We start from the raw sequence: 57,671 nt of genomic DNA, 5'->3' as shown, positions 1-57,671 counted from the left end.
CCGTCAACAATGGCACTACCATAACCACAGGAATAAAATGGCTTTGGGGAGATGGCAATACAGGCACTGCTGCACCAACTACATATTCCTACAGCCATACAGGAACTTATACTGTGCAACTAATAGTCACAGACACTATAGGATGTACAGATACCATATCAACTACTGTGTCGCCTGAAAATATACCGATAGAAGTTATGGTCAGCAATGACACTGTAATTTGTTATGCCAGTACCATACAACTGCGGGCAACAGGTGCAGATTCTTATGAATGGTTCCCGAAGAACGGGCTGGACAATGATAAATCAGCAATAGTCAATGTCAAACCGGTAGAACCCATAACCTATCACGTTACAGGTATTGACAGCAGAGGGTGTAAAGGATCAGATGATGTACATATTGACATACTTCCGCTACCTGAAATTACCATAACTTCGGATAAGGATCGGGTAACCTGCGATGAGCCGGACGTTTACCTGCTGGCCGGTGGTGGCATACGGTATATATGGGGACCTTCGGAGTTTTTCGAAGACTCTTCAGGATTGCAAAAGAAAGTATCACCTGACGTGACTACTAAATTCCATGTGTATGGATACGACGAAAATGGATGTTGGGATGTAGCAACAAAAGATATCATAGTTGATAAAGACGCACTTATTTTCATGCCGGATGCGTTCACGCCCAATCGCGATGGTCTGAACGACAAGATACGCCCGCACATTATCTGCAATTTCCAATTCACTAAGTTCAGCGTTTTCAACCGCTGGGGGCAAAATGTATATTCAACAACCGACATAAACAATGGATGGGACGGAACATTTAATAACATACCACAGGAACTGGGTGCTTATAATTACATGATAACAGGTAAAAAAGCTGACGGAAGCTCCGTACTGTTCAAAGGAAATTTCATACTGGTTAAATAAACCGATACTATTTTACCCTGGTCAGTGCATAGCCATAACCATCCATGTAGTTATCCGCCAACCTGAGTGTATCATCATATATACCATCCACTTTCCATTGCACCACACCTGTTATCACATAAGTGGAATCCCCTGTATATATATCACGTGTCATTTCCCATTTGTATGGCTTTATGCTTGTCTCTCCGCCTTTTTCAGTGATCAGTTTCCCGTCTTTGGTCAGCGTATAATACATATCCGTAAAACTATGTCGGTCGTTACCGGTAATACCACCTACTGAGTACCACAACTGCCATTTCTGCCCGGTTATGTGCCTTTTTATCGTGTCCAGGGGTTTATCATACAGGGAAATGATTGATACCGGTACGAATGGTTGTTCGGGCATAGCTTTTGCAGATGAGCCTATTTTAGATTTTGTTTTACAGGCTGTCGCAAATAAGCATATCACAATAATGGTATAAGCTGCGAAATTCATTTTCATAAACAGGTCTTTATTTCTGATAGTCAAAAGTAGTAAAATAGCCCGGTTACTACTTATCGTAACGGGGATGATACTTTTCCAGTGTCTGCCTCAGGTACGACCTGTCAAGGTGCGTATATATCTCTGTAGTAGTAATACTCTTATGCCCCAGCATCTCCTGCACAGCACGCAGGTCCGCCCCTGCTTCCACCAGGTGGGTAGCAAATGAATGTCTTAGCGTATGGGGATGGATATTTTTCTGAATGCCGCTCTTCGCAACCAGGTCTTTCAGTATCATGAACACCATGACACGCGAAAGTTGTCCTCCCCTCCTGTTCAGAAATAAAATATCCTCACAGCCTTTCTTTATGGTTTTCAGGTGCACGCGTACATGCTCTCTGTATAGCTTTATCTGTTTCACTGCCTCGCCACCTATCGGTACCAATCTTTCTTTATTACCCTTACCCACTACACGCACAAAACCAACATCAGTGTACATATTAGATATCAATAGTCCCGTCAGTTCACTCACACGCAAACCACAACTGTACATTACTTCAAGCATGGCACGATTACGCTGACCTTCAGGTGTGCTGTGATCTATAGCAGCAAATAAGGTATCTATTTCGTCAATAGAAAGATGTACAGGTAAAGCACGCCTTAACTTCGGCGCTTCCAGCAATACTGTAGGGTCTTCTGTCACAGCCTCCTCCAGTAACAAATACCTGAAGAATGCTTTAATGCCACTTATAACTCTTGCCTGTGTATTGGCAGTAAGTTCCAGTTCGTTGATATGTCTTAGAAAAGATTGAAGATGGGTAAGCTGTATGCCCTGTATAGGCACATTGCCCTGTTCATTGTATATATACTCGCCCAGCATTTCTACATCGTGCAGGTAGGCAGCAACAGTGTTGTCAGACATGGAACGTTCTAATTGCAGATAAGCTTTAAAGCCTTTCAGGTAGGCAGGCCATACATGATAATCTTTACTCATTCCTCATTTTATCCAGCCAGTCGCCGATATTTTTTGCCTCTTCTTTGGTAATGGCCTCGTTCATTGCCTTGAAAAAAGGCTCTATTTTAGGCTCAATAGTATCCAGCAGATCAAGACCCTTTTGCGTAATGGTCAGGTCTACCCTCCTGCGATTCTCTTTACACTCCCTGCGGGTAACCAGCTTTTTGGCTACCAGCTTATCTATCAGCCTCGAAACATTGGACATTTTCTGTATCATCCTGTTCTGTACCTCGTACAGGTTCATCGATTCTCCGCTTTGCCCGCGCAGTATACGTAGTACATTATATTGGGGCTCAGTAATATCAAACGGTTTCAGTATCTGCCCCATTTTCTGTTGCAACCACACACCGGTAAACATGATGTTCAGAAAAGCCCTGTGGTAAGGATCTTTGATCGGCTTGGTTATTAAATGTTCTTCTATCGTAGGCATAATAACACTGTTTTAGATATAACGGCAGCTACAAAAGTATATAATAGCGGTAATTTATTAATATTGTTCAAACAATTCATTATGCTCCACCTGGCTATTATTAACGGTCCCAACCTTAATTTATTGGGCACGCGCGAAAAAGACATATATGGCAATATATCGTTTGAGCAGTACCTGGATGAATTGAAAGAAAAATACCCCTCAGTTGCATTCACCTACTACCAGAGCAATGTGGAGGGTGAATTAGTGAATTTCCTGCACGAATGCAGGGGCAAAGTAAAAGGCATTATCTTCAACGGGGCCGGGTATACCCACACCAGCGTGGCACTGGCAGATGCGATAGCCGCTATCGATATACCGGTGGTAGAAGTACATATTTCGAACATATATGCCAGGGAAGAATACCGCAAACAATCGCTTACAGCATCAAAATGTGTTGGTTGCATCACCGGGCTGGGACTAAAGGGTTATGCTCTTGCCGCGGAGTATTTCCTATAGCTACCCTCTGAAGCCCCTGAGAAAGGAAACAATATCCATACGTTTTTTACCTTCCTGCTGCACTTCGTCGGCATACACCCAGCCATCCTGCGCAGCAAAACGCATATAGGTCCTACCGTCCGTTTCGTAATTACCGGGAGCGACAGCCGGTATAGCCTGTTCAATATGCGATCGGTATATTTTGAAAAATTTGTCTTGCAATACAGTATATGCTGCCGGATATGGAGACATTCCCCTTATAAGGTTATGAATATCTTTTACAGGCTTATTCCAGTCTATAAGTGTATCCTCTTTGAATATTTTAGGAGCTGCCTTAAGCTCAGCTTCAGGAATATCGTTTTGTGGTATTTCTTCGAGTTCCCCACTTGCAAGGCCTTTAACAGTGGTCACAAGTAGTTCCGCACCGGCATGCATCAACTTTTCGTATAACGACCCCACATTATCCTCTGGTAGTATAGCTACTTTTTTCTGCAAAAGAATATCGCCTGTATCTATCTCGTGCTGTAATTTAAAAGTGGTTACACCTGTTTCCTTTTCCCCGTTTATGACTGCCCGGTTTATAGGGGCTGCACCCCTGTATTGTGGCAGCAATGAGCCATGCACATTGATAGTCCCCATAGGTGGCATATCCCACACGGCTACAGGCAGCATCCTGAATGCGACCACTACCTGCAAGTCAGCTTTATACGAAGCCAGTTCGGCCAGGAAATCAGGGTTTTTCAGCTTTTCAGGTTGTAATACGGGCAGGTGCTGTGTTAATGCGTATTGCTTCACGGCCGATTGTTGCAATTGCTTACCCCTGCCTGCAGGTTTATCCGGCGCGGTAACTACGGCCACTACATTACACCCCGCATCTATGAGCGCCTTCAGCGAGGCTACTGCAAAATCAGGCGTACCCAGAAATATGATCCTTAAATCTTGAAAAGCAGGCATAAGGCTGCAAAGCTAAGATGATGTTAACATTAATCCCACCTTTTAAACCTTTAAAACTTATTTTCGTCTATAACTTGCACCCTATGGTTGAATATGCCTAAGACTATTACAGATACTGACGACAATGCTTTACTGGCCTTATTTAAAGATGAGGACACACGTGAAGCTGCGTTTACGGCGCTGGTACGCAAGTATCAACAGAAACTGTATTGGCATATACGCCGCATGGTGGTGGAACACGAGGACAGTAATGATATTTTGCAGCATGTTTTCATAAAAGTGTGGCGCAATCTTGAAGATTTCAGGGGCGAGGCCAACCTGTATACATGGCTGTACCGGATAGCTACCAACGAAACACTCACCTGGCTGGAGAAAGAAAAAAAACGCCGCTCGCTGCCGTTGGATACCGGGGAGAATATGCTGGCAGAGAAACTGGTAGCACAAACAGGTTTTGATGCAAAAAAACTGGAGTGGAAATTGCAACAGGCCATACAGTCGTTGCCTGAAAAACAGCGCATTGTTTTCAACCTGAGGTATTATGACGAAATGCCTTACACCGAGATGGCGGAAATACTCAACACTTCAGAAGGCGCGCTAAAGGCATCATATCATCATGCTGTCAAAAAAGTTGAGACATTTATTAAAGAAAATTAAACGGTAATAACTTTTATCAGTCAAACAAATAATGGAACGCGAACAAGACATATTAAATGAATTAAAAGACCTTAACAGCACGTTGGCAAGCTACCCTAAAGGGATGCCATACCAGGTGCCTGCCGGTTATTTTGATGGTCTTGCTGCAGACATTTACCACCTGGCATCTGCAGGGGTTGAATTGACAAAAGAGATACCATTCAACGTTCCGGTCGGGTACTTTGACACCTTGCCGCAACAAACACTTAACGCTGCTAAAAAAGCAGATGCAGCGGCAAGCACAGCCACAACACCACGCAAAAGCATATGGCTGAATGTGCGCTGGGCGGCGGCAGCCATGCTCATACTATCTATCAGTATAGGTTCATACAGGATGTTGAATCCGCAAACAATAAGTATACAACAACAGCTCAACGAAATACCTGATGAGGCGATCATGGCCTATGTCCAGGACCATATAGACGAGTTTGATACAGAATACATCATTAACAACCTGGATGGCAATACTACATTGCAAACACAGGCAGGAAATTTAAAAGATGAAACCATTGAAGATTACCTGGAAAATTCCGGGTGGCAATAAAAGGAGTGAACAATGAGAAAGACAGGATTATTTTTATTGACAATGCTGCTGGCGGTTACGACTGTTATCGCTCAGCCCGACCGTGATCATAAACACGATCGGATCAAGGCGTTAAAGATCGCTTATATAACTGAAAAGCTGGACCTTACTTCAGAGCAGGCACAGAAATTCTGGCCGGTATACAATCGTTACGAAAAAGAAAAATGGGACACGCGCAGAAAGTTTTTCGATAAATACAGGAATGAAAATCCGACTGCAAGCAGAGACGCAGCCCGCGAATACCTGGAAGCCAACCTGGACTACCAGGAGAATGAACTGGAACTGAAGAAAAAATACAAAGACGAACTGCTCAAAACCATCACAGCCGAACAACTGGTTGAGCTATACAACGCTGAAACCGGGTTCAGGCAGATGCTCATAAAAGAACTGGGCAAACGTCACGGACCGCCACCATCGGGCAGTAAGGGCAGAAAGTAACTATAGCACCGCCACGGGCGAACCTACATCGTGGTAAAAGAGAAATTTCCAGCCTTCAGCCCTACCCTGCTCTGCATATTGCTCACGCAGTGCTAGCGCTTTTTTACCATTATAGTCATATTTGGCTACGTACTTTATTTTCATCTGCTTTAGTTGCGGTGCTTCATCGCCACCAAAAAATATTTTGTCTTTACCATCGGCGATAAGAAAAACGATATGTTGAGGACTATGTCCACCGGAATGAAAATATTTTATGTAACCATCTATCTCACCTTCTTCTCCTTCCAGCCAGTGCACTTGCGGCGATGTGAGCAAGGGCTCAATTTGCGTAGTATCAAATGAAGGCGAACCTTTATCCATGGCAAACTGCACTTCAGGCTTATAGATATAATACTCTGCCCTTGGAAAGGTGTTTTTTATCAGTCCTTTCTCGTCACGATACACCACACCACCTGCATGGTCTTTGTGCAGGTGAGAAAGCAATACTTTGGTCACATCTTCAGGCTCGTAGCCAAGATGCCTAAGGTTCTCGTGTATCTGCAATACACCATCCCGCTCATAACCCAGGCCGGTATCCAGCATAATAACATCCTTCGCCGTTACTACAAGAAAAGGTTGTATCTCCACGAGCAACGAACCCGTAGGCCTGTCCGTCAACACATCATTATTTAGCCTGAAAGGGACGAACTGCTTATCATGTCCCACTGTAAAAACACCCTCTGATAACGGGAATACTTCTGCCATAAGTGCGCAAAGTTAAGGCATCAGCGTATCATTACCTGCCTGTCAGCATCTAACCTTAACAATATGAATATAAGGATACTGAATGATAACAACGATGTACCCCCATAACTCAACAATGGCAGTGTGATACCTATAACAGGCGCCAGCCCTATGGTCATAGATATATTAATGGCAAAGTGTATAAACAAAATAGATGCCACGCAATAGGCATATACACGGCTAAATGCAGACCTTTGCCGCTCTGCCACGAACAGTATACGCAACATCAGCCCCAGGTATAGCAATACCAGGGCAGCACTGCCTAAAAACCCGAACTGCTCGCCCACCGCACAGAAAATAAAATCCGTGTTCTGCTCTGGTACAAATTCGTTTTTGGTAGAGGTCCCATTCAGGAATCCTTTTCCGCTAAAACCACCGGAGCCGATGGCTATCTTAGATTGCCACACGTTATAACCCGAAATATTGCCACCGCGTTTTTTACCCCTGTCGGCAGGTTCCAGGTAATCATCGGGTACATCTTGCCCAAGGGTAGTGTAGATACGTTCTATCTGGTGTTTCTGCAATACATGTTTAAATGCGAATGGTACGGCAAATTGTGAGAATAATATCACAACCAACCACACGCCTACCAGTACTACACGCACCATCATTTCGCGCCTCAGTGCTTTTCTTATCAATACACCAATAGCAATGGCCAGTCCGGTAACGATATACAACAATGTTATTTTGGGTACCAGCAATGTGGTAAGCGTAAGTACAATAGCTGAAAAAGCGATAATAAGTACTATATGCGGCAACCCCTCACGATACATAGCCAGGAAGAAACATACATATACCAGCGCAAGCCCTGTCTCCTGCTGCAGCACGATAAGTACCGCAGGTGTTAATGCCAGAGCCGCGGCAATAAGCCGGTGTTTTAAGGTATTGAAGTTCGTTTCGGGCGATGAAAGGAATTTCGCTATCGCCAGCGAAGTGAATATTTTATGCACCTCCCCCGGTTGAAACCGCACAGGACCAAACCCAAGCCACGATGCCGAGCCCTTGGTGCCCACACCTATAAATACGGTCAGCAAAAGCAGGAACAGCCCTATAGCATACGAAAGATAAGCTACTGATGAAAAGAATTTACTATCCGTGAACAATATAAGTACACCCGCAAAAAGTGAGATACCTAACCAAACAAACTGGCGCATATGACTCTTGCTCATCATAAAGATGCTCGGGTCTGTACTACGGTGCTCAACTGAAAAAATGGTCACCATGCCTATCAGGCACAATGCCAGGTACATCAGTAACGTAATACTGTCTACCCTGCCGAATACCGTTTTGTTGGTTGTACTCATGGATTATCTATTGTCCGTAAATTTTTCTGTACCATTTATCCATCACCATCGAGTCTTTCACCCGTTGAATACTATCAGTTATACGCCCCTGCTCCAGTCTGCGTTCATATCGCTGCCTGTCTTTCATACGTTGCATCGAGTCTATCGTGTATATATACTGGTTGATGAGATTTGCGCCATACATCTTGGTCTCCAGGTGTTTCCTGTTGGTAGCTATGGTATCATTCAGGTACTTCTCCATCATCAGGCTGGCCACCGGCCCCGCCCATGATGCACCAAACCCCGCATTCTCTACCACAACAGCAATGGCTATCTTAGGATCTTCTCTCGGCGCAAAGGCCACGAATACCGAGTGGTCTTTCATCTTTACCACCGTGCCGCCAACATTGGCTTTGTTCTCTACCGTACCGGTTTTGGCGCATACGTTCACACCGGGCAATTGTGCTACTTTACCTGTACCATGCTCTACCACATCCTGCATACCCAGCGCCACTATCCTAAACACTGTATCCGGTATATTGGTCACTGTATGCTTTACATGATATTTGGCCAGCATGGTATCATGCTCATTTCCACCAATTGATTTCACCAGGTGTGGTGTGTAATAATATCCTTTATTGGCAATAATAGAGAGCGCATTGGTCATTTGTATCGGCGTCAGTGCTATCTCACCCTGCCCCATACCTACAAACAACATATTACAGGAGTTCCAGTTGCCACGGTACATCCGGTTATAAAATGCTGAATCAGGCAACGTGCCACCGCCCTCATAGGGCAGGTCTACACCGGTAGGACGACCGAAACCAAAATCGTAGCAGTAGTCGTGCCAGCGCTGTACGCCCTTTTTCACACTACCATATTTCTTGGCATCTACCATTAGCCTGAGTATATGCACAAAATAGGCGTTACATGAGTGAGCCAGTGCCAGCCTCAGGTTGGCGGCGTGCCCGCCACCGGTGTGTGTACAGCCTATCCGCCTGCCACAACTGTAATAACCGCCCATACACGGATAACCAAACGATGGCGTGATAACACCCGCATCCAGTGCAATAAGTGCTGTCATAGGCTTCATCGTTGACCCAGGGTTATATTCTCCCTTGATGGCCCTGTTATACAACGGATGGGTGGCATCTCTTTCCAGTTTGGCAAAATTCCTTGAACGCTCTGCTCCGCGCAGCAGGTTCGGGTCGTACGACGGTGCGCTCACCATCGCGAGTATACCCCCTGTTTTAGGATCAATAGCCACCACACTGCCCAGCTTGTGCGCCATCAGTTCTTCTCCATATGCCTGCAATTCCGCATCCAGGTACAGTTCTATCGACCTTCCCGCTACCGCCGGTGTATCCAACTGCCCTTTCAGGTAAGGCTCCGTAGGCCGGTTGAAGTTATCGCGCTCCAGGTAATGTATACCCCGCTGTCCGCGCAATACATCTTCGTAGGTATACTCAAGCCCGTTGATACCCAGATAATCACCTTGCCTGTAGGAGGCGTATTTCTCATCCTTCAGTTTAGATTTTGATATCTCTCCTATATATCCCAATACCAGCGCCGCATGCGGATTGGGATAGGTACGTATATAACGTTCGCTCAACTCAAAACCCGGAAATGCATACATATTTTCCTGCAGCTTCGCCGTTTGCTCCGGCGTCAGCTGCTCTATCATCGCAGCTTTGCGTCGCGGTCCGTTCTTTACAGACGCACGATGAAACAACTTTTTATATGTGGTGGTATCTATACCCAGCGCATTGCACAGCAGCATTGTATCCAGGTCTTTAGGCACCTCGTAAGCAGTCACCATCAGGTCGTACACCACCTGGTTATACAACATCACTTTACCTTTTCTGTCATATATAACACCACGTGGAGGATACTCTACTTTACGTGTAATGGCTATATCATTGGCCAGTATCTTATACTGATCATCAAAAACCTGCAGGAATAACAACTTCACCAATATCACGAATGCAATACCGATAAATATCGACCAAATAACGTACCTGCGCGGCGTTGAAGCGAATGACATGCTGGTTGAAGCTGATTAATTGTTACCCCACTACAAACGTAAAAGAAAAAATTATTCTTAAAAAATTTTGGCAAGTTATTCCTGAGATTTACCTTTGCACACCCTTACGGGATGGAAAGTCCGATGGTGTAATGGTAGCACTACAGATTTTGGTTCTGTCTGTCTTGGTTCGAATCCAGGTCGGACTACTTTCAAAAAAGCCTCAGCAATTCATTTGCTGAGGCTTTTTGCTTTTTAACATTCCTCCCTCCTCAAAAAATCTTTTCACATACCTGTAACAAAGCTTGTGTACATTCGATACACTTGAAAACGCACTGCAATGAGAACATTCAATCTATTCATATTATCATTTTTACTCTCCACTACACTATCAGCTCAAATACCACAGGCAGCAGCCGTAGACAGTATTTTTGCTAAATGGGACAAACCCGGCGTACCCGGCTGTGCACTGGGTATTTATAAAGATGGCAAACTGTTATATACCAAAGGCTATGGCATGGCCAACCTTGAGTATGATATACCTAATACAGACAGTTCTGTATTCAGGATAGGCTCCACCGCCAAGCAGTTCACAGCAGCCTGCGTCATCAGGCTGGTGCAGCAAGGCAAGCTAAGCCTTGATAACACGTTGGATAAATTCTATCCTGAATTCCCTGCTTATGCAAAAAAGATAACCATCAGGCACCTGCTCAACCATACCAGTGGCATCAGAGACTACCTCGTTCTGTCTTATCTTAAGGGCGTAGGTGATGATGACTATTATACGGACGATGACGTCATGCAATGGATAACCCGCCAGGCTGAACTGAACTTTGAACCGGGAGCAGAACACCTGTACAGCAATACTGGCTACTGGCTGCTGGGGCAGATAGTAAACAAAGTAGCGGGCATGAATATGGCTGAATATGCTCAGAAAGAGATATTCACCCCCCTTGGCATGAGCCATACGCATTTTCATACCGACCACACACAAATAGTAAGATACAGGGCGACGGGGTACGAACCCGGTGATAGTAATGACTACAAGATATGTATGACCACGCTGGGACTTATCGGTGATGGCGGCATATTAAGCACCATCAAAGACCTGAAAAAATGGGACGATGCATATCATAATGCAACGGTGCTGAACAGGCAGTTCTGGGATATGATGACCACACGCGGCAGATTGAACAGTGGAGATACGATAGATTATGCCTGCGGTCTTGTTGTAGATTCATATAAGGGATTAAAAACCATATGGCACGGCGGCGCATTTGTCGGGTATCGTGCAGAAATGTTGCGTTTCCCTGACCAACACTTCACGGTGGCCATACTGGCCAACAGGGCCGATGCTAATCCCACGAACATGGCTTTCAAAGTAGCTAAGATATTCCTGCAGGACAAATTTGTACAGGAAGAGAAAAAAGAAAAAACAACAGAAGAACAACCCAAAGAGCAGGTAGCATTATTTACAAAAGAACAAATGACCGGTACCTACACTATTCAGCCCGGCGCAGATATGGAGATCAGTATCAAAAACGATTCACTCAATTTTAAACAAAGCTGGAACAATGCCACGAGTAACCTGGCAACAACAGGGGGCAATAAATACACCATACCGGGCGTAAACGATATCAGCTTTACATTCACCGACCTTAAAGATGGTAAAACACAAACCTTAAGTATCGAGCAGGATGGTGATGTGACGGACTGTAAAAGAAAAAAAGACATCAGCCTGTCCGCTACACAACAGAAGGAATATACCGGAAACTACTACAGTGCCGAACTCGATATTACCTATAACGTATATCTTGAAGAAGGAAAACTAAAAATAAAAATAAACGATGATGAAGGAACCGATATGGAGCTATATGATACCGATGGTTTCACCTCCGAAGGACTGACATTCCGCTTTAAACGAAAGGAAGGTAAAGTAACAGGATTTGAACTGGATGCAGGCAGGGTAAAGAACATCAGGTTTGAGAAAAAGTCATAATCAAAGGGCTACCTATGGCAGCCCTTTGCTATACTGTATTCAGCACTATCAGAATTTTATTTTCTCTACCCTGTGAAAAGTAAGGATATAGTAGGGGTTAGGTGGATATATGGTTGCTTCAAAAACCACGTTCGATGTATTGGCCGTCAGCTCTATCACCTTACCATAAAACACCAGGTTGTTATTCAATGCCACATCACCCGGCGCAAATATGACGGTATGCTTCAATGGGTCTATATCCACATCCGAAACATAGGCACCGAATGTTTCCAGCCCACGCTCTTTACCATATTGCCACACCTGCTGTATGGTCATATTAGCTTCATCTACCACAAACTCTACAGCCCTGCTGTACGCGCCCTCTTCTGTAAAATTCCTTGTTTGCCCGTTGTCAAAACACATAATATGGACGGCGGGCATCAATAGCGGGGCATGCTGGTACCAGTTCCATTCAAAATCAGGGTGGTTCACGGCGCCATCTGCCACTGCCGGGTCAGTTATCAGGTTGCCGTTCTTATCAAGCGGCCGCAGCAGTTTCTGTGTCAGGTCCACACCATTTCCGGCCCTATCCCAGCCACGGTGCGGCCCCATGATCCATTTCACGTTGTTGTTCATATCCAGCTTTATCAGCCCCTGGTGCCTGCCCGACACAACTATGCAGTTATCGGCAGGACTGTATTCTACCGCGTTCACATGTATCCAGTCACTCTCGTCAAGCTGCATCGTCATCCTGTCTTTCTGCAACGATTCGCGCAGGTCCCATACGTTCGATACCTGCTTGCTGTTCCTGTTCACCTCGATGATAAAATCCTCTACAGTGCTCAGCCCTGCTTTACTTACCGATACCAGGAAGTTGCCATCCGGTTTCTCCAGTACCTGGTGATGGAACAAATATCCTTGCGACTTCAGATCCCAGGTATTCTGTACTTCGCCAAAATAGTTCACCTCGTAGATGGCATGTGTACTCATATCTCCGAAATACAGGTTGCCGTTCTGCAGCAGCTCCATCCCGTCATCAAATTGCATGTCCTTCAGTTGAGGGTGGTTCGTATAATCAAGGTACCAGCGTATATCTCCGTATTTATCAAAAACAAACGGCTTTTGCGGCTGTAGTTTTTCGGCGTAGCCAAAATAGCTTACCAGTATCATTTCATTCTCACCGTCCGCCGGTGGCACATTGATGTCTATAGCTGGCAGATCGGCCACCACCGGTCCGGTATGTATGGCAACAGCACTGCTGCCCATGCTCTTACCCTGCTCATCATACAGGGTAAGTTCTACAATGTTATCATAGTCGGCATACATGCCCATTACAGGCAGGCTATGCTTATAGTCATACACGTTAAACTCTTTTACGATATCCGAATGGTCACCGTGTTTACCTACTACCCTGATAACGGCCCGGGTTTTAAAAGCGGTTTCCAACTCTATTTTCGCTGTAAGTGGCGCATAGCCCGACGGATTGGTGATGATCTTCTGGCCCTGGATGCCAAACTGGGTAAACCTGTCAGATACATTGCCCGTATAGGTGGTTGTTATATCTTCTCTCTCCTTTTTACAGGCAGATAAAGACAACAATAAGATGAGGATCAGTAAAATATTGTTTGTGCGCATGTTTGTGTCTGAATTTCCTGTCAGACACAATTTATTAACATAAGTTTAGTCTGCCTGGTACATATTTTTTATTATCAATTCCTGAATATAGGCTTTAAAATAATGACAATTTTACGTATATTTGTACAATCAATTAAAGCTCTTTGACTTCATGAAAACAACCCGGGAAAAGAGGATAACAGGAAGGCTTTATACATAACAATAAAACAGCAACTATGTATAAATTAAGATACCCCACCTAAAAAACGTTCAATTTCGATACAAAACGATACAAAAAGACCTGTTTTCAGCAATAGCAATTACCCATATGTATTTATGTAAATACATAATGCAGATAACTGAACAGTAATGCTACCAGTTGAATTTTTCTTTGTCGTTGCCTATGGATATGCCCGTCAGGCCGGTAAGGATGGCATCATTAATACCCAGCCTGAAACCGGTACGTACCTGGCCTGTAGCATCCCAGCCCCGTACCAGGTCCAGGCGCAGCAATTTGAACAATTTAAAGCCGATATTATCAATACCTACAAAGGCCTCGGTGTAGTAATTGTTCCGGTCGATATACAGGGTGTTATTACCAGCTACAAGGGTCCAGCCCAGTTTTCTCAGCAATGGCACTTTGTTGGTCAGGAAACCGTTCAGGTTCCACTCCACATGCCCCTCGCCATAAAGGCTGGCTGTATTGCTGAACAGGTAATAAGGCGCCAATTGGAAGCTCATCAGGTAGGGCGAGGCAACCAACAGCTGATTGTCTGCTATATGCATCATATCAGGCAGGCTTACATAGTTTTTATTTAAAAAACCGCCCGATGCGATATTGTATTGCAGGCTGCCGAATAGTTTCATATTCAGGTAATCGTTCAGCCCGAAACGCCACTTGTCAAAATCCGTTTTACTATTCAGTATACCCGGCACACCCTTGTCATAAACGGCATAAAAAAGCGGCCACTTGCTGCGTATCGGCGACTTGAATTTAGGGTACTGAACATATCTGGTTCCCGGGCGGTACGATACTGAGATGTGGGCAAGAACAGCATTATGTTGTTCCCATACCTGTCCCTGCAATGGTGCCGGCACGTTATCGGTCCATTTTTCAGGGTCATTATTGGCCCAGGTGTAGAAAGTGGTATTAGACAAAGGTATTCGCTGCTCAAAACCGGCTTTCAGCCCAATCCTCAGCCCGCTGCCAAAGTTTCGGTTGAAGAACCCCGCAGCCCGGTAGCTTTCGTAGATCTTCAGGAAGTTCTTGCCATAGCATAAGGCCGCAATGGTATTATATAACTGGGTCACACTGCTGTGTGGATTGTACTGATGGATGTACTTACCACCTTCAACCCCTGTCTCCCAATACCGGCTCAGCCACGCACGGTCTTTTTGCAGGTAGCTGATACGGCTGATGGCATTCAGGTGAGTATTACCAAAACCATAACGAATGGCCATTACGGCACTGAGTGTCTTTCCGGTATCTACCTCATGTTCGTACCATACCTTGGGAGTCACAGCCAGTCCTTCTACGTTGTTATAGGTCACCATTCCCTGCAATAGTGAGTTCGTAGTAATAACACTTTTGTTATTTTTGGTAGCATGGTAATAGCCCCCGTTTATTACATCGCCCACAGTGAACCTGTTGCGCCTGCGGCGGATAGAATCCAGGTACCCGGGCGAGTTTTCAAGGGTATAGATACTATCGCGTTTATGATAATCCTGCACCTCATCCTTTTCAAGGGGTATGATACGTGCACTGTTCCAATATGCAGAATCTTTATCATTGGCCTCACTCAGGTATGAACTCACGATCTTACCGGCAAACATGCTGTCCGGTATCTTGCCGTTCACCTGTTGGTTATCATACACAGCAAGAAAATTACCGTTTATACCAAAACCAATAAGTGATAACTGGATATACTGCACCTGGCTCTTGATCACCCAGGTATCTTTTTTCAGAGGTATGTAGGTTTGCACTACTTTAAGGGTATCTAACAGGTCCAGCCCCGATTTTTTGGTCAAAGTCAGGTCCAGGCTGTGCACCGCCCAATCTTTGTCTACTATATATATAGTGCCATAAAACAAAGGCTCGTAGTCCCTCTTAGGCGTAACGGATATTTTATTAATGGTATAGCCGTCCTGTATGAACTCACCTTCGTAGTGGTATTTATAATAGTTCATCGCCCCATCACTTATAGGCGATATAAAGCCCCGCTCACTGATGTTCCATAAGGGGTTCACATTATTATCGTAAAATGAAACAACGGGTGGCACTCTTGAAATACCCACTCCTTTAGGGTCTCCGCTTTGTTTTACACCGCGAATGATGGTGCGCTCTTTCTTGCCGTCAGCATAATACTCCGCTTCCTGTTCACTCAGGTACAACACCCCCAGCTTGCTGGAATCAGCTCCGCCACCACCTGCTCCTGTTACCTCTTCAGTAGGTATCTTAATACCCAGAATCTTTTCAGGCATTGAGCTGTTACGCAATACGGCCTTCATATATATCGATGTCTGGAAAGCATGTACCTGGTCCTGGTGGAACTTACGCTTTTTGATGGTCTTCCGGATAATGGGATAGGCGGGGTCTTCTGCGTTGGCTTTCACCACAACATTGTTCATTTGTAATGACTGCTCCTGCAATGAAAAGTTGTGCACCAGCTCTTCATTTCCCTTAATGGTTATATTGAATGACAGTTGTTGAAAACCTATATATTGGCACAATACGTTGTAAGTACCGGGTTGCAATACTATGCTATAGTTGGCATCAGCGTTGGCGGTAGTACCTGTAGTAGTACCTTTGATATAGATGGTAGCGTAAGGTAATGGTTCACCTTTCCTGTCAGTCACTTTACCTTTCAGTACACCCGCCAGCAATGCATATGGCGCCAGTATCAGAAGAAAGAATAAGGTGAACTTATTTTTAAACATGAGTTAGTGTATTTCAGTATCGTGATAAAGGTATATCGTGCAAATGAACGGAAAGTTACAATGATCAGAACAGACCGTTTATCTGGGCGTCTACCCTACGCAACACTTCTGCCAGGTCCTCTTCATTTTCGGTAAAGTCCAGGTTATCGATATCTATTACCAGCAACTGGCCGTCGTTGTACTTATCTATCCACTTGTTATAGTTCTCGTTCAGGCGTTTCAGGTAGTCCAGCCTGATATTCTCTTCATATTCTCGGCCGCGTTTCTGTATCTGGTCTACCAGCTTAGGAATAGACGCTTTGAGGTAAATCAGCAGGTCGGGCGGCTCTATCATTTCCCTGAGCGTATTGAACAATGAGGTATAATTATCAAAATCCCGCTTATTCATCAGCCCCATATCAGAAAGGTTGGGAGCGAATATATAAGCGTCTTCGTATATCGTCCTGTCCTGTATCACAGTGCTACTACCCTTCCTTATCTCCTGTAGTTGTTTCAGGCGGGTATTCAGGAAGTACACCTGCAGATTGAACGACCAACGGTGCATATCATCATAAAAATCTACCAGGTACGGATTGGTGTCTATATCCTCGTAGTTGGGGGTCCATTTATAGTGCTTGGCTAATACAGAGGTCAATGTGGTTTTTCCCGCGCCGATATTACCGGCCACAGCTATGTGTTTCAATACTTTTTTCTTTGCCATATATCCTCTTGAAAAGTAATCGGTAAACTTAATTATTAACCCAACCGCACTATATCACTTACTTTAAAATACAATATAATCTTCTAATTCAAACATCACGGCATTAATAATAGTTGATACCGATCATCTTCCTCGCTTCAGACATGGTGACTGATGCGCTGGCACGGGCTTTTTCCGCGCCCTCTTTTAATATTTTCCTTATCCGGTCTTCGTTGTTCTGCAAGTCCTTTGCCCGCTCCCTGATAGGAGCAATGAAGGCTACCATATCTTCCGCCAGTTGCTTTTTCATATCACCATAGCGGATAGTGCATTCATTATAAGCTTTTTTATAAGCGTCCACCACATCAGAAGATGACACCAGGCTCATCAGTTGAAAGATATTGCGGATATATTCAGGCATTTCGCTATTCGGCTCTGTAGGACCCGAATCCGTCTTTGCCTTCATTACCTTTTTGCGTATCACATCATCTTCATCAGCCAGGTACAAGGTTGCATTAACGTTCTCGCTCTTGCTCATTTTACCCGTACCATCCAGGCTGGGCACTTTTATCAGTTCTTCGCTGAAGTTGAAGGGATATGGCTCAGGGAACAACTCACCATACCTGCTGGCAAACCTGTTGACGAAATTGCGCGCCATCTCCACATGCTGCTCCTGGTCTTTACCCACAGGCACCTTTACCGCTTTATGAATAATGATATCAGCCGCCATCAGTACAGGATAGGTCAGCAATCCCGCATTGACATTCTCCGGCTGCTGGCGCACTTTGTCTTTGAATGTAGGCACCTTCTCCAACTCACCTTTATAGGCCAGCATATTCATCATCAGGTACAACTCCGGTATCTCGGGAACGTCGCTCTGTGCATACAGTGCTACTTTATCAGGATCCAATCCGCAGGCCACATTCTCAGCCACTACCCTGTACACATTACCACGTAGATCCTTTGGGTCGGGGTGCGTGGTAAGCGAATGATAATCCGCCACAAAGAAATAGCAGTTATACTCATCCTGCATTTTCACATAGTTGCGCATAGCACCAAAGTAGTTGCCCAGGTGCAGAAAGCCTGTAGAACGTATTCCGCTAACAACAATTTCCTTAGACATAGTATTAAAAGTTGTGTCTCAATTTAGTTTTTGTTTCATTTAGCACCATTTACAGAAAATAAATTCTCCAGGTACTCTTTACAAACATTTATACTCCATTTAGCATTTTCAAAATCCTTAGTCAGGATCTTGATTACAGGCATCTCCCAATCAAAATCTTTTATCAGATAAGTAATAAAAGTTCCGCCTTCATCAGTTTCATACCATCCACAATCAACTACATATTGTTCAAAGGTTGCCTGATACATATCCTCTCTTAAGATTGTATCATCCGGAATTTGCTCATAAGTAAAAATATCATCTACCGCTATCTTAAAATTTATCGACATAAATCGTGTGTATTTGCGAAAGACAACTTTTAATACAATCTGAGAATATAATTAAATAATAACTATACAACTACCAGTAAAGCATCCTATGAGTTGACAATTTCCTTACTCATAACGGGCGGCAAGATACGAAATGACAGAATAACACAATAAAAAACCTCCCGTAACAGGGAGGCTTATAATAGAACTTATACAGGAATATTACTTCTTAATTTTATTTTCGGGTGACCGGGTAGTACTGTTATGCATAATACCATCTTGTTTTATTTATCCGATACATTACGATCTACTACCCCGTCTTGCCTCGTTACAGTATCATCATGTTCTAACTTGAAAGTAATAGGAACAGTATAGTAAACAGGTACCTTGTTACCTGTCGAATCTTCTCCCGGGGTCCAGTCAGGAAATTGAACAACGGCATCCATTGCAGCCTGCGCTAATATCGGGTCTGCCTTTTTACTGGCTACTTCCGCATCCCTTATCTTACCGGTCTTATCTACCACAAATTTTATAGCTACCCTGCCTTCAATACCTTTATCCTTTGCCTCTTGCGGGTACTTAACCGCTTTCGCCAGGAATTCATAAACATCGTAACCCGGTTCCGGCATCTTGGCTGTAAATGCCAGTACGGGTTCCTTTCTCACTTCTGTCTGCCCCCGTTCGCAGCTTTGCATGGTAATGATACAGGCCAGCAGGCATGTGGCAGCTAAGGAGGCTACTACACCTCTCAGCTTTGCGGTTGTCTTGTTTTTGTGCAACATCATAATTCTTCTTTTTATAGGATGATCAATAAATGTATGAGTTAAGTATAATTTGTCAGTATGGAACAAAGAGGACAACAATAAGACAGAATAATCTGCCGCCTCCATGTTTATTGCGGCATCTGCCTGGAACTCGTGCACCTGCACCAGTTCCTTTCTGAGCAGATGCAGAAATACATTAGGCCACATTACAGCTTGCATGATACTTATGAAAATAATATCAAGGCTATGGTGTAATGCTATATGTACTCTTTCATGTTCAATAATGGTTTCATCCACATCTCCCTCAGGCAGAAATATATACCTGCCCCAACTCCCCGGACCAAACCCGGTTTGTTTCAGCAATACATATCCATCCTTATTTTCTTTCTCACCTTCACCAATTATCCTTCTCATTTTGGCATACGACAATAATCCGGGCAACAGGAAAGCAACAGCAACCAACAAGTACAAAGCCATTGCAATTGTCGCCCATAACGGTATAGAAACAGCAGTAGCATTATTACCGCTATTTATCACAACCTCAGGCAACACTCCTGTGAACAAACTCCCCGGAACCTGTTGCGGCCTGTATGCTTCAGGCAATTTCAGCATAGGCAACACAAGAGGCAATACGGCTGTTGATAACAGGTATAGCCTGTTAAATTTATGCATAGGCTTATTACCCAACAGCAACAAGTATATAGCCAACATCAGCCCTGTATAAACTATCGTTTGTATGATATACAGCATAACGTTTACTTTTTAGTGTTTTGCTTTTTCATTATTTCAAGTATCTCCTCCAGGTCTTTTACACTTATATTTTTTTCCTTTGCAAAAAATGAAAGCATATTGGCGAACGAACCTTCAAAGTATTTCCCTACAAACTGGTTCATACTTTTTTTGCTATACTCTTCTTTAGCCACTAGCGGATAATACCTGTTAGACTTGCCCAGGCTTTCGTGCTCAACAAAGCCCTTATCTTCCAATATCTTAATAATAGTACTTACCGTATTATAATGCGGCCTGGGTTCAGGCAACTCGTCTATCACATCTTTTACAAATGCTTTTTCCAGTAGCCATAGCACCTGCATTATTTCTTCTTCGGCTTTGGTCAGTGGTTTGAACTCCTTCTTCATAGCTTTAAAACTAAACTTTTAGTAAACCTACTAATTATTTAGTTTTAAAACTAATTTTTTAGTTGAAATAAAATTATTTTATATTAACATGACAATTGAATCAAATGTTTTAGATTTGCCTAAAATTATTTTTAGGCAACAAGTGAACGTTGATAATTCACATAAATCTCTAAGTGAAGTACATGAAAGTGTAGACCCATCGAAAGCCAATGGAAGATGGCGTAGGCTGGTAGCTTTCTTTGGCCCTGCTTACCTTGTAAGCGTAGGTTATATGGACCCCGGCAACTGGGCTACAGACCTGGCAGGTGGATCGCAATTCGGGTATAAGTTGATATGGGTATTACTGATGAGTAACCTAATGGCACTGTTATTACAGTCCTTAAGTGCTCGCTTAGGTATCGTACAAGGCAAGGACCTGGCACAGTGCAATCGTGAAGTATACCCACGTAGTGTAAACTTTGCCTTATACATACTGGCAGAAATAGCCATTGCCGCCTGCGACCTTGCCGAAGTGTTAGGTATGGCAATAGGCCTCAACCTGCTTATCGGCATCCCCTTATTATGGGGCGTGCTGCTTACATTTCTCGATACCATACTGTTGCTATACTTGCAGAAACTGGGTATGCGCAAAATGGAAGCATTCATCATTGCATTAGTAGCTATAATAGGTGGTTGTTTCCTGGTAGAAATGTTCTTTGCAAAACCTGATATGGGCGAACTGGCTAAAGGCTTTGTACCTACTATCCCCAACAGTGCCGCTTTGTATATTGCAATAGGCATCATAGGGGCTACAGTAATGCCACACAACCTATACCTGCACTCAGCATTGGTACAAACACGAAAAGTAGATCATGATGAACAATCAGTAAAAAAAGCTATACGGTTTAATATAGCTGACAGTGCGATAGCACTGAATATGGCTTTTTTTGTAAACGCTGCCATCCTGGTACTTGCAGCAGCAGTATTCTACAAAGCAGGCATGTCTGATGTAGCAGAGTTGAAAGATGCACACCGCTTGCTGGCACCTATGCTGGGTAGTAAATGGGCATCTCACCTGTTTGCTATTGCTTTAATTGCTGCCGGCCAAAGCTCAACCGTAACGGGAACACTTGCCGGACAGATAGTTATGGAAGGATACCTTCGCCTTCGTATCAGCCCCTGGATGCGCAGGATATTGACACGTATGCTGGCTATTATTCCCGCTGTTATCGTAATACTATATACCGGTGAGCAAAAGGTAGATGAGATGCTTATATTCAGCCAGGTACTCTTGAGTATGCAACTGGCATTCGCCGTAATACCATTGATACATTTTGTTAGTGATAAAAAACGCATGGGTGTATTTGCTATCAAACCATTAGTAAAATCTCTTGCATGGACTATCGCTATTATCATTGTAATTTTAAACCTGAAGCTGGTATATGATACTGCGGTGGAATGGATAGCTGATGCCAACAACATATGGATAAGCATACTTATCATTGCAGGCTCTCTGGGTCTGCTGGCTTTACTTATTATTACGCTTGTGTACCCAATGATATTGCAAACACGAGAAGCGGCAAGCATCAACATACACGAAGAAATAAAAACAGAAGCATTGCAGGATATTATATCAGAACCATTCAAAAAAATAGCACTTGCGCTGGACTACAGCGACAAGGATATGAAGGTGGTACGCTATGCCATGCAATTGGGTAATGCTGGTACAGAATATGTTTTGATACACGTAGTAGAAAGCGCGCAGGCACGTGTTATGGAAGACATGGCTAAAGACTACGAGACTATAAAGGACAAAGAAGTACTGAACAGGTACCTGAAATACTTTAATGAAAAAAATCTGAAAGCTGAAGGCATACTTGGGTTTAAAGACCGTACTGGTGAAATAGCACGCATAGTAAAAGAAAACAACTGCGACCTGCTGATATTAGGTAGCCATGGCCACAAAACACTAAAAGACTGGATATTCGGAGAAACCATCAACCAGGTAAGGCACATGGTGGAGATACCGGTATTTATTGCACGATAAGAAAATCATTTTTGTTGAACTTCAAAGGACTCTGCTAAAACTTCCATATAAGTATCATGTCCGCAAATCAGGTAATTCTTAGAGTTTGGAGGTAATTTTATTTTTCTTTTCCATGGCTTCCAACGCCAAAACAACGCATACCAAAGAGTAGGATCATGAATTTCAATAAGCTTAGGATACCAGCTCTCTGATGAGCGCTGCATTAATTTTAAGAGATTGCCTGAGTTGTAATCGATTTCAAAAATAAAAGGAGGCAAATCATGTCCTTCAGAATCTAACCTGTATGGAGGGAGTTCTGCGGCCAATACCTGGTACCCTATAACATTTATAAATTTTATCTGCAGTGAATAATCAGCATCTTTAATCCCATTCAATTCATTTTCATCTTGCTCCCAACATGTAATTTTAACCTCAAGAACATTCTCAGCATAGGATAATATCTCTGGTTCAGATTGAGCATCCATAAAATAACCTGTAACTAAACCAATTGCCTTCAAATAGCAATCATAAAATTTAATCATACTTATATCATTTTACGGCATAGCCTCTATCAACTTCTTCGTATAGTCATTAGCCGGATGCTTTAGCACCTGTTCCGCATTACCCGTTTCTACAATTTTACCCGTTTGCATTACCATCACCCTGTCGCTGATATAATGTACTACATTCAAATCGTGAGAGATGAATAAATAAGAGAGGTCAAACTCACTTTGCAGGTCTTTCAGCAGGTTCAGTATCTGTGCCTGTACACTTACGTCCAATGCGGAAACACTCTCATCGCATATCAACAATTTCGGGCGTACGGCTAAAGCTCTTGCTATCCCTAAGCGTTGTCTTTGTCCACCAGAGAACTGGTGCGGATACCTGCGCACACTATCAACCGGCAACTGTACTATATCCAACAGTCTTTGGGCTTCTTTTTTTCGTTCAGTACGAGGGACAATATGATGCACTTCCAATGGCTCCATCAACATATCGCCAACACTCATACGCGGATTCAGCGATGCGAACGGGTCCTGGAATATCATTTGTATATCCTTGCGTACAGAGCGCCATTCTTTCTGCCGTATCGTTGCAAGGTCCTTACCGTTGAACATTACCTGTCCTTCATGCACAGGCAACAATCCTACCAGGCTTTTACTGATTGTACTCTTACCGCAACCACTCTCGCCAACCAATCCAAGTACTTCACCTTTTTTCAATACAAATGAGACATCATCAACTGCTTTGTAATAGCCTGTTGTTCTGCCCATCCAGTTATGCGTTGTCTCAAACCATACTTTAAGCTTATTCACTTCCAGTATAGGGATGTCAGTAATCGTATTATCATATCGTTCTACAGACTTACCCTGCACATCGCCGTCTAAAAAGTCTGCTACTATGTTCAGTCTTTTACCTTTATGTTCAGCAGATGGACGACAAGCTAATAATGCTTTGGTATAAGGATGTTCCGGATGTTGTAAAACTTTATCTACAGGTCCTTGCTCCATTACCTTACCCTGCTGCATCACTAATACATCATCCGCTATTTGTGCAGCCAATGCCAGGTCGTGCGTGATGAATACCATAGCAGCACCTTCTTCTTTCTGGAGGACACGCATCAGTTCTATTACTTCTTTCTGTACGGTAACATCCAATGCGGTAGTAGGTTCATCAGCTATCAACAATGCAGGATTATTGCACATAGCCATGGCTATCATTACCCTTTGTTTCTGCCCGCCAGATAATTGGTGGGGGTAACGATTGTATATTTTATCCGGCTCAGGCAGCTTCACTTTTCTCAGCCAATCAATAGCTATCGTTTTCGCTTCCTGCTCACTCACAGCCCGGTGCAACATGATAGCTTCAGTCACCTGTTTTCCTATCCGCATCACAGGATTCAACGAGCTCATAGGTTCCTGGAACACCATACCTATTGCACTTCCGCGAAGTGTTGCAGCATTAGTTGAAATATCTTGTGTACCATCCGCTGTAGCAAGCACTATTATTCCTTCCTGCTTTGCACCTGGTGGCAATAATCCCATCAGAGACAATGCGGTGAGCGACTTCCCCGAACCACTTTCTCCTACTATGGCAAGCGTTCTTCCTTTATCAATATGAAAGGAGATATTTTCTACCGCAATAAATTCCTGTTCACCTGCGAAAGATATCTTCAGGTTGTTTACTGATAATATGCGGTCTCTTTCCTGCATTAAAACTTAAGGTGTTTTACAGTAAGGCCCTGGTTGATCAGTTGTTTCAGCGAATCAATACCTATCTGCAAGTGTATATTAACAAATTTCTTCGTAACACCCAGATCACTTTTATCCGTTTTTACACCTTCTGCAACCATTGGCTGGTCTGATACCAGCAACAAAGCCCCGGAAGGTATTTCATTATAAAAGCCGGTTGAAAATATAGTTGCTGTTTCCATGTCTATCGCCATAGCACGCATGGTTCTTAACCTGGCTTTAAATACAGTGTCGTGTTCCCACACTCTTCGGTTGGTAGTATATACAGTACCTGTCCAGTAATCCTTTGCATGATCGCGTATGGTAGTTGAAATGGCCTTTTGCAATGCGAAAGCAGGAAGTGCAGGTACTTCTTTAGGAAAATAATCGTCACTAGCGCCTTCACCTCGAATGGCCGCTATAGGCAATATCAGGTCGCCTACTTTGTTCTTCTTTTTCAATCCACCGCACTTACCCAGGAATAGTACCGCTTTCGGTTTTATGGCAGAAAGCAGGTCCATAACCGTAGCTGCATTTGCGCTCCCCATCCCGAAGTTGATGATGGTAATACCTTCGGCAGTAGCACACTGCATAGGCTTATCCTTTCCTATTACCTCAACCTTATGCATCTCGGCAAATTTCAATACATATCCCCCGAAATTGCACAGCAAAATATACTTTCCAAAAGCTTTTAGTGGTTGACCTGTATATCGAGGCAGCCAGTTGGCTACTATTTCCTGTTTTGTTTTCATATACTTACTATATTAAAGTTACGGATTTGACCACGGATATTGCATATCATATGTTGCCATTAATTACTATTATTGCGCTGATGTTGCAAATAGACTTTACAGGCATATCGTTGAGGTTGAAAAAAGAAAACAGTAAAACACTCGTATTCGACCCGATTAGAAAAAAATGGGTAGTGCTTACTCCTGAAGAACACGTACGCCAGTTTTTATTGCAATATTTCATTGAGTACATGCGATATCCGGCTTCACTTATAGCAGTGGAAAAGAAGATCCTTGTCGGAAGCATGGACAAAAGGTTTGACATTGTCGTGTACAACCGTGAACATAAACCGTGGTTACTGGCAGAATGTAAAGCACCTGATGTAACTGTAGATGAAAAAACATTGTATCAACTACTCAACTATAATAATACCCTGCAGTGTAAATACTGGTTGGTTGGTAACGGCCATACACACTACTGTGCAGATGCCGTTAATATTACGGCAATACAATGGCTGAATGAACTACCGGGATACAATAGTTGAGTAAACATTGGAATTGAATATCTCAAGTGCTTTAGCCACCATATTATCATCCTTATACGATATACTGTAATACCCGTTATCCCTGAACAGCATCCTTGCTAGTTGCGCTTTCATCTGCAATGCAAAAAAAGAACGGTATCTTTCTTTTTTCAGCATCATTTCAACCACTTTCTTCGTCTGCCTGTCCTGCCTGTTGATATAGTTTTGTACCAATGTATCAGCACTGAATGCCTTGCCAAAATCACGTACAGTTCTATACTGTTTTAGGGATGTCCTGTTGTTGATATAGTAATCCCATACAACAGCTTTTACATTATCACTGAATATGAGGTTGAGCAATGAGGTAGATAGTTTTGTCGTATCATATGGCACATACACATCAGGTGTTATACCGCCCCCGCCATATACCACACGGTTATTGGCTGTATAGTATTTGGTTGTATCAGGATTACTCAATGTATCATAACCGGTCAACTCTCCACTTTCATACCGCATCATGAAATCATGGTTATAGGCTTCTCTGCCATTCTCAAAAGAACGTTGTACACTCCTGCCTGAAGGTGTGTAATATTTAGCAATGGTCAGCCTCAACGCCGAACCGTCCTCCAGATCGAACTGGTCCTGAACCAGTCCTTTACCAAAAGTGCGCCTTCCTATTATCACTCCCCTGTCCCAATCCTGTATAGCACCTGCCAGTATCTCGCTGGCAGAGGCAGACTGTTCATCTACCAGTATAGCCAGTTCACCATCTTCAAATCCGCCTGTATTGCCAGCAATATATTTCCTCACCATAGAGTTCATGCCCCTGGTCATCACGATCAACTTATCGCCGGAAAGGAATTCATCGGCTATTTGTTTTGCCGGCTCCATATAGCCGCCTGAGTTTTGCCTCAGGTCAACTATCAACTTTTTCATCCCCTGTTTCTTCAGATCTGCCAGTACTTTTTCAAACTCATCATAGGTAGTTGCACTGAACCGGGTGATCTTGATGATACCTGTAACACTATCCAGCATTACTCCCGCTTCTATACTGTATTTGGGTATCTCATCACGCTTTAACGACACTACGCGGGTCTCGTCTCTTACTGGGTCCATCATAGTCAGGAATACTTTGGAGAACTGCTTTCCTTTCAGCATCTTGATGATACGGGTTGAGGTAATGCCTGTTCCTGCAACAACACTGTCACCTACTTTTATCAGCCTGTCACCTATCTGTATGCCTGCTACTTCTGCAGGCCCGCCTTCTATTACTGATGTTATTTGTATAGTGTCCTTAACTATTGAGAACTCTACCCCGATTCCAAAGAAACTACCTTCCAGTTCTTCGTTAACTGACTGTAGCTTATCTGCCGGAATATACACCGTATGTGGGTCTAGGTGACGAATAATACCATTCACCGCGTCTTCATAAAGCAGGTTAGCGTTAACCGAGTCTACGTAGCGCGCATTAATAAGATCAATTATTTGCTCCAGGCGGTCATTTCTCTGTATAATGGTAGTAATATCTCTTTTATTTCTCAATGAGTCGCGCAGCTTAAAACCAATACTCATGCCTGCGATCAATGTGATCGCAAACAGCATTGGTATCCAAACCTTGATCCCTTTTCCGTCTTTTCCGCTCATTAATATTAAAAAGTGACCGCAAAGTTAACGGGTATTTATCATTAAATAATATCAATATTTATAAATAATGAACCATTTACCATCACCCATCGTTTATTACATCTTACTTAACACAACTGTTGTCATGTAGTTCAAGAAATCTGTATTACATTAGCATATGGCCTCAATATTGATAGCAGAAAGCGGTTCTACAAAAACGGACTGGTGCCTGATCGGTGCCACGAAAAAACCGTTACATGTTAAAACTTCAGGCATCAACCCCTACCTGCAAACCTCGTTTGAGATCAATTCTGTTTTAAGCCACGAATTGAACCTGAAAAAACACAGGCCAGAGCAGGTTTATTTTTATGGCGCAGGCGCAGGCAGCACCGAAAAACAAAATGAACTTAAGACGATCCTCAAAGCTTTTTTCGGTTCGCGAAAGGTTGAGGTACACAGCGACCTGATGGCGGCAGCAAGGGGCATGTGCGGTAAGGAAAAAGGCATTGTGGCTATATTAGGCACTGGAAGCAACTCCTGCTATTACGATGGGAAAATAATGAAAGCCAGAACTGCATCGCTGGGTTATGTAGTAGGTGATGAAGGAAGCGGCAACCATATGGGCAAACGCATTCTACGATATTACGCATACAAAACATTTGATGACGAGTTGAACACATCATTTGAACAACTGTTTGGCAACGACATCAGCGCTATACTCAATCATATATACAAACAACCATTCCCCAACCGATACCTGGCTACCTTTGTTAGGCTGTTGGTTGAAAACCGGGGGCACTATATGGTTGAGAATATTATAGAAGACAGCCTCAACGAGTTTTTCCACAACCATATTCTCAAATACAGGGAAAGCTGGAAACACCCTATACACTTTACAGGCTCTGTCGCTTATGAGTTCAGAGATGTAATAGCCGACATGTGCATGCAGTGCGAGTTAACGCTGGGCAGCATAGAACGTAGCCCCCTTAAGGGTCTTATCAAGTTCCACTCTTAGTACATTCATGTTCTGTTAAGAGCTATTCTTCTTCTTCATTCAAACAATATTTATAAGCATAAAAAAAACCTCCGCAGTAGCGGAGGTTTTATATTTAGTGTTTCTGTTATGCCTTAGTTCCTTCTCAGGTTCGGGAACGGAGGAGCTACGTTAGCTGGACCTTCCTCACCTGGCAGTGCAGAGCGATACATAACTGATGTCGGATCACCTGCTTGTCCATATTGGAATATGAAACGGTTACGATCGATACCATGTTTTTCACTCATATACTCGATGATCGCATTTACACGATCCCAAGAACGTTGTTGCTGTATTTTGCTTGCATTACCGGCACCGATGATAACCACTTTACAAGTTGGGTTAGCCATCATTTGAGCAGCAAGGCTTACGACGAATTGAGCTTGTGCAGATGGAGCAATGTTTGAAGGCTACCTGTGAATGATGCTCGCAAGCACCGATGCTACCATGCAGGGAGCCATGGGGAACCGCAACCATCAGGACAGGACACTTACCAACACCATCGCTCAACAGGTTGACATTCTGTCCGGCGTGATCAGCTGCTTGTCACGATCATCAGGAACATATCACCATCAGTATCCATTGGGCAACCGTGGCTGTCAACAGCTACGCCCATTGGTGTACCAGGACATTTGTCAAACTGATCAGTGATACCATCGCCGTCAGAATCTGGCAGGCTTGGATCAGGCAGTATCATGTATGACATGGGTAGCTCAGCTCGTTGTATGCGTGATCCAGCGGTTCCGAAAACCAGTACAGAGGTTCAACACTCTTAGCTTATTACCCAGGTTGAAGTTCAGACCAGAAGTAGTTGATACCATCGTTCTGGTTAGACAGCGGAGAACCGCTGATCTGCTGTGCTTAACTGATATCAACAGGTCTTCGTCCCAGAGCAGTATAACACGATCTTCGATAGCCAGGTTGATACGCCTGCTCAGTTTGAATCTGTATTACCCAAACCGAGCTGGGCAAAGTTCAATGTTTTTGTTTTGAAGATACTTGGGCTGACGACGATCGCGCTCATTCTCAACTTCGGTCTCGTAAAGGTACCATCCATACCTGCTTTGAGAGATTCTTTGATCTGCTTACGGTTTCAGTTTATCTGAGGCGTGTTGATAGCGCCACCCAGTGATGGCGTCAAATCATACCTCTGGTAGTTAGCATCCAATGCGTCAACTTTGAGTGTTGAAAGCAATAGCACCCAAACCTAACAAAGCATGCTTACACCTGCTTACGAGCCTTGTGGAATTTAATAGTATTGATAGTACCCATCGGGTCCAGGTTCAACTGGTGAGCTTCCCGTCCTATGGTTCAGAATATCAGGATCGATACGGTAGTTCTGAGGAACGGGATTTGGCAATGGGAACGGCCGCAATGTCATTATGCATCCATGCGGATTCCACCTGTAATTTCTGTCTCCTGCAAAGCGAGGCCCTTGCTACGCCGTAGTTATACTGCAGCCTGGTAGAAATAGAAATAACCCCAGACTTACAGATGTGAGCGCGGTAAACCGAAGCCGCCATCACGCTGTTCCGCCAAAAATTGTGTTGGAACGTCGCGGATACATTAACAAACCACCACCAACGCAACTTCCCACAATGTTGCGAGGCTTTGCAGGAAAGCGTGGTTGTTCAGAATTTACGATGTTGATTCATGCGGTATCAGGGGAACATGGTTCGAGTCAGGACATGTGCTCTCACCACGATATGTCATATCGCGACTGACCATTACGCGCCTCTGAACTTTCCTATGAGCAAGCAATAAGCTGTGCAGCAAACAGCACACATACTCCAGCTAGCAAAAAGGTACTTTTTGTTGACCATAACAGATTTGTTTATTAATTATTTTCTTTGAACAGCTTAGCATTTTAAATAAATAGGTGAAGCAAAGGTAGCAGCTAAGCTTTTAAAAAAGCAAAGAACAAAAAATAAAATTAATGCACTTTTGTTCAAAAACACCTATTTATACATCAAAGAACTACTTTTACCGCAAAAAACAAGGATAATTTTGTTAATTTAGGTTATCCTTTCGTTCAAATGGAACAGGTCAAAAAGGTTATCAGGCTGAATTAGCGCTGTTTGAAAAAAATTTGCTGAACATGTAAAGGGCTCAAACCCTTTACTGGACAGGATTATGAGACATAAACCAAACGTAAGGGGAAAACAAATGCGATAATGTTCGTACTGCTGTGCGCAGATATCATGATTATTCATGACCCGTAGCCACAGGCTGCTTCACTCATTGAATTTACGCATACAGCCACTCTTGTACGATGACGTTGTGTGGATAACTCAATGCTCAAGGCATGGCACCTACGTAATGCTTTATGGAAAACAAGGTAGCAGTATTAGTCGGCGATGGCCCCCACTCTCTAAGGGCTTCTCCTTTCGCTGAAACGATGAATTACCAGATACTTAAGATCCTTCACGCGCTGTTAAAGATGAGTGAGGTGGTGCTACAAATGGAAAAGCACAAAAGCTTGATATTGAGGAGAAAACATATTTCGATATTATTAAAGGAAGAACATCTTCACTTTCCAGCGTATTACTCCTTCGGAGCTTTCCGCATCACAAGATGACAAAGTGACCGAATTTTCCGTCAATTCGGCGAATACGTCAGTATTGCATTCCAGATCAAGAGACGACCTGTTTGACTATGGCCGGGATAACATCGGAAAGCCAATAAGTATAGATATCAAAAGAAAGAAGATGACCCTCCTCTCATATACACCTTGCAGCATTCAGACAAGGCCACAAAACGTAAGATCATTTATATTGTAAAAATCAAATACCGACCGTGAGAAGGTGGAAGAAGTAATCAATATGTCCATCCAATCAGGAATAGGTACGCAGTTCAGAAAATGAAAGAGTATCAGGCAAGGCGTTAAGATCTGCTCGGTGAATACCTGACACACCAGCAAGCTGCTTTGGTCAACTGGTCAATTATGTGATAGACCGGAAATAACAACTACGAATAAATGAAACGCATTCAAAACTGATTCCCGTTATCATTGTTTAAATTGCAGACCTCAAATTTTGTAGCAACACAAAAGCAGGCTGCACCATCAAAAGGTTTATTGAAGTTTCCGGCGCAAGGGTACACAACCTGAAAAACCTGGACGTAAGTATGCAAGAATATTGGTTGTGATAATAGGTATCAAGTGGTTCGGGTAAATCATCACAGCATTCGATACAATGTTTGCTGAGGGCAACGCCGCTATGGAAAACTTTGCTGCTTATGCCCGCCAGTTCATGGCGACCTGGAGCGACCTGGTGTTGGCGTAAGATATCAGGTTTGTCGTGGTTATCTCTCCCATAGAGCGAAGACTACCAGCCGTAATCCCCGCTCTACTGTAGGTACTGTTACAGAGGTTTATGACTTTTATGCGCCTGTTGTTGTATGCCCGTACTGCCGCCGATGCCTACTCATATATAAAGGTAAAAAAGATGGTCACGCTTCGGCGGGAGGAGATTATGGCACATGTTAGACATTTTGCCGATAAGAGGGTGGTTCTGCTGGCACCCATAGTTCGTGGTCGTAGGGGACATTACACCGTGAATTGTTTTGAACAGTTGCGCAAACAGGGCTACCTGAGGGTTCGTATAGACGGCAGAGATAACCGAGCTCCACCGACGGCGTAGCCACAACTGGACCGATATAAGATACATGATATAGAGCTGGTCATTGACAGGCTGATAGTGATACCTGACGCCAAAGCCCGCATCAGCCAGAGCAAAGTCGTTGCACGCCAGGGCGGGACCTGATGTTCATACTGGATATAGAGACAGATACCATCTCACAATACAGTAAACAACTGATGGTGAAACCGGACTTTCGTACGAAGAACCATCGCCTAATACAGCCTTCTCGTTCAACTCTCCTTATGGTGCCTGCCCCCCGTTGTAAGGCCTATGGGCAATGTATACCAGGTGAACATGGACGAGGAGTGATACCGGACCCTTCAAGAGCATCAGTGAAAATTGGTATCGCCCGTTGGGTGGTGAAGGCGCGAATCCTGGACGATCAAACAGGCTACGATCATTGCCAAAAGAACAAAATACCGCGCTCAACAAATGGGATTTAAAGACCTTCGGACAAACACCTGAACATACATGTATGGCAATGAAGAAGGTGTAATTACCTATGCACAAGCGATAAGGAGTAAACTTTGCCGATCAGGTGACGGAACACAATTATGAAGGCATTGTCAATATGCTGCTCCGTTGGTTCAAAAGGGGCACTTCGGAGCCCATACGCGACTGGGCAGAGGCTATATGCAACTGACACCTGCCCTGAATGCGATGAACAAGACGAGAAAGAAAGCCTGTGGTTCCAAAATAGACGATAAGTATCGCTAGGCTGTCCAACCTTTCTTTTTGCAGCAACTGGCCGACTTCTGGTTTGATGGGCTGGAAAAAGGCGAAGGTAAAAACAACAGGTTATTACCGAATATTCTCAAAGAGATACGCGATAATAACACCTTCCTGCTGGATGTGGGGCTACATTGCGACCATCAACCGCCCTACACGTACATTGAGCGGTGGCGAATCGCCGGAAATGCACGCCTGGCCACGCGAATGGAGTTCTCAACTTACAGGTATCACATATATGGATGAGCCCAGCGCCGGTCTGCACCAACGTGATAATCGGCGACTGATACGCCCTGCAGAACCTGCGCGACGGCACGGCAACTCAGTACTGGTTGTGAAACGCGAGCAAAGACATTATGCTGGCAGCCGACCACCTGATAGACATAGGCCCCGCAGCAGGGTACATGGTGGCAATATTAATGGCCCAGCGAACCGGGGCACTCCAGCAAGAAGTGTTTAAAAACACATACAAAACAGCAAGCTACCTGAACCACGAACTGGCTTCTTACACGTACCAGAAGAGACGTCGTAAGGGTAACGGCAAAAGCTGAAGCTAACCGGAGTTACAGGCAACAACCTGAAAATGTCCAGTTGAATTTCCGCTCAGCAGTACTTTTCATTTTGTGTAGCCAGGTTCAGGAAGTGGTAAGGTACACTTATTAACGAGCCTTACCGCTGCTGGCGAGCACTGCTACCCCAACTATAAAGAAGCAGCCGATGCCCTATAAAGAAAATAGGGCTGGAACATCTTGATGATAGTAGAAATAGACCCAGAGCCCGATGGGACGAACGCCGCGCAACAACCCGGCTACCTGTTGGTTCTTTACCGATGCTCGCGCCCTATTCGCTCCAGATACCCGAAGCCCAAAGGCGCGTGGTTTATAACGCGGGCCGTTTCTTCTTCAACGTGAAAGGCGGCCGTTGCAGAATGTCGTGGCGGTGGTATGCGTGATAGAAATGAACTTCCTGCCGGATGTATATGTACCTTGCGAAAGTGCAGCGGCAGGCGCGCTACAACCGTGAGACGCTGGAGATACGCTACAAAGGCAAATCGATAGCTGACGTGCTGGATATGACCGTGAGCGAAGCCGTGGAGATTCTTCAAAATGTGAAACTTCCTGCACAGGCGTATAAAAACGCTGGAGGATGTGGGGCTGGGATATGTAACCCTCGGGCAAAGCGCCGTTACACTGAGCGGAGGAGAAGCACAACGTGTAAAACTGGCAACAGAACTCTCCAAGCGCGATACAGGGCAAACTATTTATATCCTTGACGAGCCAACCACAGGCCTTCACTTCCAGGATATTGAGCACCTATTGGCGGTACTGAACAGGCTGGTAGAGCGCAACAACACCGTACTGGTGATAGAACACAATATGGATGTGATAAAAGTAGCCGACTATGTGCTGGACATGGGCCCGGAAGGCGGCAACGGTGGCGGACAAGTAGTAGCCAGCGGCACACCCGAAGACATTGCCAAAGTAAAAGAAAGCCACACGGGCAGATTCCTGAAAGAAGAGCTAAAATACTGATGCGGCGATTATACATTACACAAATACCCGTTTGTTAAGTTTTGTTAAGTAATGTTAAGCGATATCATTGCATGCAATTACTATTAATTTTTACAAATAATTGACATACAATCATCTATACAACATACGTTTGAAAGCGCATATTGGTAAGTAAAAAAACGTCATACATAAACAGTGTATCCGTGCAGCCTGTTTTGTTTCCTTTTTGTTTCCATGATGTCAAAGAACGTGCATTAACTTACATAGCTAATTATATGCAAATATACGTAATTTTGACCATAAATCATTCTTTTGGTAGCTTTTGTTTTATGCTGCCTATGCGGTAATTAAAGCCAGCAATTACCTGCTCAGGCAACATGACCGACACGGCGCCAAAGCCGGGCTGGTAATCCATATCTCTGCTGCCAAAACTATCTCCTCTTTTGTAATAGCCCACCTGATAGCCCACCCGCAGATCAAACTTTTTCCCCAAACGAATATCTACACCCGGCGCCACCGCAAAACCATGCGTAGTACCTGAAAGATGTGTTTTTGTTATCACGGTGCCACTGCCGGCATAATATGCTTTTGATTCCAGCTCCTCATCATATTGAGAGCCGACATATGCTACCCGCAGCCATGGCGTTGTCCTACTCTGCCGGAGCGGCAGCCTGCCCACCAGGCCGAATTTCCAGTATGCACCATGGAGCGACATCAGGTCTGCCCGCTCCCCAATTTGTATAATGCTGTGACGGGGCGACCATGTATATCCTGTTGCAAAAAATGCGCCCACATATTTGTTGATAAAGTATGCTACCTGTGTCTCCGGTGTGCCCGCATATAAGGTCATGAAGTTAAATGACAGGTTGAGCCGTGAAGGATCGGTTTGCGCCTTGGAAATGGCTGCAATACATATGCAGCATAGCGTGAGTATCGTCTTTTTCATACAGAGCAATTATAAGTAATATGAAATTACGATATTATTACTAATTAGTCACGACAGGGTGTTTTTCACGTTGTTTTACCCATACAAATACCCTTTCTTTACATATAACAAGATTTGTCATCACAAAACTATAATCATATCATGCTGACTTCTGCACAAATACCGGCGAATCCCTTAGAGAGAATTGCACTTAGTTGCTCAGGCGGCGGATACCGTGCCGCCAGTTTTCACCTGGGTTCTATGTCGTACCTACATAGGATACAATACAAGGGCAAGCCCTTACTGGAAAATGTAAAGACCATATCCACCGTATCGGGCGGAACGATAACAGGTGTGGTGTATGCCCTGCAAAAGCAACAGGGAAAATCATTTGAAGAGATATATCATTTTCTTGCAGACAAGCTGAATGACCTGGACCTTGTAAAAGCCGGTATAGAACAACTGAATCCTGATGCGCAGTGGGCAACACCCACCAAGCATAAAAACCTGATCAATGCTTTTGCCGAGTTGTATGACAAAGAGTTTGCACAGGGTGCTACGCTGGCAGAGTTCAACACGATGAAGTCGCACCTGGAATATGTAGTGTTCAACAGTACAGAGTTTCAGAATGCCATCAATTTCAGGTTCCGGAATGCCGGTAAAGGTTACACGGGCAACCACGAGATACAGGTGCCGCACGAGTTATCGCAGGAAATAAAGCTGGGCGATGTAATAGCATCCTCTGCCTGTTTCCCGGGAGGTTTTGAACCAATGGTGTGGCCGCATGATTACGTGCATGCCAACTCGCCCGAACTGAAAAAATTTGCTGCAACGGCTACCCCAGTTGGTGTAATGGACGGCGGTATATATGACAACCAGGGCATTGAGAGCATTTTGAACTATCGAAGAAATGATGAGCTGCCTTATTACGACCTTGTTATCATATCTGATGTGGCATCGCCCTATATGGAAAGCTACAAACCATTTGTGCCGAAAGAGAAAAAGGGTACACGCAGCCTTACGCTGAAAGGACTGAAGGAAAAGACAAACGGTATCAGCTCTAAAATAAATATTGGTTTGATATGCGCTGCGTTAGTCTTTGGTGCACTGCCAATATTGAATGGTTATTCTAACAGTATGTGGACCGGTGTATCAATAGGCATATCTATGATGATGATCGTTTTGCTGGTTGTAAAGAGTTTCGTTACAGGCAGGTTGAACAAAGAAGTAAACAGTTTTACATCTTCCTTCACACAGAACATACCTGAGTTCTACCGGCAGAAACTAGGCTTGCTGAAAATAGAAGAGATATCGGTACACCGCGCTGAGCCGCTGCTGCATGACAGGCTCAATTCACTGATAACATTACTGATGGACGTGTTCCTGAAAGTGGTACGCAGGCTGAATTACTACAAACTGTACGAGGATGACCGCTATACCTATCGCAGGATATCGAACCTGATAAAAGAAATGACGAAAATGGATTTCGACATAAAGCTGAAACGCAGGGCAGAAGACAACCAGAACAATGCGATGAAAGAGAACAGCGTTTTTTCAGGCGACTATGACACCGTAGTGGGCAGCAAGATAAATGATGTGGCAGAAGAAGCCTCGGGTTTCGGCACTACCCTGTGGTTCAAAGAAGATGAGCAACTGAATGAAATGCTGAACAAGCTGATAGCCACAGGCCAGTTTACCATGTGTTATAATATGCTGGAATATTTAGAGAAGGTGAAATTTGAAGAGAACAGCGGTTTCGACCAATTACCAGAAACGACACAACAAGACCTGAATAACCTCTACGTTCAATGCCTGGCTGACTGGCACAGATTTAAAGATGACCCTATGTTTATGGTAACCGAAATGGCAAACGTTAAAAACGCCTGATATGATACAGAAACGCGAAAGGAATAATAGCCTCACACCGGTACTGCCGTATACATGGGCCTGGCCATTCAGCTTGTATGTGTCCGGCAATGGTACCGACGATTTCATCGATAAATATCGGCAAATACCTGAGTCTGAATTCGGCCTCATACGCAATCATAAAACGCTGGTACCCGATACCCAAAAAGAGTTTTTCAGTAACATATTGCTATGTCTTTCAGGCGTAGATGACGCGCTTGCAGATGTTCCTAAGATACTGGATAAATTCCCTTACCCGGAGATCATCATAATACTTGACCCTAATTATAACATACATCATTATGACGATTGGTATTGGGCGGAAATGCGGCAGCTTGCTGATATCAGCCTGGCCAAGGGCGTATTTATCTGTTCTGTGGACCGTACCTATAATACAGACTGGTTTCATCAATTTATAAGAGAACTATCACACAACAAGAATGTAGTGGAAGCACTTGAGGCTACAATTACTGATGGTATGTTCTACTATGACAGCAGTGTTGAACATAACGCACGCCTGTCTCATGTAGTAGAAACCATTATAACCGGCCTGGATGATATACAGCAAGACAACCCTGTATTGAACATCCCGCTCAAGCTGAACGACAATAAAGCACAGATAACATCAACTGAATTAAAGGACCTTTTAAATCAGTTCGCTCCATCGTTCAGGTATGACCGGGAACTGGATGAAGCATCGGAAATAAAAAAGATCACCGAAGAGTTGTATCCAAATTACGGCATACAACGCTTCTCTACCATCAAGCAAGATGGCACCATACCGAACGAATACCTGAGGCCACATAGCGAAGATAACCCAAGAACTTTTCTGCCACCCATGTTCAGCCCGCCACCTGCCGGAGCTGAACCGCCGGAAGAAATGATGGCCGAAGCCATGAGCGATGATATGAGCGACTTTGCCATGCCTATGCCACAGTCGGCACCTCCGGGCGACGATCATGAAATCGACGCTGAAATGTCAGATGATATGCCATCACCTGCAAAAAGAATGGCATCTCCTCCTCAACAACAGCAACAGCAACAACAACAACAGCAGCAGCAGCAACAGCAACAACAACAACAGCAGCAGCAGCAGCAACAACAAGACAAGGCTGCTCCTGAAACAAAAGATGAGCCACGCTACCTGCAGGCTCAAATAGAAGATAACGAGACAGAAGAGAACCGTAAAGATCATTTAGAGACCAATACGATGTATACCCTGAAGGTGCGTATTGCCAGAGCCAATGCCAACTGGATCATTGCCTTTCAGCCTGTAGATACAGATGTAATATTTAAAGACAAGGATAGTAAACAGGAAGTTATAGACCTGGTTTTTAAACCAAAAGGGAGTGAAGATATACAGGAAGCGAAGATAACCCTGCCCCGCACCGGCAACAGTACAACAGCAGGCTTTGCATTTACCACAGATAAAAATGCCGGCATATTTGAGGGGGAAATCTTTGCCTATCATAAAGGCAAAATGATACAATCGACCGTGATACAGGCATATGTGAAACAAAAGGGAGATACCGCACATGTACCACCGATACAAATGAATGTGGTGTTCAGCGCAAGAACCCGGCTCGGCAACCTGGATGACAGTTCGGAATTCGGCATATCTATGCACTATTCGCCCGATGGGACTGACAAAGCCGACCTGTACAGCAAGGCGAGCAATAAAAACGACATCAACCTGAACGGCAATACAGGACTGGAAGAATTGGTAAAAGAGATAAAAGACCTGATAGAAGACGCCGTTATCAACATAGAGGATCATCCTGAAGACCTGTATGCTGACAGCAACGTTGCGTTGATGCGCAAGCTGGCCTATAAGGGCAACAACCTGTATGTGAACTTTTTGATGAAACAGAACCCTGATGGCGCATTGCAGATCGTATCGAACAGGAAGGAGTTTGCCCCGCTTGATTTTGTGTATACTGACAATGCCCCTGCGTTGAATGCAGGTTTCTGCCAACATGCGAAAGTAGCATTACAGGAGGGCAAGTGTAGAAACTGTTTTGACAAAAGTGAATCTCCTGCTCCACATATTTGTCCTTTCGGGTTCTGGAGTTTCAGCAAAGTAGTAGAGCGACATACTTATGATAAAACAACCGGAGGAACAGACTTTGCAATAAAAGCAGAACCCGCTGCCGGAAGGAATACTCTGAACATACTACATAAAATAAACCATGCGTCGACAACGAGAATAGAAGGTGCGCAACCCGGGCTGCGCGCAGAAGTAGCCAAAGCAATTGCTGACCATACACACGTGCAACCATATGCATCGAACACATGGAATGAGTGGACAGACAATACAAAAAACCATAACCCTGACAGCCTGATACTGGTGGTGCATACAGAAAAAAATGAAGATGCAGACGCTATGGCTGTAGAGATAGGCGACAAAGACCTGCTGCTGCAAAACTTCCTCGATAATAGCCGAATACATCCTGATGCAGGTATGCCCGCACCATTGGCCATTGTGATAGGTTGCGAAAGCAGTAATATAAAAGCTACAGGATTTGACATCAGCAGCCAGTTCATAAACAACGGTGCCGCAATAGTGGTATCGAATTTTACCAAGATACGTGGCAGGCAAGCCGCAAAGATAGTCACCAAGCTAGTGGAATTGCTGAAAGAGTATTCAGCAGAAGAGACACAGTTCGGCGCCATCAACCTGAAACTGAAACAATATTTACTATCGGAGGGCATTATGGTTGGTTTAGCGCTGCTGACCCACGGTGATGCCGACTGGAAAATAAAATCTTAACCATTATGTATAACATTCACCTGTTACCTGCCAGCTTCGGTGATTCAATATTGATAGAGTATAATGAGCACGACCCAAAGTATATACTGATAGACGGAGGGCCGTATTTTAATTTTGACGAACTGATAAACGGTATACAACATGTAGCGCCCGGTCTTGAAGAACTGGAATTGCTCGTTATCAGCCATGTTGACATAGACCATATAGACGGTATAGTAACCTTACTGAACAGAGATAAGCTACCGTTTGCGATAAATGAAGTGTGGTTCAACGGATGGAATGAGATAAAACCTTTTGAGGACGCGGAACTTCTGGGTGCGTTGCAGGGTGAATACTTGAGTGTAGCTATCAACAGGCATAAGATACCACACAATAAAAGCTTTGGTGGCAAGACAGTATATGTAAAAGAAATTGATGCCCCACCTGTCATACAACTACCGGGTGGAATGGAACTGACACTATTGAGTCCCGTGAAGGAAGCATTACAGAAACTATTGCCTGTATGGGAAAAAGAAGTAGCTGAAAAGATAGGAGACCGCGCATTGATAGAACAGAGATTTGACGAGGACAAACGGTACGACCAGCCCATTGACGATCTGCTGGGAGGCATGAGCATAGAAAAGATGCAGGATGCAAAATCCAAAGGAGACACCAGCCCGGCCAATGGAAGTAGTATTGCCTTTATTGGCAAGTACGGAGGGAAGAGTTGCCTGTTTGCAGCAGATGCCATCACAGACTACCTGTTGCAGGTAATAGAGCCGATACTTGAAAAAAATGATGCAGACAAACTACAGCTTGATGCATGGAAACTGGCACATCATGGCAGTAAAAAAAGTACGCTCGACAGCCTGATGATAAAGATAGATTGCAAGAACATGCTCTTTTCGTCGGATGGTAAAAGGTACAAGCACCCTGACGAGCAGACCATTGCCAAGCTATTGAAGCATAACGGCCCGGATCTGCAATTGTATTTCAACTATAAAACGGAACAAAATGACATGTGGGATGATGTTGCGAAACAAAAGAAATATCATTACGACACTCGTTACCCAGCTAAAAAAGATGAACCCGGTATAACTATATCGCTGATGTAATTACCTGCTGAGTATCTCTGTAAGCTGGTCCTTCATTTTGCTAATAGTTTGTTGCTTGTTTTCCAATTCTCTTTCGTCAAAGGTACGGTCTTCGTTGAGGTCTGTCTCTTCGGCTTCTTTGCGCGCGGTCTCACCTTCGGCCATTCTGTCCAGCAGATCCAGCTCATCCTCGTACATCTTCATCATGGTCTCGAAAGCATTACCGTTATCAGCCAGGTAATTGCTGTACACGTTCATATTCTGCTGGTATTGGTTGATGGCATCGGTGTAACCTTTGCAGGCATAATGATAGGATGCTACGATGTCTTCTCTTGAGTTATTCCAGCGACGGAACTGCTCCATATCTCTCAACGAACTGCGGTAGAGGTCCGCCTGTTGCAGGTATATTTTCAACAGGTCTTCATAATACACTACCAATGTATCAAAATTATCCAGGTACCTATGCTGTACTGTATCTCCTTCTTCAAAACGGAGTTGGTTAAACACCTTGATACAGAGCTTAACATTGTCATCATAGCTATCCCTGAAATTGAGCCTGAGTTCTGTTTCGGCAGTTAGTACCGTATCAGACAATGGTATGATATGCGACAGCACTTCATTCAAAGCCTTGTTCTCTTCCTGCAGGAGAGTAATAGCCTGCATCTTCTCAATGGTTTCAAAATTAGCCTTTTTCAATCTTGCCTGTTTGGCTTTGATCGAGTCAGAAAGTGTGACCATCATCGGACTGTTCAGGTCTCTTTGTATAGATATTGTTTTTAAACTGTCTATCTTATCGGGAGTTATCTTTTCCAGTAATATATCTGCCCTGTCCTGTTTATTGTTCAGTGCGTCTTTTTTCCTGTCGGCTGTGGCCTTGCGCATACGACACTGGGCTGTCAGTTGTTTGTTGTGTACTCTTATATCTCTAATCCTGTCATTAGCAGCCTTATTCTTGTCGATATTCCTGCGTTTCAATTCATTATATTGTCCGGGTATATATGCTTTCTGCCGTTCAAGATATTCTCCGGCCTGCACGATCCCTTTATAGGCTTCTTCAAATGTATGTCTTGGCGGAATATTTCTCCTTGAAGCGTATTTTGCCAATGCTTCTGCGGCGATTATCTGCTCTTTCATCGCCATGACCATATCATAGCGGGGATTGAACTTGTATGCACGATCAGAATACTCTACCAGTTTCTGCGGTTCATTAAGCCGGGCAATGTATTCCAGTTCGGGACTACGGTGTATACGTGCACCATTCTCTGTATTGAATTCGTTAATAGCAGTATCTCCCTGTTGAAAAACAGTTATGGGCATGGGTACTTTCATCAACTGCCAAAGCGGATCGGACGGAAGGTGAGTATGACGAAAATCTGCCGGTGACATCAGGAAATAGTCAGGTTCGTAATGAAATTCGAAGACCTCTTTCTTTGAATATCTGATCTTCTCTTTAGTAAACCTGTTCAACTGAGAGCGGAACCATCCCGGAGCCCTCGTAATACCTCCGGCACCAAAAGTAGGATCTACCAATTCCCAGCGACGGTCTATCATAACAGCACACCATTCATGGCGCGGAATATAGAAGGTATCATTGTTATCAAATTTCCAGTCTTTGGCATATCCGTCCACACATACTGCATCCAGTCCTACGGCTTTACACATCTCTACAAACAAAATAGCATAGCCATCGCAAACAGCCTTTTTGTCCCGTAGTACGGACTGTACTGTTGAAGGCGCTCTTTCCGGGTCTTTTGCTCCTTTGATGTCATACTCAATATTATGGGTGATCCAGTTGTATATCATATTAGCTTTCATGCTGTCGCTCAGCATAGCATCGCAGAGGTATTGCGCCAGAGTGCGGGCATCGCCTGATACTTTTGCAGGTGCGGTACAACCATTGGTCGTATCGACAGCTATTGCATGAGCAGACCAAAATGAAAGCCAGAGGGCCAGGGTAACAAAGACATGCTTCATAGAATTTGTAAAATAGCGAATGTCCTGCTACCTGACAATAGCCACCTTGTTAATGTATCCTGATATCTATATCATCAAACACATTGGCTGACTTTTTAGCCACCTTATTGAGCCTGTATTTAAAGCTAAGCATGAAATACTGTCCTATGATATTGGAACGCACCTCTCCGATGTAGTTCTGTTGGCTGATCCGCTGCAGACCTTTATTGCCTTTCAACAGGTCGAACCCGTCTAATGTAAGTACCCCGCGATTCCCCTTCAGGAAATACCAGGATACTTCAGAACGTACCAGCGGTATGGTAACAGCCTCATTGAAGCTGCGGGCATTGTATCTTGTCACATCGGCAGCCAGCATAAAATACCAGTGATCATCAGGACGGTAACTTATTTCAAAATACCCACCGGTGTTATAATACACATTGTTCAATGACCGTTGCAGAGCATATTTTGTGTCTGTAAGGCTAACATTACCCCCCAGTTCAGCATCCCAATGTTCTTTTTTCTTGTTGCTGATGCCGAGCCTGAATTCGTGTTGGAATGATGTGGTGATATTCTGCACACTATTGACTAACGTTATACCACGGTTAAAACGCTCGTTGAAGCCTGTATTCAGTTTAATACCCAGTTTACTTACCGGCCTGCCAAACTGTACACCTCCACCAGCAGTATAATCATCCGCTACATTCACCAGTGAGTTGTATTGTGCCAGGTTATTAGCTACAGTAACAGAACGGTTTATCTTATCGTGCGTATATGTACCATTCAGGTTGACGAACAGACTGGTGAAGCTGAACTGGTCGTACAACATCCAGCCTATGCGGGCTGAATGACTGTACTCCGGTCTCAATGCAGAATTTCCTGTTGAAGTATTCAAAGGACCTGAGAAAGAAGGCACTGAGAGCAATTGGTTGTACGTAGGCGCTTGCACGGCCGTGTTGTAGCTGAAGCTTATATGCTTTGCTGTAGCATACTCGTTACGCCAGGAAAAGGAAGGAAGAACATAACCCATAGTTCTTACGGGCAAAGCACTATTGTTCAGTGTTTGATTCAGCCAGCCTTGTTCATAACACAATGCTGCGTTGTATTGCACTTTTGCAGTTCCTTTTTTGAAATGTATACCGGGGCGCAGATAGGTATAGCTCGTATTAAAATCAGGACTAAGCGAGTCTATCACATTTGTTTCGGCGGGAGGTAATCCTTGTGAACGCTGCATGCTACCCACATTGCTGCCACCTTCTACGCGCGGCTCAATGAAATACCCCTTACCTAGTGCACGCGACCAGGAACCTTTTGCTGAATAACTGTAGGTATAAACCTTATCGTTACGGAAAAAGTTGCTGCTGATGTTCTGTCCCTGCCCTAAGAAAGCAGTCAGGTTTTCCCATTCATTATCTGTAGCATTCTTTTTGTAATCTGCATTTCCGCTAAGGTTCCAGACAGTCTTCCCTGTATGCGACCTGTGTGTGAGTGAAGCACTTCCTTTGCTGCTTATTGAATGTGTTGTTTGATATGTGGTTCCTGTTTGTGTATTAACCAGCACATCTGCCACTTTTGAAGCGGATGTATCTATGCTGTTAAACCTGTTGTCAGACAACTCGCCACCTGCTGAAAATGTCAACTGCGTGAAGGAGTCCATATCATTGCGGACATTAAGGTTCAGACGATGTGCAAAATTATCAGTTACCTGGTCGTTAGTACCATTAGTAATATATTCCTGCTCCGACGTATAGTTTTTCGACCAGCTATTCTCATTTAGTTTCTTGTTTGCGCCATTGCCCAGGTAACTTATACTCATGCTCCTGTTCTTCGCCAGTTGGTAACTGTAATTGACACCCGCCGCACCTGATGTAACAAGGCCTGTTAAAGGCTGACCGAAATCGACCGGCAGGTTGTCATTGGCATTTAACTCCAGGTTGATGCTACCTCCACCTCCGCTCATCAGACTCTGCAATCCTCCACTGAAGTTAAGATAGTCGCTGAAACTGAACCCTGAACGATTGATATTGTTGGTCATACCCAAAACAGCAAACTGGCTTTCGGGCCGGAAACGATATAGTTTACCTGCTGCTTTGTACCGACTGTCCGTACCACCTCCGGCGGTCACATCGCCAAAGTAGCCTTGTTTCTTACCGTCTTTCAGCATCAGGTTGATAGTACGTTCACGGCTGCCGTCGTCAACACCCGTAAACTCAGTCATATCAGACTTTTTGTCGAACACCTGTACTTTTTTGATAGCATCAGCAGGCAGATTGCGTGTAGCCACCTTAGGGTCATTACCAAAAAACTCTTTACCATCTACAAATACTTTATTCACACTCTCACCCTGTGCTTTTATATTACCTGCCCTGTCTACTTCAATACCCGGCATCTTCTTCAGCAGGTCTTCCGTATTAGCATCCGGTTTGGTTTTGAATGCCGCAGCGTCATACTCAACGGTATCTTTTTTTATTAACAAGGGTATCCTCTCTGCGGTTATCTCTACACCTTTCATCTGTTGCACATCGAACTGGTCAAGTATTATCGGTCCCAGGTCGCTGTTGGCAACCGGTTGTTGAATTTTCCTGTAATAGGTTTTATATCCCAGCATAGCCGCCTGCAACAGGTAGCTCCCTTTAGAGGTATTCTTTATTTCAAATATTCCCGATTCATTACTGATGCCAAAAAACATCAGTGTTGAATCATCCGGGTTCAGCAACGAGACCGTTGCAAATTTCATAGGCTTACCCTGACCATCCATGACTATCCCTTTCAGATTCTGCGTTTGGGCAGTTGTACCCAACGTCAGCAATATTGCAGATACAAACAGTAAGAATTGTCTAAACATAGTGTAGTTTTTTTAGTGTACTTCGCTGCGGATCATGATACGAGCCCCTCCCGCATCGCCGTATTGTTCTTTCATATCTTTCGTTTTTTCCGCAACTATCTCATCAAATTTTTCAGCAGTTACTTTCTTACCGTTCTTAGGTTTAGACAACAACGACTTGTCTACCTCTCCTAATTCGATCTTCTTTGTAGTAATGTGCAGCATGTTACCTATGTGAGCTTCCAGTATCATCCCCGGTAAATTGCCCAGGGTACCCGGCCCTGTAGATATAGGTATAGCAGGAGTGAACCATGCTGTAACCGTATCTTCCTCCCGTATAGTTGTAGCTTCCTGGCAAGGGTAACCCGCGATCTCTTTTTGTTTCCCAGTCATTTTCCAGGTATATTTTTTCATGCTCCCATTGATGAGAAATTCCCTGCCCATGAATTCTTTTTGCTCTGTGGTTGTTCCTTCTTTAAGGTCTTTATACAGCATGTTATCCGGCTCTGTAACATTAAAATTGATCTGCATGCCGTTGTTGTTCATGCTGGCATTATCTTCTTTTGGCTGCTCCCCGTTCTTATACAACGATGCGCTTTTTGTAAAATAGAGTAGCTTATCGTGCTTCCGCTCTTTGGGAAGCATAGCTGCAAACTGTGCCATTTCGCCCTCCAGTTCTATGTTCAGTTCTATACGTTCTTCGTAGGTAATGGTACCACTTTGCTGAGCCTGTGCTGTAGCAGCCAACAATACTGTAAATAATAAGATGAATTGTCTCATGTGTACGAATTTTATATCACAAAATTATTCGGAGCACTCTTCAGACACGGTTAACATCCGGCCAATTAAGGTTAATTAATGTTAATAGCTGCGAAGCTTTGAGACGGCAATGATTACTTTTGTATCGATGAATAACAAAGCAGGTTTGATATGGACGCGCATACTGATGGTTGCAAGCATTATGCTGCTGTCAGCATTCGTTGTATACTGGCTAAACAGCCAGTATAATGATGAGCGTGAACTATTGCAGAAAGAACTTGCAGGCGACCTGGATCGTGCTCAAAAAGAAGTTACTGACTCTGTTATTTTTGAGAAATACATTGCCCCGGTTGTGTTGGGGAATAACAAAGACAGTGCCACCTCTCCCTTCAGGCTCAACGATAGTGTCTTTTCTTTCAAAGGACAAAAAATCTATATCTCCAACTCTATCCATGATTCTGTTGATGTAGACAGCATTCAAAAAGCGATCTCCGGGAAATTAAAAGCCCTTGATGGCCTGGCAAGTGGACGTCCGAGGAAAATAAAACTAACCCGGTCATATACTAATACTAATCTCAGGTTTAATGATAGTGATCTTCAAATAGAACAATCAATAATCTTATCCGGGAAAGACGATAGTGCAGGATATGGTATTTCAAATCTACCTGACCTAGCAACAAAACCGAACATCAAATTGAAATTTGACTCCTCTGTAGTTATGCTTGTCACAAGTGGTCTTCGTTCTCTGATGAAGTCTGCTTTTAAAGACAGCATTTCTGCATTGTCGTTACGCCTTGAGTTTACTGATTCTGCATTGGTTCGCGACGAATTTGCCAAGGGGTTGGCCATCCGCAACCCACATATGCGGCTAAGCTGGAAAGATGACACAATCAACAAAAATACCGGAGAAACCATACTCATCGACTACGACAACTATGGTAATAAAGGAACTGTTGCTATCACAGGCTACAACTGGTACCTGATCCAAAAAATATTACCACAGCTATTGTTCTCAGTCCTGCTGATCATTTTTGTTCTCCTTTCTTTCATGGTCACATACAAGAATATTAAAAGGCAAATAAGGCTGAACGACATGAAGAACGGCCTTATCAGCAATATGTCGCATGAGCTGAAAACACCTGTGGCAACTGTGAAAGTAGCACTGGAAGCATTGGACGACTTTGGCGTGATGAATGATCCGCAAAAAGCACTGGAATATATTCATATGGCCAAACTGGAGACTCAGCGCCTGGAAATGCTCATCAGCAAAGCGCTGAATACTTCGCTTATGGAGCAGGGCAAAATAACCATACAACGCGAGTTGACAGACATAGCAGAGCTGACAAAGGAAACAATTGAATTACTGAAAATAAGACTGGAACAAAATAACGCCGAGATAGCAATAAAGAAAGATGGCAGCGACTTCTTTATCAATGTTGACAAACTACATGTGCAGGGAGCTCTACTCAATATCATCGACAACAGTCTTAAATACAGCACTGCAACTGTACATATACAAATACTGGTTACCGCAAGCGATGCAGGTGTGCGCATAGATATACGGGACGATGGCCCGGGCATACCTGCAGCATATGCCGGGCAGGTGTTCGATAAATTTTTCAGAGTACCCAAAGGCGATGAGCACAACGTGCAGGGGTACGGGCTGGGGCTGAGCTATGTACAGCAAGTGATGCAGCTGCACAACGGTGTGGCGCGGCTGCATGATTCATCAACAGGAGCACATTTCTCACTACAATTCTACAAAGGCAGGTAGCATGAAAACGAAGATATTATATGTAGAAGACGAAAAGTTCCTGGCAAAAATTGTAAAGGAAACACTTGAGCTTAAGAACTACGAAGTATTACACCTTACAGAAGGCACCCGTATTGATGAATACCTCGAGCGTTTTAATCCTGACATTTGCATACTGGATGTGATGCTCCCTAACAAAGACGGCTTTTCAATAGGCAGCTACATTCACCAACATTACCCGCACTTGCCTGTTATCTTCCTGACGGCCAAAACCCAAACCGCCGATATTATCAAAGGGTTTGCCTCGGGGGGAACGGACTATCTGAAAAAGCCGTTCAGCATGGAAGAACTGATGGTACGTATAGAAAATCAATTGAGAATAAAAGGTATCCACACCGGTACTACCGACACAATAGATGAAGAAATAATACTGGGGCATACAAAATTCTATCCTGCATTATACGAACTGCATAAAAATGGTTCGGTTATCAAACTATCCAACAGAGAGTCTCAGGTACTGGGACAATTATCAGCACACCGTAACAAAACCATTGAACGAAAACAACTCCTCAATGCCGTTTGGGGCGATGATTCCTTTTTCAACAGCCGCAACCTGGACGTATATATACGCAAGCTTCGTGGTCATTTAAAAGACGAGGATGCCGTGGAGATCATCACACTCAAAGGTATTGGCTACCGTTTCGTGGTCAAATAACCTCTTAAACCTTTCCCTTTTCAAATAAAGAAACCTGATAGACATATCTACAATAACAAGCATCCTATTTGCGCCGCTATTTTGTATTTTTATCTCATAAACAGACATAGTGAGCAACACATTACAAGATTTTGAAGCATTATTTGAGCGTGCGCTGGTAAAGGAGATACATGAAACAGCACAAATGCATTCCGTACCTGCAGGGAGCACTATCCTGGACTATGGACAAACCATCAGGCAGATACCAATTATCATTGAGGGTTCTGTGAAAGTGTTGAGGGAAGACGACGAAGGACATGAACTTTTGCTTTATTACGTGAACGCTAACGAAAGCTGTGCCATGACCTTTACCTGCTGTATGGAGCACAGCATCAGCGAGATAAAAGCCGTTGCCGAAGACGATGTGACCTTTATGGCTGTACCTGTATCTGTAATGGATAGTTGGCTGGTTAAATACCCATCGTGGAAGAATTTTGTGATGCGCACTATACGCGTACGCTTCAATGAACTACTTAATACTATCGACCAGATCGCCTTCCAGAAGCTGGACGACAGATTAGTGAATTACCTGAAAGAAAAGGTAAAAGCCACAGGCTCCAGCCTGCTCAACCTGTCGCACCAGGAAATAGCCAACGAACTGGCCAGCAGTAGGGTGGTTATATCCCGCCTGCTGAAAAAACTGGAAAATGACAATAAATTACTCCTCTACCGTAACCAGATAAAGATACTGAAGGATATGTAACCAATGTTACCCTTCAGGCTGAGGTTCCATGTTACTTTTGTCCTGTTCTTAAAAACGAATAGATCATGAATAGTAACATGGGTAATATTGACAAGCTGATAAGAATAGTTGCAGCTATCATTATCGGGGTATTATATTTCACGGGCGCTGTCACAGGTACTAGTGCAATAATATTACTGGCAGTATCTGCCATATTTTTACTGACCAGCTTCGCCGGTTTCTGCCCATTATATTACCCATTCAAGATCAGTACAAAGAAAAAATAACTAATCAATACAAGTAATATGAGCATTAAAGAAATCATCAAGCAGGAAGGTACTGTTATTATCGACGTACGCTCTCCTATGGAGTTCAGTGGTGGTAGTGTGGCTGATTCTATCAACATCCCATTGCAGGAATTACCTGGTCGCATCAGTGAGCTGAAGCAACAAACAGGCAACATAGTTTTATGTTGCGCAAGTGGTGGACGCAGTGGTATTGCAACCCAACTATTGCAAGGACAGGGTTTCAGCAACGTATACAACGGCGGTGGCTGGACAGATGTGAACTATTGGAAAAACAATTAATAAAGCATGATACAGATACTAAAAAAATTATTCAGCAGCGGCCCTGCAGTAGACTTTGCGGAGCTGACAAAGAACGGCGCACAGATCATTGACGTGCGCACCCGCCAGGAGTATGCAGGTGGCCATATTAAAGGCAGTGTAAATATACCGCTGAATGAGTTGCAGGCTAACCTGAAAAAAATCAAGAAAGATAAAGCGGTTATCACTTGTTGTGCATCTGGTATGCGTAGTTCTTCTGCAAGAGGTATATTGAAGTCAAACGGATTTACCGAAGTGCATAATGGTGGTGGCTGGATGAGCCTGCAAAGCAAACTGAGATAAAAAATCAATACCAATTTATGAAGGACAGAATACTGAAAGGGTGGAATTTCAGAAGGCTTATGTACATAGGTATGGGAGCATTCGTGATAGGACAAGCCATAATGACGAAACAATACTTCGTGATCCTTTTCGGCGTGTACTTCGCTTCGATGGGAATATTCAATTTCGGATGTGCTTCAGGAGTATGTGCGTATGTGCCTCCTCCCCGCAAAACAACGGACGAGCAGCAATTGAAATAATTTTATCGCAAAACAAACATTAACCGGGAAAGTGGTGCATCAATGCATCACTTTCCTGCTATTATAAACGGTATCGGCCAGTACTCACCATCCATAAGCATATACAGCATATACATGCCCTCAGAAACTGCCGGCAATACTATCTTCTTCCTGAAATTCTTTTTCTCTGTAGTAGCTGTCGTATAGTACAAGCGCTGACCTATGGAGTTGAGTATCAGTATTTTTACCTGTTGCTCATTGTGGCCCCTACCCTCTAAATAAAATGTTCCGTTGTTGGGGTTAGGATACAACCGTATATACTGGCTATCCGGCTCATCTACCGACACATGAGTTATAGCTCCGCCAATACAACCATTTACCATCACCTTAAGTGTATAGGTACCTATTGCCGCGAGTGTAACCGGCGATATGACAGGGGAGGAATCCGTAGAAAAGAAATTATCCGGCCCGCCCCACTCTAACGAGTCAGGTGTCATGTCGGATTCCATATACAACTTCAACTCCCGGCCTGTCAGCAACGGGCTATTGCTACTGGCTTTTACCTGCGGGGCAGGCTTAACTAATACTTCTACCTCTTCAAATACGGTACATCCCTGGTTATCTATACCCACCGTATAAATACCGCTGTGAGTACGGTTCAGCGAGGTGCGTGCTACATGCTGACCACCCTCCTGGAAACTTTGCGGGCCGGTCCAGTTGTATACCAGGCCCTGCATACCTGAGTTACTGCCAGCTTCCAGCCTTAGTGTATCGTGTTCGCACAAAGGTGTATTGGCAAAAGCATAGGTCTCCGAAGGATATGGTACAATAATAAGGTTGCCTGTGTCGCGACGCACATGGCTGCATAATCCCGTTATGGAATCGCTTACCGTAATAAAATACTTAGTGGATATTTTCGGATTTACGGTAACGTACTGCCCATCAGATGCAGAAAGGATGGCATTGGCAGGCTCCCATTTATAGGTAACATACTGGTTGGCGTGTATCAATTTTACACCCCAGTCTGTAATACTGTCGCTGCAAATAAAACTATCGGCCAGTTCTATTCTCAATGGTTCCTTTATTTCAACAGGTACATATGCCGTATCGTTCGGCACGCAGAGTGCTGTATTCGTTGCTATCAGCATGGCATTCTGTATGCCCCAGGTATTGTAGCTATGTGCAGGGTTCTGTAACTGCGAGCTGTTACCATCTCCAAAGTCCCAGTAAAAGGTTACTGCCCTTGCTGAACTATTCTGAAACTGTATGGGCATATCAACACATGCTATGGTTCTGCTGGTACTAAAAGCAGCCCCCGGATCGGTATCATCTATTGTAATATTCCTGTAAACTGTATCGATCGAATTACATAGGTCCGGGTTGTAGGCCACCAACATTATCCTGAAAGTACCACCTTTGTTATAAACATGTACCGGGTTTATGGCCGTTGAAGTATCCCCATCACCAAACTGCCAATAGTATGTCTGTGCATTGGTAGAGTAATTATACATAGATACTTTTTCGTGCAGGCAGGCCGTATCCTTAGCATATAGTTTCGCATTTATTTCTATGCTGTCTATGTATATGGTATCAAGTAAAATATCTACTACTTTGCATGAGTATGGATTATATGCCTCTAAGGTTACGATGAATGTACCCGAGCTATCATACTTATGTACCGGGTTCTTCACAAAGCTTGAATCACCATCTCCAAAACGCCACAGCCAGCTATATGAATACCGCGACAGGTTGTGAAAATACACATCGGTATGCATGCACGAGGAGTCGATAACATTACCTTCAGCTATTGGTTTTACAGCCAGTACATCCATGTCAAACTTCACACTCAGGTGGTCGTTGTCTAAAAAAGGCCTGCTCTTGCTGTTGGGACAATAACTACCCGAGGTACCACTTATCAGGTGTTTTGAAGCCTGGTTACAAGATGACATCCATATGACCCCTGTTGTATCTATTGCGCTGCTACCATGTGTGTGCCCTCCCAGGTCGTGTGGTACACCATAATAGGTTGCGTAAATAAGCGAATCCATTGCCGGGCTGATATGGAAGAAATAATACACCGCAAAATCTGATTGATAGGCATTTGCAGTCAAAGGCAGGTTGCTGGAGTCTTTTACATACACCGAGCCAACCATGTCGCCACAAATATTCACAAAACCGGTTACACCTGGTTTAGGAGTGTTCACTATCTTGGTACTCAGTATCAGCGAGTCCAGGTCGGGCATGAGTTTAGCAATAAATATCTTTCCTTTGGGCTGATAGAATGTAGCATTATGAATGATAAAGTTCGTATCATTATTACCGCACACAAACACTTTGTCCATTTCGTCCAGGCTCACCTTCAACGCACTCTCAGAGTAATTACCCAGCCGTGTTGAGGCAACCACAGCAGTGCCTGTACTATTAAGTATCGTAACAAAAGCATTGCCAGAATCTGAGTATGCATTACTAGACAAGGGGAAGTCTGTACTGATGGATCGGCCACAAACTACCAGTTTGCCATTGCCTGCATATTTACAATCATAAATACAATCCTGGTGATCGCCACCCAGGTAAGTACTGTAATACAAGTGACCGCAAGTGCGCGAAAGTTTGAACACAACCCCATCATATGAGGAGCCGGGTGATGAAATAACAGCCCCGGGTGTTACAGGGAAATCCTTTGAAAAAGTAGTTGCACCTACATAAATGTTGTCCTGCGGGTCAACACTCAAACCGCTTTTGTTCTGGTCGTTGTCATGAAATGCATATGGAGCTATTCCGTCTGTTCCCGAACCGCCTATAAAGGTTGAGCCTACAAGGCCTGTGCCATTGGTATTGAAAACAGTGACGAATATATCGCTTCGCATCGAGTCAGCATTAAAGCTCATATCATACGCCCCATTTGTCACCGGGAAATCGCTGGAATAGGTTTGTCCAGAAATAACTAATTCATTATTATTATTTACAATCATTGCAGTGGTGTGTTCTTTATAAGTTCCGCCGCAATAGGTAGAATATAGTAGTGAGCTGCCGGTTACATCATATTTGTTTATAGCGATGTCGTGGTATAGGTAGCTGGCCTGGAAAGCCCCTAAAGAAACGGGGAAACCGGGTGCATAGGCCTCGGACGAGGAGTAGAAATTGCCGTACAGGTCATAGGTAGCACAATATGCCCAAAGGTCGCCAGTTGAGCCTGTGTAGGTTGCAAATATCAATGCCGGATCCACTACCAGATCTGCAGTGCGGTCATAACCATCCGGAAATGAGAATGAGACCTCGTTGCCTGACAAAACAAAATCACACCTGACGGCAACTTGCCTGTTATTGACCACCTGGTAGGCAAATGGGGCCTGCTCTGTAACTGTATTTACGGTAGTTACTATCTGCAGTTGACCGCGGTTATCCAAATATGGAGTAACACCATCGAATGTCATACGTATATCCTGCGTTCTGCCCCCGGGGTGTACCACCATATCATATTTCAGAGATGTACCTTTGCTGTATACACGCATATCAATATTATCATACAGCCCGGCATAAGTTACAGCACTATAAACCGGCACTTCAGAAGCCCACCTGCCAGGATCATTCCCCAAAAAATAATTGTGATAATAACTTCGCGCATCATTCCCGTCAATTACAGGCTGATTACTACCTGTAAACAACACATCATATGCATGGCAAGAAATGGTCTCGTCCGTATAAGAAGTATCGTTCGCATGGTCGTGTATACGCTGCATATCGGCAGTACTGTAGAAGCTGTACCTGAAACCGTGTTTAGTAAAATAGACATACCCACCCTGCACACCTGCTTTGTATACCACAGGTTCTGCCCATTGCCCTCTGTTAGGCACGAAATCAAGTTCGCCTCCCTCACCCGCCCATACAATAAAGGGCAGGCAAAGCAAACCCGACAGCCATATAATGAGGGTTTTAGACGACACTTTGTATAATTTACCTACTCTAAGTTAACGTATTTTCACCATACATCATTCTTACAGCTATACTCTTAAACCAAGATGCCCTTGCAGTACTGCAAGGGCATCTTTATCAACTCTTTATAACTGTTATTACTTAGTTATTGTGAACCTCCTGATATCTTGTTTACCATTCAGCTCAATGCGCATCATGTACATTCCTGATGCAGGGTCACCGTTCAGGCTCACTTCATGTTGCAGTTTACCTGAGATGATCTGTGCTTCAGATGTATGTATCAGTTGGCCCATTGCATTTACGATAGTTATCTTAGCGGTTTCAATACCCACACCTTCATATTCACCTGAAATAATGAACTTACCATTGTTCGGGTTAGGGTACAGTTTCAGGTCGCCTACCAGGCTTTCCTGTCCACCGATACCCGTTGTCACCCTGCGACTGAACACATTCTGTGAAATAACACACGGATGACTGCTGGTCATCATCACACGTATCTTATCGGTTACTATCAGTTGATCTGTCGTATAAACAGGGCCTGTAACACCTTGTACCGTCGTACCATTCAGATCCCACTGATAGGTAGGGCTTGTACCACCATTTACAGGTATTGCCGTAAATGTATAGCTGTTGTTTCCGTTGTAAGACACTTTCAGGTCTACCGTGGCAGCTACCGGCTGATCAACTGTTATATGTAACGTATCACTTTCTACCGGGAACACACACTCAGCACTGCTGGTATAACGACAAGCTAAAACATCATTGCTTTGCAGGTTGGCCACAGAGTATGTTTGGTTGGTTTCTCCAAACAAGTCTTTACCATTCCTTATCCACTGGTATGCAGGAGATGCTCCTCCGTTAGTACCTGCAGCCGTAAATGTCACCATTTTGCCGTCACAAACATTTGTATCTGCAGAACCAGCAATTGACACGGTAGCCAATGTTGTCTGGTTAACCACCATATCTACGTTGTTACTGCTGACAGTAGCAGATGTAGGACACATAAAATTGCTGGTCAGGATACAACGCACTGCATCACCGTTCTTCAGGCTATCTGTTGCATAGCTGTTGCTTGTACTGGCTACATCCACACCATTCACCTGCCATTGATAGGTAGGCGCTGCTCCCCCATAGGTAGTAGTGACGTTAAACGTGTCCATAATACCTGAACAAACTGTGTCGCCCGCTACCGACATTACAGTAGCAGTCGGAGTTTGGTAAGATGTTACATGCATTGTTACCACATTACTGTTCACATCGGTACGTGTAGGGCAAGCATGACTGGTAACCATATTACAAGCCACATAGTCAAGGTCTGCCAGTGATGTAGTAGTATAAGCAGCATTGTTTGTACCTACGTTTACTCCTTTTACGGTCCATTGATATGTCGGAGTGGCTCCTCCATTTACCGGTGTGGCTGTACATGTCACCAGCGTACCGGCACATATATTGGTTGCGCTTGCAGAAATACTTACTGACGGAACCACTAATGGATTTACAGTTAAGGTAGCAGCACCTGAAGTAGCGCCAGGCGAACATGTACCACTCAACACACAACGATATTGGTTGGCACTCATTGCTACGGATACCTTTTTCAACAGCAATGTATTTGTTGTGGCACCTGCAACATTGGTACCATTGCTCAGGTTGGTCCACCCAGTTCCGTTGTCTTCCTGCCATTGGTAGGTCAGTCCGGTACCTGTACCGGCTGCAGAGAAAGTGATATTATCTGAAGAATCACAAACTGTTACATTAGCAGGACTAGACGTTACTACCGGAAGTGTATTGACCGTTATGATCGTAGTGTTGGTAGATAACGAATTGCAGGCGCCAATCAGTCGGCAATAGTAAGTGTATGTCGCGGTTGTAGTAGCTGTCAGTCCGCTGATACCTAACGTCGCAGTAGTAACACCCGAGTAATTGCCCGTATTGCTCAGAGGCTGGAATGATGTACCATTATAACCATACCACTGGTAGCTGATACCAGTACCGGTTGCAGACACACTCAGTGACGTATTACCACCACTACACACAGCAGTTGAAGAAGGTTGAGTCGTAATAACCACATATGAATTAACGGTCAGAACTGCTTCTGCTGACGTAACAGACAAAGGAGCACAAGCACCACCAACGATACACCTATATTTATAGCCATTCTTTGATGCGCCTATGTAAACCATAACCAATTTATTGGTATTAGCACCGGAGTAGCTGCCTGCGTTAGCTATATTAGCCCAGCTGCTGCCATTAAACTCCTGCCATTGATAGGTCAGTGTTTTCCCTGTTGCAGCTACCTCAAACGACGCTGTCTGATTTTCACATATCGTTTTATCTACCGGGTTAGCCGTTATCACTGTAGGTTGGTTAACGGTGAGCGTACCAGCTGCCGATGTTGCAGTTGGCGAACATGTACCCGATACCACGCAACGGTATTTGTAACCGTTTACAGCGGTAGTTACTGCTGTCAGGTTCAAAGTTGCAGTAGTAGCATTTGAATAGATACCACCATTTGTAACATTCATCCAGCCGCTACCATTATCAACCTGCCACTGATAAGTGGGCGCGGTGCCTATAGCAGCTAT

Annotated in this window: 44 protein-coding genes, 1 tRNA gene and 2 pseudogenes (2 of these 47 running past the window's edge); 21 read left to right on the top strand and 26 right to left on the bottom strand. The window is 44.0% G+C overall.

Features of this window, described 5'->3' with window-relative positions; translation table 11 throughout:
- Positions 1-926 carry the 3' portion of a gliding motility-associated C-terminal domain-containing protein gene (locus tag H6550_05490; GenBank protein ID MCB9045574.1) on the top strand. It extends 1,852 nt beyond the left edge of the window, so only the last 926 of its 2,778 coding nucleotides appear in the window; its start codon lies beyond the left edge, outside the window; its stop codon occupies positions 924-926.
- 7 nt (positions 927-933) lie between these two features.
- Here the strand turns inward: H6550_05490 and H6550_05485 are convergent, their stop codons facing one another.
- The 3 genes from H6550_05485 to H6550_05475 are packed head-to-tail and all read right to left on the bottom strand — an operon-like array spanning position 934 to position 2,831.
- A complete protein-coding gene (locus tag H6550_05485; protein MCB9045573.1) occupies positions 934-1,407 on the bottom strand; it encodes a hypothetical protein in 474 nt (157 codons plus the stop codon).
- Positions 1,408-1,456: 49 nt separating this feature from the next.
- On the bottom strand, positions 1,457-2,380 hold the full coding sequence (gene xerD, locus H6550_05480) for a site-specific tyrosine recombinase XerD (protein ID MCB9045572.1): 924 nt from the start codon (positions 2,378-2,380) through the stop codon (positions 1,457-1,459).
- Positions 2,373-2,831 carry a MarR family transcriptional regulator gene (locus tag H6550_05475; protein MCB9045571.1) on the bottom strand — a complete coding sequence of 153 codons (459 nt, stop codon included), beginning with the start codon at positions 2,829-2,831 and terminating at the stop codon, positions 2,373-2,375. The genes xerD and H6550_05475 overlap by 8 nt, the downstream gene beginning before the upstream one ends.
- A gap of 81 nt (positions 2,832-2,912) precedes the next feature.
- Here H6550_05475 and aroQ point away from each other — a divergent pair, with 81 nt between their 5' ends.
- Positions 2,913-3,329, top strand: a complete 417-nt coding sequence (gene aroQ / locus H6550_05470) for a type II 3-dehydroquinate dehydratase (GenBank protein ID MCB9045570.1) — start codon at positions 2,913-2,915, stop codon at positions 3,327-3,329.
- Here the strand turns inward: aroQ and H6550_05465 are convergent, their stop codons facing one another.
- The gene (locus H6550_05465; GenBank protein ID MCB9045569.1) at positions 3,330-4,262 is read right to left on the bottom strand and encodes a methionyl-tRNA formyltransferase; all 933 of its coding nucleotides are present in this window, start codon (positions 4,260-4,262) and stop codon (positions 3,330-3,332) included.
- 93 nt (positions 4,263-4,355) lie between these two features.
- On the opposite strand from H6550_05465, the gene H6550_05460 reads away from it, so the two are divergent.
- From H6550_05460 to H6550_05450, 3 genes are read left to right on the top strand one after another with little or no spacing between them, the layout of a single operon-like run.
- Entirely contained in the window at positions 4,356-4,916 is a 561-nt protein-coding gene (locus H6550_05460; protein ID MCB9045568.1) for a sigma-70 family RNA polymerase sigma factor, read from the top strand.
- A 31-nt stretch (positions 4,917-4,947) separates the two neighbouring features.
- Positions 4,948-5,499, top strand: coding sequence for a hypothetical protein (locus H6550_05455; GenBank protein MCB9045567.1), 552 nt, complete (start codon positions 4,948-4,950; stop codon positions 5,497-5,499).
- 12 nt (positions 5,500-5,511) lie between these two features.
- On the top strand, positions 5,512-5,976 hold the full coding sequence (locus tag H6550_05450; GenBank protein MCB9045566.1) for a hypothetical protein: 465 nt from the start codon (positions 5,512-5,514) through the stop codon (positions 5,974-5,976).
- Here H6550_05450 and H6550_05445 read toward each other — a convergent pair whose 3' ends face one another.
- Genes H6550_05445 through mrdA form a run of 3 tightly spaced genes read right to left on the bottom strand, consistent with a single transcriptional unit; the run spans position 5,977 to position 10,086 of the window.
- Positions 5,977-6,720 (bottom strand): MBL fold metallo-hydrolase, encoded by a 744-nt coding sequence (locus tag H6550_05445; protein MCB9045565.1) that lies wholly within the window; start codon positions 6,718-6,720, stop codon positions 5,977-5,979.
- 20 nt (positions 6,721-6,740) lie between these two features.
- Positions 6,741-8,063: a rod shape-determining protein RodA gene (gene rodA / locus H6550_05440; protein ID MCB9045564.1), complete on the bottom strand. Its 1,323-nt coding sequence runs from the start codon at positions 8,061-8,063 to the stop codon at positions 6,741-6,743.
- Positions 8,064-8,070: 7 nt separating this feature from the next.
- Positions 8,071-10,086 (bottom strand): penicillin-binding protein 2, encoded by a 2,016-nt coding sequence (gene mrdA / locus H6550_05435; protein MCB9045563.1) that lies wholly within the window; start codon positions 10,084-10,086, stop codon positions 8,071-8,073.
- Positions 10,087-10,203: 117 nt separating this feature from the next.
- Here mrdA and H6550_05430 point away from each other — a divergent pair.
- Both H6550_05430 and H6550_05425 read left to right on the top strand, forming a co-directional pair.
- Positions 10,204-10,274: transfer RNA gene (locus tag H6550_05430), tRNA-Gln, on the top strand.
- 131 nt (positions 10,275-10,405) lie between these two features.
- On the top strand, positions 10,406-12,064 hold the full coding sequence (locus H6550_05425; GenBank protein ID MCB9045562.1) for a beta-lactamase family protein: 1,659 nt from the start codon (positions 10,406-10,408) through the stop codon (positions 12,062-12,064).
- 48 nt (positions 12,065-12,112) lie between these two features.
- On the opposite strand, the gene H6550_05420 is transcribed toward H6550_05425, so the two are convergent.
- From H6550_05420 to H6550_05390, 7 genes are all read right to left on the bottom strand, one after another.
- Positions 12,113-13,678 carry an aryl-sulfate sulfotransferase gene (locus tag H6550_05420; GenBank protein ID MCB9045561.1) on the bottom strand — a complete coding sequence of 522 codons (1,566 nt, stop codon included), beginning with the start codon at positions 13,676-13,678 and terminating at the stop codon, positions 12,113-12,115.
- A 351-nt stretch (positions 13,679-14,029) separates the two neighbouring features.
- A complete protein-coding gene (locus H6550_05415) occupies positions 14,030-16,594 on the bottom strand; it encodes a carboxypeptidase-like regulatory domain-containing protein (GenBank protein ID MCB9045560.1) in 2,565 nt (854 codons plus the stop codon).
- A 64-nt stretch (positions 16,595-16,658) separates the two neighbouring features.
- The gene (locus H6550_05410; GenBank protein ID MCB9045559.1) at positions 16,659-17,294 is read right to left on the bottom strand and encodes a deoxynucleoside kinase; all 636 of its coding nucleotides are present in this window, start codon (positions 17,292-17,294) and stop codon (positions 16,659-16,661) included.
- A gap of 103 nt (positions 17,295-17,397) precedes the next feature.
- Entirely contained in the window at positions 17,398-18,396 is a 999-nt protein-coding gene (gene trpS, locus H6550_05405; protein MCB9045558.1) for a tryptophan--tRNA ligase, read from the bottom strand.
- Positions 18,397-18,431: 35 nt separating this feature from the next.
- Complete coding sequence (locus H6550_05400; protein MCB9045557.1) at positions 18,432-18,725, bottom strand: hypothetical protein; 294 nt, start codon at positions 18,723-18,725, stop codon at positions 18,432-18,434.
- Positions 18,726-18,988: 263 nt separating this feature from the next.
- Entirely contained in the window at positions 18,989-20,218 is a 1,230-nt protein-coding gene (locus tag H6550_05395) for a TonB family protein (GenBank protein ID MCB9045556.1), read from the bottom strand.
- Positions 20,219-20,223: 5 nt separating this feature from the next.
- On the bottom strand, positions 20,224-20,604 hold the full coding sequence (locus tag H6550_05390) for a BlaI/MecI/CopY family transcriptional regulator (protein MCB9045555.1): 381 nt from the start codon (positions 20,602-20,604) through the stop codon (positions 20,224-20,226).
- Between the two features lie 88 nt (positions 20,605-20,692).
- Here H6550_05390 and H6550_05385 point away from each other — a divergent pair, with 88 nt between their 5' ends.
- Entirely contained in the window at positions 20,693-22,630 is a 1,938-nt protein-coding gene (locus H6550_05385) for an Nramp family divalent metal transporter (GenBank protein MCB9045554.1), read from the top strand.
- Between the two features lie 5 nt (positions 22,631-22,635).
- Here the strand turns inward: H6550_05385 and H6550_05380 are convergent, their stop codons facing one another.
- Genes H6550_05380 through H6550_05370 form a run of 3 tightly spaced genes read right to left on the bottom strand, consistent with a single transcriptional unit; the run spans position 22,636 to position 25,592 of the window.
- On the bottom strand, positions 22,636-23,151 hold the full coding sequence (locus H6550_05380) for a hypothetical protein (protein ID MCB9045553.1): 516 nt from the start codon (positions 23,149-23,151) through the stop codon (positions 22,636-22,638).
- Between the two features lie 12 nt (positions 23,152-23,163).
- Positions 23,164-24,822, bottom strand: coding sequence for an ABC transporter ATP-binding protein (locus tag H6550_05375; protein MCB9045552.1), 1,659 nt, complete (start codon positions 24,820-24,822; stop codon positions 23,164-23,166).
- Positions 24,822-25,592 (bottom strand): AMP nucleosidase, encoded by a 771-nt coding sequence (locus H6550_05370; protein ID MCB9045551.1) that lies wholly within the window; start codon positions 25,590-25,592, stop codon positions 24,822-24,824. The genes H6550_05375 and H6550_05370 overlap by 1 nt, the downstream gene beginning before the upstream one ends.
- 50 nt (positions 25,593-25,642) lie before the next feature.
- On the opposite strand from H6550_05370, the gene H6550_05365 reads away from it, so the two are divergent.
- The gene (locus tag H6550_05365) at positions 25,643-26,116 is read left to right on the top strand and encodes a type I restriction enzyme HsdR N-terminal domain-containing protein (protein MCB9045550.1); all 474 of its coding nucleotides are present in this window, start codon (positions 25,643-25,645) and stop codon (positions 26,114-26,116) included.
- On the opposite strand, the gene H6550_05360 is transcribed toward H6550_05365, so the two are convergent.
- On the bottom strand, positions 26,096-27,739 hold the full coding sequence (locus tag H6550_05360) for a S41 family peptidase (GenBank protein ID MCB9045549.1): 1,644 nt from the start codon (positions 27,737-27,739) through the stop codon (positions 26,096-26,098). The genes H6550_05365 and H6550_05360 overlap by 21 nt on opposite strands.
- 157 nt (positions 27,740-27,896) lie before the next feature.
- Between H6550_05360 and H6550_05355 the strand changes: the two genes are divergently transcribed.
- Entirely contained in the window at positions 27,897-28,733 is an 837-nt protein-coding gene (locus H6550_05355) for an N-acetylglucosamine kinase (GenBank protein MCB9045548.1), read from the top strand.
- A 113-nt stretch (positions 28,734-28,846) separates the two neighbouring features.
- On the opposite strand, the gene H6550_05350 is transcribed toward H6550_05355, so the two are convergent.
- The gene (locus H6550_05350; protein ID MCB9045547.1) at positions 28,847-29,104 is read right to left on the bottom strand and encodes a hypothetical protein; all 258 of its coding nucleotides are present in this window, start codon (positions 29,102-29,104) and stop codon (positions 28,847-28,849) included.
- A 189-nt stretch (positions 29,105-29,293) separates the two neighbouring features.
- Positions 29,294-29,421, bottom strand: a pseudogene (locus H6550_05345) (OmpA family protein).
- A gap of 2,456 nt (positions 29,422-31,877) precedes the next feature.
- Here H6550_05345 and uvrA point away from each other — a divergent pair.
- A pseudogene (gene uvrA / locus H6550_05340) lies at positions 31,878-34,653 on the top strand (excinuclease ABC subunit UvrA).
- Positions 34,654-34,936: 283 nt separating this feature from the next.
- Here the strand turns inward: uvrA and H6550_05335 are convergent.
- Positions 34,937-35,578 (bottom strand): hypothetical protein, encoded by a 642-nt coding sequence (locus tag H6550_05335; GenBank protein MCB9045546.1) that lies wholly within the window; start codon positions 35,576-35,578, stop codon positions 34,937-34,939.
- Positions 35,579-35,719: 141 nt separating this feature from the next.
- Between H6550_05335 and H6550_05330 the strand changes: the two genes are divergently transcribed.
- From H6550_05330 to H6550_05320, 3 genes are read left to right on the top strand one after another with little or no spacing between them, the layout of a single operon-like run.
- Positions 35,720-37,444 carry a patatin-like phospholipase family protein gene (locus tag H6550_05330; GenBank protein ID MCB9045545.1) on the top strand — a complete coding sequence of 575 codons (1,725 nt, stop codon included), beginning with the start codon at positions 35,720-35,722 and terminating at the stop codon, positions 37,442-37,444.
- 1 nt (position 37,445) lies between these two features.
- Positions 37,446-40,232 (top strand): hypothetical protein, encoded by a 2,787-nt coding sequence (locus tag H6550_05325; protein MCB9045544.1) that lies wholly within the window; start codon positions 37,446-37,448, stop codon positions 40,230-40,232.
- A 5-nt stretch (positions 40,233-40,237) separates the two neighbouring features.
- Positions 40,238-41,326: a hypothetical protein gene (locus H6550_05320; protein MCB9045543.1), complete on the top strand. Its 1,089-nt coding sequence runs from the start codon at positions 40,238-40,240 to the stop codon at positions 41,324-41,326.
- Here the strand turns inward: H6550_05320 and H6550_05315 are convergent, their stop codons facing one another.
- From H6550_05315 to H6550_05305, 3 genes are read right to left on the bottom strand one after another with little or no spacing between them, the layout of a single operon-like run.
- Positions 41,327-43,279, bottom strand: a complete 1,953-nt coding sequence (locus H6550_05315) for a hypothetical protein (GenBank protein ID MCB9045542.1) — start codon at positions 43,277-43,279, stop codon at positions 41,327-41,329.
- 49 nt (positions 43,280-43,328) lie between these two features.
- Positions 43,329-46,103: an outer membrane beta-barrel protein gene (locus H6550_05310; protein MCB9045541.1), complete on the bottom strand. Its 2,775-nt coding sequence runs from the start codon at positions 46,101-46,103 to the stop codon at positions 43,329-43,331.
- Positions 46,104-46,115: 12 nt separating this feature from the next.
- Complete coding sequence (locus tag H6550_05305) at positions 46,116-46,862, bottom strand: GLPGLI family protein (protein ID MCB9045540.1); 747 nt, start codon at positions 46,860-46,862, stop codon at positions 46,116-46,118.
- Positions 46,863-46,989: 127 nt separating this feature from the next.
- Here H6550_05305 and H6550_05300 point away from each other — a divergent pair, with 127 nt between their 5' ends.
- The 7 genes from H6550_05300 (at position 46,990) to H6550_05270 (ending at position 51,177) form a co-directional block, all read left to right on the top strand.
- Positions 46,990-48,615, top strand: a complete 1,626-nt coding sequence (locus tag H6550_05300) for a hypothetical protein (protein MCB9045539.1) — start codon at positions 46,990-46,992, stop codon at positions 48,613-48,615.
- Position 48,616: 1 nt separating this feature from the next.
- A complete protein-coding gene (locus H6550_05295) occupies positions 48,617-49,309 on the top strand; it encodes a response regulator transcription factor (protein MCB9045538.1) in 693 nt (230 codons plus the stop codon).
- Between the two features lie 184 nt (positions 49,310-49,493).
- On the top strand, positions 49,494-50,051 hold the full coding sequence (locus H6550_05290) for a Crp/Fnr family transcriptional regulator (GenBank protein ID MCB9045537.1): 558 nt from the start codon (positions 49,494-49,496) through the stop codon (positions 50,049-50,051).
- A 65-nt stretch (positions 50,052-50,116) separates the two neighbouring features.
- Complete coding sequence (locus tag H6550_05285; protein ID MCB9045536.1) at positions 50,117-50,317, top strand: DUF2892 domain-containing protein; 201 nt, start codon at positions 50,117-50,119, stop codon at positions 50,315-50,317.
- Positions 50,318-50,335: 18 nt separating this feature from the next.
- Entirely contained in the window at positions 50,336-50,617 is a 282-nt protein-coding gene (locus H6550_05280; protein MCB9045535.1) for a rhodanese-like domain-containing protein, read from the top strand.
- 6 nt (positions 50,618-50,623) lie between these two features.
- On the top strand, positions 50,624-50,938 hold the full coding sequence (locus H6550_05275) for a rhodanese-like domain-containing protein (GenBank protein ID MCB9045534.1): 315 nt from the start codon (positions 50,624-50,626) through the stop codon (positions 50,936-50,938).
- A 17-nt stretch (positions 50,939-50,955) separates the two neighbouring features.
- Positions 50,956-51,177 carry a hypothetical protein gene (locus tag H6550_05270; protein MCB9045533.1) on the top strand — a complete coding sequence of 74 codons (222 nt, stop codon included), beginning with the start codon at positions 50,956-50,958 and terminating at the stop codon, positions 51,175-51,177.
- Between the two features lie 47 nt (positions 51,178-51,224).
- On the opposite strand, the gene H6550_05265 is transcribed toward H6550_05270, so the two are convergent.
- Together H6550_05265 and H6550_05260 are read right to left on the bottom strand one after the other, a co-directional pair.
- A complete protein-coding gene (locus tag H6550_05265) occupies positions 51,225-55,100 on the bottom strand; it encodes a PKD domain-containing protein (GenBank protein ID MCB9045532.1) in 3,876 nt (1,291 codons plus the stop codon).
- 126 nt (positions 55,101-55,226) lie between these two features.
- Positions 55,227-57,671: the end of a T9SS type A sorting domain-containing protein gene (locus H6550_05260; GenBank protein MCB9045531.1), read on the bottom strand. 3,666 nt of this gene lie beyond the right edge of the window; 2,445 of the gene's 6,111 nt are visible here — the last part of the coding sequence; its start codon lies off the right edge, out of view; the stop codon is at positions 55,227-55,229.

The sequence above is a fragment of the Chitinophagales bacterium genome (assembly GCA_020636495.1).
In the GTDB taxonomy this organism is placed as follows: Bacteria; Bacteroidota; Bacteroidia; order Chitinophagales; family Chitinophagaceae; genus UBA5543.
Note: the sequence above shows the minus strand (reverse complement) of the source record. Positions and strands in the feature narration are given on the sequence as shown.

Excerpts from the sequence above, each read along its gene's own strand:
- H6550_05485 (MCB9045573.1), bottom strand. The coding sequence starts at position 1,407 with ATGAAAATGAATTTCGCAGCTTATACCATTATTGTGATATGCTTATTT.
- xerD (MCB9045572.1), bottom strand. The coding sequence starts at position 2,380 with ATGAGTAAAGATTATCATGTATGGCCTGCCTACCTGAAAGGCTTTAAA.
- H6550_05475 (MCB9045571.1), bottom strand. The coding sequence starts at position 2,831 with ATGCCTACGATAGAAGAACATTTAATAACCAAGCCGATCAAAGATCCT.
- aroQ (MCB9045570.1), top strand. The coding sequence starts at position 2,913 with ATGCTCCACCTGGCTATTATTAACGGTCCCAACCTTAATTTATTGGGC.
- H6550_05465 (MCB9045569.1), bottom strand. The coding sequence starts at position 4,262 with ATGCCTGCTTTTCAAGATTTAAGGATCATATTTCTGGGTACGCCTGAT.
- H6550_05460 (MCB9045568.1), top strand. The coding sequence starts at position 4,356 with ATGCCTAAGACTATTACAGATACTGACGACAATGCTTTACTGGCCTTA.
- H6550_05455 (MCB9045567.1), top strand. The coding sequence starts at position 4,948 with ATGGAACGCGAACAAGACATATTAAATGAATTAAAAGACCTTAACAGC.
- H6550_05450 (MCB9045566.1), top strand. The coding sequence starts at position 5,512 with ATGAGAAAGACAGGATTATTTTTATTGACAATGCTGCTGGCGGTTACG.
- H6550_05445 (MCB9045565.1), bottom strand. The coding sequence starts at position 6,720 with ATGGCAGAAGTATTCCCGTTATCAGAGGGTGTTTTTACAGTGGGACAT.
- rodA (MCB9045564.1), bottom strand. The coding sequence starts at position 8,063 with ATGAGTACAACCAACAAAACGGTATTCGGCAGGGTAGACAGTATTACG.
- mrdA (MCB9045563.1), bottom strand. The coding sequence starts at position 10,086 with ATGTCATTCGCTTCAACGCCGCGCAGGTACGTTATTTGGTCGATATTT.
- H6550_05425 (MCB9045562.1), top strand. The coding sequence starts at position 10,406 with ATGAGAACATTCAATCTATTCATATTATCATTTTTACTCTCCACTACA.
- H6550_05420 (MCB9045561.1), bottom strand. The coding sequence starts at position 13,678 with ATGCGCACAAACAATATTTTACTGATCCTCATCTTATTGTTGTCTTTA.
- H6550_05415 (MCB9045560.1), bottom strand. The coding sequence starts at position 16,594 with ATGTTTAAAAATAAGTTCACCTTATTCTTTCTTCTGATACTGGCGCCA.
- H6550_05410 (MCB9045559.1), bottom strand. The coding sequence starts at position 17,294 with ATGGCAAAGAAAAAAGTATTGAAACACATAGCTGTGGCCGGTAATATC.
- trpS (MCB9045558.1), bottom strand. The coding sequence starts at position 18,396 with ATGTCTAAGGAAATTGTTGTTAGCGGAATACGTTCTACAGGCTTTCTG.
- H6550_05400 (MCB9045557.1), bottom strand. The coding sequence starts at position 18,725 with ATGTCGATAAATTTTAAGATAGCGGTAGATGATATTTTTACTTATGAG.
- H6550_05395 (MCB9045556.1), bottom strand. The coding sequence starts at position 20,218 with ATGCTGTATATCATACAAACGATAGTTTATACAGGGCTGATGTTGGCT.
- H6550_05390 (MCB9045555.1), bottom strand. The coding sequence starts at position 20,604 with ATGAAGAAGGAGTTCAAACCACTGACCAAAGCCGAAGAAGAAATAATG.
- H6550_05385 (MCB9045554.1), top strand. The coding sequence starts at position 20,693 with ATGACAATTGAATCAAATGTTTTAGATTTGCCTAAAATTATTTTTAGG.
- H6550_05380 (MCB9045553.1), bottom strand. The coding sequence starts at position 23,151 with ATGATTAAATTTTATGATTGCTATTTGAAGGCAATTGGTTTAGTTACA.
- H6550_05375 (MCB9045552.1), bottom strand. The coding sequence starts at position 24,822 with ATGCAGGAAAGAGACCGCATATTATCAGTAAACAACCTGAAGATATCT.
- H6550_05370 (MCB9045551.1), bottom strand. The coding sequence starts at position 25,592 with ATGAAAACAAAACAGGAAATAGTAGCCAACTGGCTGCCTCGATATACA.
- H6550_05365 (MCB9045550.1), top strand. The coding sequence starts at position 25,643 with ATGTTGCCATTAATTACTATTATTGCGCTGATGTTGCAAATAGACTTT.
- H6550_05360 (MCB9045549.1), bottom strand. The coding sequence starts at position 27,739 with ATGAGCGGAAAAGACGGAAAAGGGATCAAGGTTTGGATACCAATGCTG.
- H6550_05355 (MCB9045548.1), top strand. The coding sequence starts at position 27,897 with ATGGCCTCAATATTGATAGCAGAAAGCGGTTCTACAAAAACGGACTGG.
- H6550_05350 (MCB9045547.1), bottom strand. The coding sequence starts at position 29,104 with ATGATGGCTAACCCAACTTGTAAAGTGGTTATCATCGGTGCCGGTAAT.
- H6550_05335 (MCB9045546.1), bottom strand. The coding sequence starts at position 35,578 with ATGAAAAAGACGATACTCACGCTATGCTGCATATGTATTGCAGCCATT.
- H6550_05330 (MCB9045545.1), top strand. The coding sequence starts at position 35,720 with ATGCTGACTTCTGCACAAATACCGGCGAATCCCTTAGAGAGAATTGCA.
- H6550_05325 (MCB9045544.1), top strand. The coding sequence starts at position 37,446 with ATGATACAGAAACGCGAAAGGAATAATAGCCTCACACCGGTACTGCCG.
- H6550_05320 (MCB9045543.1), top strand. The coding sequence starts at position 40,238 with ATGTATAACATTCACCTGTTACCTGCCAGCTTCGGTGATTCAATATTG.
- H6550_05315 (MCB9045542.1), bottom strand. The coding sequence starts at position 43,279 with ATGAAGCATGTCTTTGTTACCCTGGCCCTCTGGCTTTCATTTTGGTCT.
- H6550_05310 (MCB9045541.1), bottom strand. The coding sequence starts at position 46,103 with ATGTTTAGACAATTCTTACTGTTTGTATCTGCAATATTGCTGACGTTG.
- H6550_05305 (MCB9045540.1), bottom strand. The coding sequence starts at position 46,862 with ATGAGACAATTCATCTTATTATTTACAGTATTGTTGGCTGCTACAGCA.
- H6550_05300 (MCB9045539.1), top strand. The coding sequence starts at position 46,990 with ATGAATAACAAAGCAGGTTTGATATGGACGCGCATACTGATGGTTGCA.
- H6550_05295 (MCB9045538.1), top strand. The coding sequence starts at position 48,617 with ATGAAAACGAAGATATTATATGTAGAAGACGAAAAGTTCCTGGCAAAA.
- H6550_05290 (MCB9045537.1), top strand. The coding sequence starts at position 49,494 with ATGCATTCCGTACCTGCAGGGAGCACTATCCTGGACTATGGACAAACC.
- H6550_05285 (MCB9045536.1), top strand. The coding sequence starts at position 50,117 with ATGAATAGTAACATGGGTAATATTGACAAGCTGATAAGAATAGTTGCA.
- H6550_05280 (MCB9045535.1), top strand. The coding sequence starts at position 50,336 with ATGAGCATTAAAGAAATCATCAAGCAGGAAGGTACTGTTATTATCGAC.
- H6550_05275 (MCB9045534.1), top strand. The coding sequence starts at position 50,624 with ATGATACAGATACTAAAAAAATTATTCAGCAGCGGCCCTGCAGTAGAC.
- H6550_05270 (MCB9045533.1), top strand. The coding sequence starts at position 50,956 with ATGAAGGACAGAATACTGAAAGGGTGGAATTTCAGAAGGCTTATGTAC.